General features: G+C 64.4%; 52 protein-coding genes (1 of these 52 cut by a window edge). 18 read left to right on the plus strand and 34 right to left on the minus strand.

The annotated features are described in order from the left end of the window. Positions 1-86: 86 nt before the first annotated feature. The 5 genes from holA to MXAZACID_RS12540 form a co-directional block, all read right to left on the minus strand. Positions 87-1,097 (minus strand): DNA polymerase III subunit delta, encoded by a 1,011-nt coding sequence (gene holA / locus MXAZACID_RS12520; protein WP_008494763.1) that lies wholly within the window; start codon positions 1,095-1,097, stop codon positions 87-89. Next, positions 1,094-1,606, minus strand: coding sequence for a hypothetical protein (locus MXAZACID_RS12525; protein ID WP_008494764.1), 513 nt, complete (start codon positions 1,604-1,606; stop codon positions 1,094-1,096). The genes holA and MXAZACID_RS12525 overlap by 4 nt, the downstream gene beginning before the upstream one ends. After that, positions 1,590-4,151, minus strand: a complete 2,562-nt coding sequence (gene leuS, locus MXAZACID_RS12530) for a leucine--tRNA ligase (protein WP_008494765.1) — start codon at positions 4,149-4,151, stop codon at positions 1,590-1,592. The genes MXAZACID_RS12525 and leuS overlap by 17 nt, the downstream gene beginning before the upstream one ends. Positions 4,152-4,255: 104 nt before the next feature. Then, positions 4,256-5,035, minus strand: coding sequence for an SDR family oxidoreductase (locus MXAZACID_RS12535; protein WP_008494766.1), 780 nt, complete (start codon positions 5,033-5,035; stop codon positions 4,256-4,258). 24 nt (positions 5,036-5,059) lie between these two features. Next, entirely contained in the window at positions 5,060-5,920 is an 861-nt protein-coding gene (locus MXAZACID_RS12540) for a pyruvate, water dikinase regulatory protein (RefSeq protein ID WP_026438936.1), read from the minus strand. Positions 5,921-6,203: 283 nt separating this feature from the next. Between MXAZACID_RS12540 and hemE the strand changes: the two genes are divergently transcribed. From hemE to MXAZACID_RS12565, 5 genes are all read left to right on the plus strand, one after another. Further along, on the plus strand, positions 6,204-7,214 hold the full coding sequence (gene hemE, locus MXAZACID_RS12545; RefSeq protein ID WP_008494768.1) for a uroporphyrinogen decarboxylase: 1,011 nt from the start codon (positions 6,204-6,206) through the stop codon (positions 7,212-7,214). Continuing rightward, entirely contained in the window at positions 7,211-8,242 is a 1,032-nt protein-coding gene (gene hemH / locus MXAZACID_RS12550) for a ferrochelatase (RefSeq protein WP_008494770.1), read from the plus strand. Before hemE ends, hemH begins: the two co-directional genes overlap by 4 nt. Then, on the plus strand, positions 8,232-8,891 hold the full coding sequence (locus tag MXAZACID_RS12555) for an HAD family phosphatase (protein ID WP_008494771.1): 660 nt from the start codon (positions 8,232-8,234) through the stop codon (positions 8,889-8,891). The genes hemH and MXAZACID_RS12555 overlap by 11 nt, the downstream gene beginning before the upstream one ends. Then, entirely contained in the window at positions 8,888-9,337 is a 450-nt protein-coding gene (gene hemJ, locus MXAZACID_RS12560) for a protoporphyrinogen oxidase HemJ (RefSeq protein ID WP_008494772.1), read from the plus strand. The genes MXAZACID_RS12555 and hemJ overlap by 4 nt, the downstream gene beginning before the upstream one ends. A 338-nt stretch (positions 9,338-9,675) precedes the next feature. Then, positions 9,676-10,521, plus strand: a complete 846-nt coding sequence (locus MXAZACID_RS12565) for an oxidoreductase (protein ID WP_008494773.1) — start codon at positions 9,676-9,678, stop codon at positions 10,519-10,521. Here the strand turns inward: MXAZACID_RS12565 and MXAZACID_RS12570 are convergent. From MXAZACID_RS12570 to MXAZACID_RS12590, 5 genes are read right to left on the minus strand one after another with little or no spacing between them, the layout of a single operon-like run. Next, positions 10,506-11,696 carry an acetate/propionate family kinase gene (locus tag MXAZACID_RS12570; RefSeq protein ID WP_008494774.1) on the minus strand — a complete coding sequence of 397 codons (1,191 nt, stop codon included), beginning with the start codon at positions 11,694-11,696 and terminating at the stop codon, positions 10,506-10,508. The two genes, MXAZACID_RS12565 and MXAZACID_RS12570, sit on opposite strands and share 16 nt — an antisense overlap. Beyond that, positions 11,689-13,080 (minus strand): bifunctional enoyl-CoA hydratase/phosphate acetyltransferase, encoded by a 1,392-nt coding sequence (locus tag MXAZACID_RS12575; protein WP_008494775.1) that lies wholly within the window; start codon positions 13,078-13,080, stop codon positions 11,689-11,691. The genes MXAZACID_RS12570 and MXAZACID_RS12575 overlap by 8 nt, the downstream gene beginning before the upstream one ends. Positions 13,081-13,091: 11 nt before the next feature. Next, entirely contained in the window at positions 13,092-14,795 is a 1,704-nt protein-coding gene (locus tag MXAZACID_RS12580; protein WP_008494777.1) for an alpha/beta hydrolase, read from the minus strand. A gap of 10 nt (positions 14,796-14,805) precedes the next feature. Further along, positions 14,806-15,591, minus strand: coding sequence for an enoyl-ACP reductase FabI (gene fabI, locus MXAZACID_RS12585; protein WP_008494778.1), 786 nt, complete (start codon positions 15,589-15,591; stop codon positions 14,806-14,808). After that, complete coding sequence (locus MXAZACID_RS12590) at positions 15,588-15,878, minus strand: hypothetical protein (RefSeq protein WP_008494779.1); 291 nt, start codon at positions 15,876-15,878, stop codon at positions 15,588-15,590. Before MXAZACID_RS12590 ends, fabI begins: the two co-directional genes overlap by 4 nt. A 208-nt stretch (positions 15,879-16,086) precedes the next feature. Between MXAZACID_RS12590 and MXAZACID_RS12595 the strand changes: the two genes are divergently transcribed. Next, positions 16,087-18,105, plus strand: a complete 2,019-nt coding sequence (locus MXAZACID_RS12595) for a bifunctional diguanylate cyclase/phosphodiesterase (protein WP_083878751.1) — start codon at positions 16,087-16,089, stop codon at positions 18,103-18,105. A 178-nt stretch (positions 18,106-18,283) separates the two neighbouring features. Here the strand turns inward: MXAZACID_RS12595 and MXAZACID_RS12600 are convergent, their stop codons facing one another. From MXAZACID_RS12600 to MXAZACID_RS12620, 5 genes are all read right to left on the minus strand, one after another. Next, positions 18,284-18,862, minus strand: coding sequence for an acetate uptake transporter family protein (locus tag MXAZACID_RS12600; protein ID WP_008494781.1), 579 nt, complete (start codon positions 18,860-18,862; stop codon positions 18,284-18,286). 357 nt (positions 18,863-19,219) lie between these two features. After that, complete coding sequence (locus MXAZACID_RS12605) at positions 19,220-19,996, minus strand: SDR family oxidoreductase (protein WP_008494782.1); 777 nt, start codon at positions 19,994-19,996, stop codon at positions 19,220-19,222. Next, positions 19,993-21,204 carry a 5-aminolevulinate synthase gene (gene hemA / locus MXAZACID_RS12610; RefSeq protein ID WP_008494783.1) on the minus strand — a complete coding sequence of 404 codons (1,212 nt, stop codon included), beginning with the start codon at positions 21,202-21,204 and terminating at the stop codon, positions 19,993-19,995. Before hemA ends, MXAZACID_RS12605 begins: the two co-directional genes overlap by 4 nt. A gap of 170 nt (positions 21,205-21,374) precedes the next feature. Further along, entirely contained in the window at positions 21,375-21,806 is a 432-nt protein-coding gene (locus MXAZACID_RS12615) for a CBS domain-containing protein (protein ID WP_008494785.1), read from the minus strand. Positions 21,807-21,853: 47 nt separating this feature from the next. After that, positions 21,854-23,632 carry a glucan ABC transporter ATP-binding protein/ permease gene (locus MXAZACID_RS12620; RefSeq protein WP_039885451.1) on the minus strand — a complete coding sequence of 593 codons (1,779 nt, stop codon included), beginning with the start codon at positions 23,630-23,632 and terminating at the stop codon, positions 21,854-21,856. A gap of 128 nt (positions 23,633-23,760) precedes the next feature. Between MXAZACID_RS12620 and MXAZACID_RS12625 the strand changes: the two genes are divergently transcribed. Then, positions 23,761-24,069, plus strand: coding sequence for a FeoA family protein (locus MXAZACID_RS12625; protein ID WP_240376669.1), 309 nt, complete (start codon positions 23,761-23,763; stop codon positions 24,067-24,069). A 14-nt stretch (positions 24,070-24,083) separates the two neighbouring features. Beyond that, complete coding sequence (locus MXAZACID_RS12630) at positions 24,084-25,997, plus strand: ferrous iron transporter B (protein WP_008494788.1); 1,914 nt, start codon at positions 24,084-24,086, stop codon at positions 25,995-25,997. A 125-nt stretch (positions 25,998-26,122) separates the two neighbouring features. Here the strand turns inward: MXAZACID_RS12630 and MXAZACID_RS12635 are convergent, their stop codons facing one another. Then, positions 26,123-26,806, minus strand: coding sequence for an alpha/beta fold hydrolase (locus MXAZACID_RS12635; RefSeq protein WP_008494789.1), 684 nt, complete (start codon positions 26,804-26,806; stop codon positions 26,123-26,125). A gap of 3 nt (positions 26,807-26,809) precedes the next feature. Beyond that, positions 26,810-27,598, minus strand: a complete 789-nt coding sequence (locus tag MXAZACID_RS12640; RefSeq protein WP_008494791.1) for a carbon-nitrogen hydrolase family protein — start codon at positions 27,596-27,598, stop codon at positions 26,810-26,812. 111 nt (positions 27,599-27,709) lie between these two features. Between MXAZACID_RS12640 and MXAZACID_RS12645 the strand changes: the two genes are divergently transcribed. From MXAZACID_RS12645 to MXAZACID_RS12660, 4 genes are all read left to right on the plus strand, one after another. Then, positions 27,710-28,363 carry a 50S ribosomal protein L25/general stress protein Ctc gene (locus tag MXAZACID_RS12645; RefSeq protein WP_026438954.1) on the plus strand — a complete coding sequence of 218 codons (654 nt, stop codon included), beginning with the start codon at positions 27,710-27,712 and terminating at the stop codon, positions 28,361-28,363. Positions 28,364-28,382: 19 nt separating this feature from the next. Next, positions 28,383-28,961 carry an aminoacyl-tRNA hydrolase gene (pth, locus tag MXAZACID_RS12650; RefSeq protein ID WP_039885365.1) on the plus strand — a complete coding sequence of 193 codons (579 nt, stop codon included), beginning with the start codon at positions 28,383-28,385 and terminating at the stop codon, positions 28,959-28,961. Next, entirely contained in the window at positions 28,961-30,055 is a 1,095-nt protein-coding gene (gene ychF, locus MXAZACID_RS12655; protein WP_008494794.1) for a redox-regulated ATPase YchF, read from the plus strand. The genes pth and ychF overlap by 1 nt, the downstream gene beginning before the upstream one ends. Before the next feature lie 68 nt (positions 30,056-30,123). Next, entirely contained in the window at positions 30,124-30,621 is a 498-nt protein-coding gene (locus tag MXAZACID_RS12660) for a TIGR00645 family protein (protein ID WP_008494795.1), read from the plus strand. A gap of 5 nt (positions 30,622-30,626) precedes the next feature. Here MXAZACID_RS12660 and MXAZACID_RS18350 read toward each other — a convergent pair whose 3' ends face one another. After that, the gene (locus MXAZACID_RS18350) at positions 30,627-31,358 is read right to left on the minus strand and encodes an HNH endonuclease (protein ID WP_008494796.1); all 732 of its coding nucleotides are present in this window, start codon (positions 31,356-31,358) and stop codon (positions 30,627-30,629) included. A gap of 99 nt (positions 31,359-31,457) precedes the next feature. On the opposite strand from MXAZACID_RS18350, the gene MXAZACID_RS12665 reads away from it, so the two are divergent. Beyond that, a complete protein-coding gene (locus MXAZACID_RS12665) occupies positions 31,458-31,889 on the plus strand; it encodes a hypothetical protein (RefSeq protein ID WP_008494797.1) in 432 nt (143 codons plus the stop codon). Positions 31,890-32,090: 201 nt separating this feature from the next. After that, positions 32,091-32,300, plus strand: a complete 210-nt coding sequence (locus MXAZACID_RS12670; protein WP_008494800.1) for a cold-shock protein — start codon at positions 32,091-32,093, stop codon at positions 32,298-32,300. Positions 32,301-32,394: 94 nt separating this feature from the next. On the opposite strand, the gene MXAZACID_RS12675 is transcribed toward MXAZACID_RS12670, so the two are convergent. The 10 genes from MXAZACID_RS12675 to uraD form a co-directional block, all read right to left on the minus strand. Next, on the minus strand, positions 32,395-33,411 hold the full coding sequence (locus MXAZACID_RS12675; RefSeq protein ID WP_008494801.1) for a fatty acid desaturase: 1,017 nt from the start codon (positions 33,409-33,411) through the stop codon (positions 32,395-32,397). A 235-nt stretch (positions 33,412-33,646) separates the two neighbouring features. Next, entirely contained in the window at positions 33,647-35,935 is a 2,289-nt protein-coding gene (locus MXAZACID_RS12680) for an Orn/Lys/Arg decarboxylase N-terminal domain-containing protein (protein WP_008494802.1), read from the minus strand. Between the two features lie 408 nt (positions 35,936-36,343). Beyond that, positions 36,344-36,535, minus strand: a complete 192-nt coding sequence (locus MXAZACID_RS12685) for a hypothetical protein (protein ID WP_008494803.1) — start codon at positions 36,533-36,535, stop codon at positions 36,344-36,346. A gap of 17 nt (positions 36,536-36,552) precedes the next feature. Beyond that, positions 36,553-37,692 (minus strand): cytochrome d ubiquinol oxidase subunit II, encoded by a 1,140-nt coding sequence (cydB, locus tag MXAZACID_RS12690; protein WP_008494804.1) that lies wholly within the window; start codon positions 37,690-37,692, stop codon positions 36,553-36,555. Positions 37,693-37,705: 13 nt separating this feature from the next. After that, positions 37,706-39,316 (minus strand): cytochrome ubiquinol oxidase subunit I, encoded by a 1,611-nt coding sequence (locus MXAZACID_RS12695; RefSeq protein WP_008494805.1) that lies wholly within the window; start codon positions 39,314-39,316, stop codon positions 37,706-37,708. A gap of 390 nt (positions 39,317-39,706) precedes the next feature. Continuing rightward, the gene (cydC, locus tag MXAZACID_RS12700; RefSeq protein WP_008494806.1) at positions 39,707-41,383 is read right to left on the minus strand and encodes a thiol reductant ABC exporter subunit CydC; all 1,677 of its coding nucleotides are present in this window, start codon (positions 41,381-41,383) and stop codon (positions 39,707-39,709) included. Next, positions 41,376-43,094 (minus strand): thiol reductant ABC exporter subunit CydD, encoded by a 1,719-nt coding sequence (cydD, locus tag MXAZACID_RS12705; RefSeq protein WP_039885366.1) that lies wholly within the window; start codon positions 43,092-43,094, stop codon positions 41,376-41,378. Before cydD ends, cydC begins: the two co-directional genes overlap by 8 nt. 52 nt (positions 43,095-43,146) lie before the next feature. Further along, complete coding sequence (gene puuE, locus MXAZACID_RS12710; RefSeq protein ID WP_008494809.1) at positions 43,147-44,088, minus strand: allantoinase PuuE; 942 nt, start codon at positions 44,086-44,088, stop codon at positions 43,147-43,149. Next, entirely contained in the window at positions 44,060-44,368 is a 309-nt protein-coding gene (locus MXAZACID_RS12715; RefSeq protein WP_008494810.1) for a hydroxyisourate hydrolase, read from the minus strand. Before MXAZACID_RS12715 ends, puuE begins: the two co-directional genes overlap by 29 nt. Continuing rightward, the gene (gene uraD, locus MXAZACID_RS12720) at positions 44,365-44,832 is read right to left on the minus strand and encodes a 2-oxo-4-hydroxy-4-carboxy-5-ureidoimidazoline decarboxylase (protein ID WP_039885455.1); all 468 of its coding nucleotides are present in this window, start codon (positions 44,830-44,832) and stop codon (positions 44,365-44,367) included. Before uraD ends, MXAZACID_RS12715 begins: the two co-directional genes overlap by 4 nt. Before the next feature lie 92 nt (positions 44,833-44,924). Here uraD and MXAZACID_RS12725 point away from each other — a divergent pair, with 92 nt between their 5' ends. Then, complete coding sequence (locus MXAZACID_RS12725) at positions 44,925-46,142, plus strand: M20/M25/M40 family metallo-hydrolase (RefSeq protein ID WP_008494812.1); 1,218 nt, start codon at positions 44,925-44,927, stop codon at positions 46,140-46,142. Between the two features lie 3 nt (positions 46,143-46,145). Here MXAZACID_RS12725 and MXAZACID_RS12730 read toward each other — a convergent pair whose 3' ends face one another. Further along, complete coding sequence (locus tag MXAZACID_RS12730) at positions 46,146-46,832, minus strand: DUF6766 family protein (protein ID WP_008494813.1); 687 nt, start codon at positions 46,830-46,832, stop codon at positions 46,146-46,148. Positions 46,833-46,891: 59 nt separating this feature from the next. Beyond that, positions 46,892-48,115, minus strand: a complete 1,224-nt coding sequence (locus MXAZACID_RS12735) for an allantoate amidohydrolase (protein WP_008494814.1) — start codon at positions 48,113-48,115, stop codon at positions 46,892-46,894. Between the two features lie 91 nt (positions 48,116-48,206). On the opposite strand from MXAZACID_RS12735, the gene MXAZACID_RS12740 reads away from it, so the two are divergent. Continuing rightward, the gene (locus MXAZACID_RS12740) at positions 48,207-49,619 is read left to right on the plus strand and encodes an NAD(P)/FAD-dependent oxidoreductase (protein WP_008494816.1); all 1,413 of its coding nucleotides are present in this window, start codon (positions 48,207-48,209) and stop codon (positions 49,617-49,619) included. Between the two features lie 58 nt (positions 49,620-49,677). Here MXAZACID_RS12740 and dld read toward each other — a convergent pair whose 3' ends face one another. Then, positions 49,678-51,390 (minus strand): D-lactate dehydrogenase, encoded by a 1,713-nt coding sequence (gene dld, locus MXAZACID_RS12745; RefSeq protein WP_008494817.1) that lies wholly within the window; start codon positions 51,388-51,390, stop codon positions 49,678-49,680. A gap of 81 nt (positions 51,391-51,471) precedes the next feature. Continuing rightward, a complete protein-coding gene (locus MXAZACID_RS12750; RefSeq protein ID WP_008494818.1) occupies positions 51,472-53,079 on the minus strand; it encodes an L-lactate permease in 1,608 nt (535 codons plus the stop codon). A 151-nt stretch (positions 53,080-53,230) separates the two neighbouring features. On the opposite strand from MXAZACID_RS12750, the gene MXAZACID_RS12755 reads away from it, so the two are divergent. Continuing rightward, the gene (locus tag MXAZACID_RS12755) at positions 53,231-54,013 is read left to right on the plus strand and encodes an FCD domain-containing protein (protein WP_008494819.1); all 783 of its coding nucleotides are present in this window, start codon (positions 53,231-53,233) and stop codon (positions 54,011-54,013) included. Positions 54,014-54,015: 2 nt separating this feature from the next. On the opposite strand, the gene MXAZACID_RS20315 is transcribed toward MXAZACID_RS12755, so the two are convergent. Both MXAZACID_RS20315 and MXAZACID_RS12760 read right to left on the minus strand, forming a co-directional pair. Next, entirely contained in the window at positions 54,016-54,141 is a 126-nt protein-coding gene (locus MXAZACID_RS20315) for a hypothetical protein (RefSeq protein WP_256378780.1), read from the minus strand. 173 nt (positions 54,142-54,314) lie between these two features. Next, positions 54,315-54,962, minus strand: coding sequence for a TetR/AcrR family transcriptional regulator (locus MXAZACID_RS12760; protein ID WP_035178998.1), 648 nt, complete (start codon positions 54,960-54,962; stop codon positions 54,315-54,317). A gap of 265 nt (positions 54,963-55,227) precedes the next feature. On the opposite strand from MXAZACID_RS12760, the gene MXAZACID_RS12765 reads away from it, so the two are divergent. Continuing rightward, positions 55,228-56,049 carry the 5' portion of an efflux RND transporter periplasmic adaptor subunit gene (locus MXAZACID_RS12765; protein WP_008494821.1) on the plus strand. It continues 357 nt past the right edge of the window, so the window shows 822 of its 1,179 coding nt (coding positions 1-822); its start codon is at positions 55,228-55,230; the stop codon falls past the right edge of the window.

The following is a 56,049-nucleotide window of genomic DNA, read 5'->3' on the forward strand; positions in this document are numbered from 1 at the left end:
AAACACATGAAATTGCTCGCTAAAACAAAAGCTAGAGCATCAAGCTAAAAGCTTGATGCTCTAAGAGCGCCGGGGCGAATCCGGCCTTATTGCCGGCCAGCCGAACGGGCCCGGCTGGCCAGGGCCAGCAAGGTCTGGCGGCAATAATCGTCGTCGGGAATATGGGTGGTCTTGCACGCCACTTCCGCCGCCAGCGCCGCCTGCAAAGCCTGCTCCACCGCCCGCAGCGGCCAGAGCCTTAGCATTTTCTGCACCACCGGCTGACGCTTGAAAAATACCGGCGGGCGCATGCCGGCCATCGCCTCCTGCGCCGAAGCGCCTTGCGCCATGGCGCTGGCCGCCAGACGCAGCTTGGCAAGTTCCGAAAGCAGCACCCGCACCAGCGCCACCGGCGAGGCGCCTTCCTCATAAGCCAGGCTCAGCGCCTTATCCGTCGCCGCCAGATCGCCCGTCAGCGCCGCATCGATCGCATCCCCCACCGAGGTCTCGCCGCCATCCGCCAGCAGCGAAGACACATCCGCCAAAGAAAGCCGTTTTTCCGCCCCGGCATAGAGCACCAGAATCTCCAGCGCCTGGCCGAGCGGGCCTTCCTCGCCGGAGAGATTTTGCGCGGCCCAGGCGGCGGCGTCCTGGTCGATGCTCACCCCCTGGGCGCGCAGCCGCGCCGTGATCACCTGCGGCAAGCGCCCGGCATCGATGGCGTAGCAGGCGATGCTGACAATCCCCGGCGCTTTCTCCGCCAGACTGCGCAGCTTGGATTTCGCCGTCAGCTCCCCGGCTTCCAGAATTACCAGCGCGTCGGGCGGCGATTTAGTTAATAATTCTAACGATTTTGTTAGCGGCTCATGCGCATCCCGCACCCGCACCACACGCTCTCCGCCGCCGAGCGAAGCCGCTGTGGCCTCCGCCAGAAGCATATCCGGGCTGGGGTTGGACAGCTCGGCGAAGCGGAACGGATCATTCAGCGCGCCGGGCACGCTGCGCGCCAAGGCCAGCCCGCGCTCTGCCACCAGCCCGGCATCCGGCCCGTGCAGCAGCACCAGGCGGGCATTGGGCGCCTTCAGGAACGCCTCAACCCGGCTGGCTTCAAACTTCATGCAGCGGGATGGGTGCGGAACCAGGCGGCGAGCTGCACGGTGATCTGCTCGGCAATCTCATCGGACAGCGTCTGGTTGACCTTGGCGGTTTCCAGATTGGCGGCGAAATATTGCTGGTCGATCACGTTCAGCGCATCCGCGGCGACGGCATTGCCGGAGGCCAGAATCTGCTCCGGGTGGCCGATGGGGGCGAGCGTCCAACTCGCCCGCGCATCAAAGCGGGTGCGGCTGGTGGAGCTGTCCGACTGCACGCCTTCGCCGGTCTGGCCGATGCTGTAATTGACCGCGAGCACGTAATGCTCGGTCACCGGCTGGCCATCCGTGTAGAGATGCTGCTGCAGGCTCAGCCGCAGCATCTGCCCGGTGCGCTCGGGCAGGTTCTGCACGAACACGCTATCGAGCTTGTCGCTGGCGGCCGCCCCCTGCGCCCCGCCATAAAGCGGCGTGAAGCCGCAGCCGGAGAGGGCGAGAAGGGCGAGGGCGGCGAAGGCTTTACGGTTTGACGACAAAATTCACGATCCTACCTGGGACGTAGATCTGCTTGACGATGGTCTGCGTGCCTATAGTGCCCGCCACGGCCTCCTTGGCAAGCGGGATGGCGACATCCTCACCCGCCCCCGCCGGCACCAATATGGTGCCGCGCAGCTTGCCATTCACCTGCACCGCGACGGTAAGCTCATCCACCACCAGCAAAGCCGGGTCGGCCTTCGGCCAGGGCTGCTGCGCGGCAAGGCCCGCACCGGGGTTCAGCTTGGCGAAGAGATGCTCGGCCAGATGCGGCACCAGCGGGCTGGCGAGCCGCACCAATATCTCCATGGCCTCAAACCGCGCCGCTTGCATGTCCGCGCCCTCAGCCGGGGTGGCGACCGCGTTCAGCAGCTCATAGAGCCGCGCCACGGCGAGGTTGAAGGCGAAGCTCTCCAGCGCCTGCGTCACCGCCTCGATAGAACGGTGCGCCAGCTGGCGCAGCTTCTTGGCCTCGGGGCCGTAGCTCTCCACCTGGGTGTTGCCAGATTTGGCGATCTCCTCGCCGACACGGGCCAGGCGCTGCAGGAAGCGGAAAGAGCCCTGGACGCCGTTTTCGGTCCATTCCACATCGCGCTCGGGCGGGTTGTCGGAGAGCACGAACCAGCGCGCCGTATCCGCCCCGAAGCGCCCGACAATGGCGCCGGGATCGACGGTGTTGCGCTTGGATTTGGACATTTTCTCAACCCGGCCCACCGTCACCGGCGCGCCGGTGGCTTTCAGCACCGCGCCATCGGCGGTGCGGGTGATCTCGTCCGGATAGAGCCAGGCGCCGTTTTCATCCTTGTAGGATTCATGCGTGACCATGCCCTGGGTGAAGAGCCCGGCGAAGGGCTCGTCCACCGCCAGATGGCCGGTCTTGTGCATGGCGCGGGTGAAGAAGCGGGCATAGAGCAGATGCAGGATCGCATGCTCGATACCGCCAACATACTGGTCCACCGGCAGCCAGGCATTCGCGGCCGCCGCCACCGTCGGGGTGCTGGCGCGCGGGGCGGTGAAGCGGGCGAAATACCAGGAGCTGTCGATAAAGGTGTCGAAGGTGTCGGTCTCGCGCGTCGCCGGTTTGCCGCAGGCGGGGCAGTTCACATGCCGCCAGGTCGGGTGATGGTCCAGCGGGTTGCCGGGCGTCTCGAAGGTGACATCCGCCGGCAAAGTGACGGGGAGCTGCTCCGCCGGCACGGGCTGCGCGCCGCAGGCTTCGCAATGGATCACCGGGATCGGGCAGCCCCAATAACGCTGGCGGGAAATGCCCCAATCGCGCAGGCGCCAGTTCTGCACCGCCTTGCCGAAGCCGCGCGCCTCCAGCTCCGCGATGGCGCGGGGCTTGGCCTCCTTGGTGGTCAGGCCGGAAAGGAAGCCGGAATTGACGATGAAGCCATCACCATCCAGCGCCTTGTTGCCGATCTCCGGGGTGGAGTCCTTGTCGGGCGAGACCACCACCGGCACCGGCAGGTCATATTTACGGGCGAAATCCAGATCGCGCTGGTCGCCGCAGGGGCAACCGAAGATCGCCCCGGTGCCATATTCCATCAGCACGAAATTCGCGATCCAGACCGGGTGCTCCTGGCCGGTGAGCGGGTTGATGACTTTCAAGCCCGTGTCGAAGCCGCGCTTCTCGGCGGCCTCGATGGCGGCCTCGGAGGTGCCCTGGCTGGCGCATTCGGCGATGAAGGCGGCGGCTGCCGGGTTGCTCTGGGCGACCAGGCTGGCGATGGGATGCTCCGCCGCGATGGCCAGGAAGGACATGCCGAACAAAGTATCCGGGCGGGTGGTGTAGACGGTGATATCGTCCGACCCATCCGCCAGCTTGAAGGTGACTTCCGCGCCCTGGGAATGGCCGATCCAGTTTTCCTGCATCAGCTTCACCCGCTCGGGCCAGCGCTCCAGGCTGTTCAGCCCGTCCAGCAGATCCTGCGCGGAATCGGTGATTTTCAGGAACCATTGGGAGAGTTTCTTCTTCTCCACCAGCGCGCCGGAGCGCCAGCCGCGCCCGTCGATCACCTGCTCATTGGCGAGTACGGTCATGTCCACCGGGTCCCAGTTCACCGCGGCATCACGGCGCTCAACCAGGCCGGCCTTCCAGAAATCCAGGAACAGCTTCTGCTGCTGGCCGTAATATTCAGGATCGCAGGTGGCGAATTCGCGGGTCCAGTCCAGCGAGAAGCCCATGCGCTTCAGCTCGGCGCGCATATTGGCGATGTTTTTGTAGGTCCAGTCCGCCGGATTGGCCTTGTTTTCGCGGGCGGCGTTTTCGGCGGGCAGGCCGAACGCGTCCCAGCCCATCGGGTGCAAAACCGCGAAGCCCTGGGCGCGCTTGTAGCGCGCCACCACGTCGCCGAGGGTGTAGTTGCGCACATGGCCCATATGGATCTTCCCCGACGGGTAGGGGAACATCTCCAGCACGTAGTATTTGGGCTTGCCCTCGGCGGGAACATCTTCCGCCTTGAAGCAGGATTGGGCCTCCCACTGCGCCTGCCAATGCGGCTCGGCGGTGGAGAAATCATAGCGCGTGGGTTCGGTTTCGGACATGGTGCGCCTGTTTATCCCTGAGGCTTAGACCCGGAAAGGGCTGGAGCCTCAGGTGCAAAAGTTTTTGGGCCGCCTTTTTTCAAAAAGGCGGAAAAACCTCGCCGTTAAAGCGTGCTGTTGATGTTGCCGCCATCCATCAGGATGTTCTGGCCGACGATATAGCCCGCATATTGCGAGCACAGGAACGCGCACATCGCCCCGAATTCCTCCGGCTGGCCGACGCGCCTGGTGGGCAGGCCGGCGGCGCGGGCGCGCACCACCTCTTCGAGGCTCTTGCCGGATTTCTCGGCTTCAACCTTGGCCAGTTTCTGCAGCCGGTCCGTGTCAAACGCGCCGGGGAGCAGATTATTGATGATGACATTATGCTGGGCCACCTGGCGCGACAGCCCGGCGATGAAGCCGGTGAGGCCGGTACGGGCGGTGTTGGAGAGGCCGAGATGCGGGATCGGCGCCTTCACCGAGCCGGAGGTGATATTGACGATGCGGCCCCATTTGCGCTCGATCATCGGGTCGATCACGGCTTTGATCAACGCGATCGGGGTGAGCAGATTGCCGTTCAGCGCCTCCTGCCAATCCTGCTCCGAGAAATCGCGGAAATCCCCGGCCGGCGGGCCGCCGGCATTATTCACCAGAATGTCGGGGCTGGGGCAGACAGAGAGGGCGGCGGCGCGGCCTTCCGGCGTGGTGATATCCCCGGCGGCGTAGCTGATTTTGGCGCCGGTGGCGGCGGCGATCTCTTTCGCCGCGATGGCCAGCTTTTCCTCATTGCGGCCGGTGATGGTCACCGCCACGCCGGCCTGGGCGAGGGCCTGGGCGCTGGCGCGGCCAAGCCCGGCGCTGGCGGCGCAGACCAGGGCGGTGCGGGCGTGAAGACCAAGATCCATGATGAATTCTCCAATACGATACGTCTATTGGGCGTTTTCAGCCGCGGCGGCGCGCTTATTATGCCAGTTTTCCATCAGCTTCAGCACCGTCGCCGAGGTCTCCTCGATCGAGCGGCGGGTGACGTCGATGGTCGGCCAGCCGCGCTCATTGCACAGGCGCCTTGCCCAGATCAGCTCTTTTTCCACCGAATCCTGGTCCACGTAATCGGAGCTGTCGACCCGGCCGAAGATCTCGTTGGTGCCGATCAGTTTCAGCCGGTGGCGGCGGATATCGATGAGGGATTTCGGGTCGATGGTCAGGCCGATGATCGGGCAGGAGGGGTTTTCCAGCTCCTTGGGCAGCGGCGTGTTCGGCACCAAGGGCACGTTCAGCGCCTTGATGCCACGATTGGCGAGATAAAAGCAGGTGGGGGTTTTGGAGGAGCGCGAGACCCCGACCAGCACCACATCCGCCTCGCTGACCCCGCGATTGGCCTGGCCGTCATCATGCGAGATGACGAAATGCATGGCATCGATCCGGCGGAAATAATCGGCGTCCAGCACATATTGGCGGCCGGGCTTGTGCTTGGCGGGGGCGCCGAAATGGCTTTGCAGCATGTCCATCAGCGGGTCCAGCACATGCAGAAGCGGCACGCCGAGGCGGGCACAGGCGGCGTCCAGCTCATGGCGCAACGCATCATCCACCAGGGAGCAGAGCACCGGGCCGGGATCCGCCTCGATCCCCTCCAGGACGCGGTGCAATTGCAGGCGCGAGCGGATGAGCGACCAGCGATGATAGGAGACGCGGCTTTCATCAAACTGCGCCACGGCGGCGCGGGCCAGGGCGGTCAAAGTATCCCCAGTGGCGTCGGATATCAGATGTATATCGAGCTTATCACTGTCCATAATGCTGTTCATAGCGTGGATAACTCGGCTTGGCTCGCCCGATTTTCCGGATTGTGGGGATAAGAGGGGAAAACCGGTGAACGGGGGATGACCGCCAAACCTTCCCTGTGCAGATTGTGCATAACCGCTGGGGATATGTAAAAAACAGAGCCTTAGCGCTGGTTTCCTGCTGTGGATAAGTTTGTGGATTTTGACTCCAAGAGCCTTAACCCCCGTTATCCACAGGGTACTATCACTACGACTCTCACTTTAAATAAATAAAGATTAGGTTTAGGCGGTGGGCATGAAATTCCGTGAAGTCCTGGGAGGACATGAGGTCTGGCCCCCGCCGCTCTGGCTGATGCGCCAGGCGGGGCGCTATCTGCCGGAGTACCGGGCGACGCGGGCGAAGGCGGGGGATTTCATCTCGCTCTGCCTGAATCCGGCGCTGGCCGAAGAGGTGACGCTGCAGCCGATCCGTAAATTCGGCTTCGACGCGGCGATCCTGTTTTCCGATATCCTGATCCTGCCGATGGCGATGGGGCAGGGGCTGCGCTTTGCCGAGGGGGAAGGGCCGCGCCTGCCGCCGCTGGAGGATCTGAGCCTGCTGCAGCCGGGCAAGGCGGCTGGGGTGTATGCGCCTGTCATCGAGACGGTGAGCCGGCTCAGCGCCTCTCTGCCGAAGCAGACGGGGCTGATCGGCTTCGCCGGCGGGCCGGCGACGGTGGCCTGCTACATGCTGGATGGCCAGGGCGGCGGCTTTCCGCGCACCAGGCAGCTGGCTTATGAGCAGCCGGATTTCGTGCGCGAGCTTGTGGATATCCTCGCCGAGGCCAGCATTGAGTATCTTTCCGCCCAGGTGGAGGCCGGGGCGCATTGCGTGATGCTGTTCGAGAGCTGGGCCGGGCTGTTTCCCCCCGCGCAGTTCCGCGAACTGGTGATCCGCCCGGCAAGGCGCATCTGCGATGGGCTGCGGGCCTTGCATCCGGGGCTGAAGATCATCGGGTTTCCGCGCCTGGTCGGGCTGATGCTGGGCGAATATGCGCGCGAGAGCGGGGTGGATGTGGTGGCGCTGGATAGCGTCACCGGCCTGGCCGAGGCGCGGGCGGCCTGCCCGCCAGGGACGATCTTCCAGGGCAATCTCGACCCGCTGCTGCTGAAGCTGGGCGGGGAGGCGCTGGATGAGGCGGTGGAAGCGCTGCTTGCGCAGGTGAAGGGGCATCCACATATCCTTAATCTCGGCCATGGCATCACCCCGGATGTCCCGGAGGCGCATGTGGCGAGGCTGGTGGAAAAGGTGAGGGCCGCAAGATGAAAACCGCGATCGTCCTGTTCAATCTGGGCGGTCCGGACCGCCCGGAGGCGATCAAGCCCTTCCGGGTCAATCTGTTTTCCGACAAGGCGATCATCCGTGCGCCTTGGTTCATCCGGGTCTGGCTCTCGCGGCTGATCGCGCGCTCCTCCGCCAAGGCGGCCTATGAGAATTACCAGCTGATGGGCGGGCGCTCGCCGCTACTGGAACTGACCGCGCAACAGGCGCGGGCGCTGGAGGCGCAGCTGGGGGATGAATATCGCTGCTTCATCGCCATGCGCTATTGGCACCCGTTCGCGGCGGAGACGGTGCGCCAGGTGAAGGATTGGGCGCCGGAGCGGGTGCTGCTGCTACCGCTCTATCCGCAATTTTCCACCACCACCACCGGCTCCTCGCTGAGCGATTGGCGCGAGGCGGCGGCGAAGGCCGGGCTGATTATCCCGGTGACCACGTTGTGCTGCTGGTTCGACGATCCGGCCTATATCGAGGCGACAGCGGCAATGGTGCGCGAGGCGATCGAGACCGCGCGGGCGCAGAATCCGGATTTGAAATTGCGAGTGCTGTATTCGGCGCATGGGCTGCCGGAGAGCATCGTCAAGGCCGGCGATCCGTATCAGGCGCAGGTGGAAGCCACCAGTGCGGCGGTGGGGGCGCGGCTGGCGGATATGGGGGTTGAACATCTGGTCTGCTACCAGTCCCGCGCGACGCCGCAGAAATGGCTGGAGCCGAGCACGATCCAGGCGATCGAGCAGGCCGGGCGGGATGGTGTCGGGCTCGTGGTGGTGCCGATTGCGTTTGTCTCCGACCATATCGAGACCTTGGTGGAGCTGGATATCGAGAACCGGCATCTGGCCGAGGAAAACAAGGTGCAGCTTTATGTCCGGGCGCGGGTGGCGAATGATGATCCGGCCTTCATCGCGGCGCTGGCCGGGCTGGTGAAGCGGGCGGGCGAAACCGGCCTGTGCAAGGAAGGCGGGCGCTGCGGGGCGGCGCATAAGGATTGCCCCTGGGAGAGACAGCGTGCGTCCTGATTTGATTATTTTCGATTGCGACGGCGTGCTGATTGACAGCGAGATTGTGGCCAACCGGGTGGTGGCGGCGGAGATGACGCGGCTGGGCTGGGCGATGGATGCGCAAGAGTCCATGCGGCAATTTCTCGGCATGAATATCGGCGACATGCAGCCGGTGATCGAGGCCAGGCTGGGACGCAGCCTGCCGGCGGATTGGCGGCGCGCGATGGCGGACCAGCTGGTTGAGGTGTTGAAGGAGGAGGCGGCGTTGATCCCCGGCGCGGATGCGATGCTGGAGAAGGTGACGGCGCTGGGCTTTGACTGGCGCATCGCCTCCAACTCCTCCGATGAGGAGATGGCGGTGAAATTCGCCCGCACCGGCTTGTCAGAGATCACCGCCGGGCGCTGCATTTCCGCAGGAAGGGTGATCGCGCGCGGCGGGCGGGCGAAGCCGGCGCCGGATGTGTTTCTGGAAGCCGCCGCCGATGCGAGGATTGCGCCGGAACGCTGCATCGTTCTGGAGGATAGCGTGTTGGGCACGCGCGCCGCGGTGGCGGCGGGGATGGTCGCTTACGGCTATGATCCGCACGGCGATGGCGCGAAACTTCTGGCTGAGGGATCGAGGCGGGTGTTCAGCCGGCTGGATGAGATTTTCGAGGTGCTGGCGTGAGCTTTCCGGTTCTGTTGCCATGTTTTAAATGGTTTTTGGCGCTGCATATCATGAGCTTCTCCGCCTGGATGGCGGGGATGTTCTATCTGCCCCGGCTCTATGTGTATCATTGCCAGACGAAACCGGGATCGGTTGAATCCGAACGCTTCAAGGTGATGGAACGGCGTTTGCTGAAACAGATCATCAATCCGGCGATGATCTCCACCTTCATTTTCGGCGTGCTGCTGGTGCTGACCCCAGGAGCGGTGAGCTGGAGTGCGGGCTGGTGGTGGACGAAGATTGTCGCCCTGCTGCTGATGTTTGGGTTTCACGGCGCCTGTTCGCGCTGGCGCCGGGATTTTCTGAATGATTCGAATCGCCGGGCGGAACGGTTTTATCGCATCGCCAATGAGGTACCGACAATCCTGTTCATCGTCATCGTCATCGCGGTGGTGGTGAAGCCCTGATCTCGTTCAGCCCGCCGCTGCTGCTGCGGGCTGGCGCGACCGGGGTGATTGCGTGGCTGGACCGCGTCGCCGGTGGGGTTTTCATTCTCTTCGGCTTTAAGCTGGCTTTTTCGAAGTTATAAAAGTTTTTTGGTGCCGCTTTTTTACAAAAAAGCGGCGAAAAACGTCTGGGGTGGTCGCAACATCGTGCCACCGCCCCGAACGTTTGTGGGGACTTTTTGGAAAAAGTCCCCACACCCCCAAAAACTTCTGCAAATTTTAAGAAATATATAAGTCACCTCTGAAAATTCCGGCAACACGGTCTACATAAGCTGCCTTGTTTGCAAGGAGTGGATGCGATGAGCGACAGTCAAAACCCTGTTTGGTTCATTACCGGCTGTTCGACCGGCTTTGGCCGCGAGCTGGCCTTGCGGGTGCTGCGGCGCGGCTGGAATGTGGTGGTGACTGCGCGCAATGTCGCGCAGATTGCCGATATCGTTGAGAACAAGCCGAATGCGCTGGCGGTGAGACTGGATGTCACCGATCAGGGCGAGATCGACGCGGCGGTGAAGGCGGCGGTGGAAAAATTCGGGCGGATCGATGTGCTGGTGAATAATGCCGGCTATGGCTACCAAAGCTCCGCCGAGGAAGGCGAGGAGCATGAGATCCGCGCCATGTTCGATGCCAATGTGTTCGGGCTGTTCGCGCTCACCCGCGCGGTGCTGCCGGTGATGCGGGCGCGCAAGAGCGGGCATATTCTCAACATCACCTCGGTCGCCGGGCTGATCGGCTTTCCTGGTTCGGCCTATTATGCCGCCTCCAAACATGCGGTGGAAGGGTTCTCCGATGGGTTGCGCGCCGAGACGCAGGCGCTCGGCATTCAGGTGACGTGCGTCGAGCCGGGGCCGTTCCGGACCGATTGGGCCGGGCGCTCGCTGAAGCAGACGCCCAACAAGATCGCCGATTATGCCGAAACCGCCGGGGCGCGGCTGGAGGCGACCAGGGCGCGCAGCGGCAACCAGGCGGGGGATCCAATCCGGGCCAGCGATGTCATGATCGCGCTGACGCAGAGGCAGACGGCACCGCGCCATATCGTGCTCGGCGCCTTCGGCTATGACGCGGTGACGAAGAAGCTGGAAGAGCGTCTGGCGGAGATCAGCAGCCAGAAAGAAGACTCCTACAGCGCCGATTATCCGACCGGCTGAGCCAGGCTCAGCAGGCTCAGCGTGTGGCGCGCGATCATCAGCTCCTCATCGGTGGGGATGATCCGCACCTCGATCGCGCTCTCCGGCGTGCTGATGGCGGGCTCGTTCGCGTCATTGGCCTCCGGAGAAAGCTCCAGCCCCAGCCAGGAGAGATGCGCGCAGATGGCGGCGCGGATGGGGGCGGCGTGCTCGCCGATGCCGGCGGTGAAGATCAGCCCATCCAGCCCGCCAAGCGCCGCCACCAGCCCGGCGGCCTGCTTCGCCGCCTGGTAGGCGAAAACATCCAGCGCCAGTTTCGCGGCCGGCGAGCCATCGGCCAGCAGCAACCGGACATCGCCGGAAATGCCGGAGAGGCCGAGCAGGCCGGATTTCTTGTAGAGCAGATCGGTGAGGGTGGCTTCGTCCATGTTGTGGGATTGCATCAGATAGAGCAGCACCCCGGCATCGATGGCGCCAGTGCGCGTGCCCATCACCAGACCATCGAGCGCGGTGAAGCCCATGGTGGAATCGATGGAGTTGCCGTTTTTCACCGCGCACATCGAAGCGCCATTGCCAAGATGCGCGATGATGACACGGCTTTTCACCAGATGCGGGGCCTGGGTGGGCAGGCGGGAGACGATATATTCGTAAGAGAGGCCGTGAAACCCGTAGCGGCGCACGCCTTCTTTATGCAGCGCTTCCGGCAGGGCGAAGCGTGTCGCGACATCCGGCATGGTGTGATGGAAGGAGGTATCGAAACAGCCGATCTGTTTCAGCCCTGGGCGGAGATTGAACAGAGCCTGCACCCCGGCGCAATTATGCGGCTCGTGCAAAGGAGCGAGCTGGCTGAGTTTGGCGATCTCGGCGAGATGCGAAGGGTCGAGCAGCAACGGTGCGGTGAAGCTGGCGCCGCCATGGACGATGCGATGGCCGGCGGCGATGAGATTATCCGCGCCGAGATGGGCTTCCACCCAGTTCAGAACTTCATTGAGAAGATCTTCATGATCCAGCGGCGCGTGGTTTGGCCAGCGCCGCTCGAAGGCCAGGGTGCCGCCCGCCTTGATGCGCAGATGCGGGGCGGCGCCGATATTCTCGGCCTCGCCCTCGGCGATGCGGGTCAGCCCATCGCGCAATTCGAACAAAGCGAATTTGATGCTGGAGGAACCGGCATTGATGGTGAGGATCGCGTCAGCCATGATGGGAAGCCAGCATCACCGCGATGGCGCAGGAGGCGAGGCGGGCGCGTTCCGTATCCGCCCGGCTGGTGAGGATGATCGGCACGCTGGCGCCCAGAACGATCCCCGCCGCATCCGCGTTGGCGAGAAAGCTCAGCTGTTTGGCCAGCATGTTGCCGGATTCGATATCCGGCACCAGCAGAATATCCGCCTGGCCGGCGACCGGGGAGATGATGTGTTTCTGCGCGGCGGCGTCGGCGCTGATCGCGTTATCAAAAGCCAGGGGACCGTCGATGATGGCACCCGTGATCTGGCCGCGATCGGCCATCTTGCAAAGCGCGGCGGCATCCAACGTGGCCTGCATATGCGGGTTGATGGTTTCCACCGCGGCCAGGATGGCGGCGCGCGGTTCCTCGATGCCCAGGGCCTTGGCGAGATCGATGGCGTTTTGCAGAATGTCGCGTTTTTCCTCAAGATTTGGGCAGAGATTGATCGCGGCATCGGTGATCAGCAGCGGTTTCGGGTAGGCGGGCACGTCCATGACATAGACATGGCTGAGCCGGCTGCCATTGCGCAGGCCGGTCTCGGGCTTCATCACCTCGTGCAGAAGTTCATCACTATGCAAGGCACCTTTCATCAGCGCGCCGGCTTCGCCGGATTTCGCCAAAGCGACGGCGCGGCTGGCGGCCTGCGCGCTGGTTGCCGCCTCCTCGATGCGGAAGGCTGCAATATCGATGTTATATTCAGCGGCTTTGGCCTGGATGAGCGCGGCCGGGCCGACCAGGATGGGGGTGATGAGGCCGCGCTGTGCAGCCTCCGCGGCGGCCTGCAAGGAGGTTTCATCGCAGGGCCAGGCGATGGCGGTGGCGAGTTTTTCGCCGGAGGTGGCCTTGGCCAGCAGCATGCGCAGAAACTCATGCCGCAGCAGCCGCACTTCCGGCAAGGCGATGGCGGGGCGGCTGACCTTTTCCGTCGGCGCCTGCACGGTGGCGGTGCCGCTCAGCACCTCCTTGCCGTCCTGGTTGCGGCAATGGCAATCCAGAATGACGCGGTGTTTTTCCGGTTGCAGATCGGTGATCGTCAGCGTCGCGGTGATGCTGTCGCCAGGGGAGACCGGGGCGCGGAATTTCAGCTCCTGGCCGAGATAGATGGTGCCGGGGCCGGGGAGTTTGGTGCCGAGCACGGCGGAGATCAGCCCGGCGGTGAGCACGCCCTGGGCGATGATATGGTGGAAAAGGTCGGACGCGGCATAGTCCTTGTCCAGATGCGCGGGGTTCACATCGCCGGAGATGACGGAGAAGAGGGCGATATCGTCCATCGTCACAGTGCGGGTGAGGCTGGCGCTATCGCCCAGCGCCAGCTCGGCGAAGATGCGGTTTTCCAGCAGCTCGGTCTGCATATCCATTGTGATATCCTTCAGCGTTGGAAAATATAGGTGCCGGGGGCGGACTCTTTCGCGGGGTAGCCAGCGTTGCCCAGCTGCGGCGGGTTGGTGGGGGCGCCGGAGCGTGCGGCGAGCCAGCCGGCCCAGTCCGGCCACCAGGACCCTTCCTGGCAATAAGCGTGGCTCTGCCATTCATCCGGCGGCACGTAGAGATCCCCCGGCTTGCGCTCCAGCTTGCAGAAATGCCGGTGCGGATGGCCCGGCTCGCTCACCACCCCGGCATTATGGCCGCCGGAGGTGAGCACGAAGGTGAAATCATTCGGGTTGAGCTGCTGCAGTTTATAGACCGAGCGCCAGGGGGCGATATGGTCGGTCTCGGTGCCGATGACGAAGAACGGCGCCTTGATGTCGGCCAGCGAGATCTTGCGCCCGCCGGCCTCGAAGCGGCCCTCGGCGAGGTCGTTATTCAGGAACAGCTTGCGCAGATATTCCGAATGCATGCGGTAGGGCATGCGGGTGGCATCCATGTTCCAGGACATCAGATCATTCGGATGGTCCTGCTCGCCGAGATAATAGCGGCGGATCATCTGCGACCAGACCAGGTCGTTGGCGCGCAGCATCTGGAAGGCGCCGGCCATTTGCGGGGCGTCCAGATAGCCTTGCGCCCACATCACGTCATCCAGGAAGTGCAGCTGGGATTCGTTGATGAAAAGCTGCAGCTCGCCGGCTTCGGTGAAATCCGTCTGCGCGGCGAGCAGGGTGAGGGAGGCGAGCCGCTCATCGCCATCGCGCGCCATGGCGGCGGCGGTGATGGAAAGCAGCGTGCCGCCCAGGCAATAGCCGGCGGCGTGGATTTTCTCACCATTGCAGATGGCGGAGACGGCGTCGATGGCGGCCATGGTGCCCAGGCGGCGGTAATCATCCAGCGACACATCGCGCATCGAGGCGTCCGGGTTGCGCCAGGAGATGCAGAACACGGTGAAGCCCTGGGAGAGCAGATATTTCACCATCGAATTCTGCGGCGAGAGGTCGAGGATGTAATATTTCATGATCCAGGCGGGGACGATGAGGATAGGCTCCGGGCGCACGGTCTGCGTCTCCGGGGCATATTGGATCAGCTCCAGCAATTCATTGCGCAGCACCACCCGGCCAGGGGTGAGCGCGACGTCATGGCCGGGGCGCATCGGCAGGGGCTGGGTTTTGCTGGTGCCGGCGGCGCGCAGATCCTCGATCAGGTTTTTCGCGCCCTGGCGCAGGCTCTCGCCCTGGCTTTCCTGGGCGCGCTTGAGCACTTCCGGGTTGGTGAGGGGAAAGTTGGAGGGGGCGAGCACGTCCAGCACCTGGCGGGCGGCGAAATTGACGATACGCTCATTCTCATGGCTGACGCCGTCGATATCGGTGGTAGCCGCCTGCCAGAAGCGCTCGCCGCGCAGGAAGGCCTGGACGGCGAAGGCCGCCGGGCCCTGGGCCCAGCTCGGGTCGCGGAAGCGGTGATCCTGCGGCTCGGGCGTCACCGGCTCGTAGGACAGGCCCAGCGCCTGGTGGGTGAGGGCCTGGGCGTCGTTCGCGGCCTGGCGGGCGAGCTGCAGCTGCCGGCCGGGCTGGTCGGCGAGATGCAGCGCCCAATCCGCCCAGGCCAGGGCCAAAGCGGCGAGGGAGAGGCCGCCAGTGAGCCGCGCCTGGGCGGCGTGCAAGGCGCGGTCGAGATCCGCTTGGGGGTGGGGTGGTTCGGACATGAGAGGCTTCCTAATTCCCGATGAGATGTTCACCGCCATCGATGGGCAGGATGAGGCCGGTGAGCATGCGCGCCGCATCGCAGACCAGGAAGGCGGCGAGCGCCCCGCAATCCTCGATGCTGGCGAGCCGCCGTTCCGGCGACAGGCGGGCGGCATTGTCCAGCAGCTCGGAGAAATGCTCGATGCCGCTGGCGGCACGGGTGGCGATGGGGCCGGGCGAGATGGCGTTGACCCGGATGGCCTTGCCCCCCAACTCGGCGGCGGCGTAGCGCACGGCGCTCTCCAGCGCCGCCTTCACCGGGCCCATCAGCCCGTAATGCGGGATGACGCGCTCGGAGCCCTGATAGGTGACCGCGAGCAGCGTGCCGCCTTGCGGCATCAAGGGCTCGGCCAGCCTGGCGGCGCGCAGGAAGGAGTGGCAGGAAATATCCATCGCCTGGGCGAAGCCGGCGGCGGAGCTGTCCACCACACGGCCGTGCAGATCCTGCGCCGGGGCGAAGGCGATGGCGTGCAGCAGAAAATCCAGCCCGCCCCATTGGGCCTTCACCGCCTCGAACACCGCCTCCAGCGCGCCGGGCACCTGCACGTCGCAGGGCAACAGCAGCTCACAGGGCAGGGTGGAGGTGACGGCTTCGACGAAGGGCTTGGCCTTGTCGTTGAGATAGGTGGCGGCCAGCACCGCGCCCTCCTGCGCGAAGGCCTGGGCGCAGCCGGTGGCGATGCTGTGCTGGTTGGCGATGCCAAGAATGAGCCCGCGCTTTCCGGCAAGCCGTCCCGGAGCGGCGGGGGGCGTCATGGGGCGGAAACATCCGGCCGGTGCGCGGCCTTGCTGGGGCGCTCGGCCCGGGCTTGCGGCCCGTCCTCGGCATCACGCGCGGCTTTGGTATCCAGCCAAGCGGAAAGCAGGGTGGCGTTGGCGCGCAGGATGGTCTGGCCATAGGCGATCTGCGCCTGGGTCAGGCTTTGCATGCGCTCGGCCATGTCCGTGAACATGGCGCCGCCATAAGGGAGCTTCGCGGCGGCGAGAAACTCCTTGGAGATGCCGAGAACGTTGAACGGGTCGTTTTGGGTCTTGTCCGACATAACACAGTCTCCTGGGTCAGGATCAATGCCCGGAATCAGCCATCTTTCGAGGTCTGGCGCATTGACCTTTATCAAGCCTCTGACGTGACATTTTTGCTGCATACCGAAACAGGGATGGAAAATCGCGCGGCATCAGCGCGTTAACGGCGGATAAATATTCGACTCCGGAATATACATTTTGTTTACAAAATTCGGGTCTGCTGGCGGCATGAGCAGATTTTTTTCCAGGGGCCGGGAAACCATGCGCAAGCTGTTATGGGCGTCGCGTTTCATGCATTGGCTGCGCGACCTGATGGCCCTGCCGGAGGATGATCCTGCCCTGGCGGCAACGCAGCTTGCGGCGCTGTCGCAGTATGTGCCCGCATTCTATTTGGTGTTGATCTTCAACCTGACCAGCCTGGCAATCACGCATATGCGTGTGGCGCCGCCATTGCTGGGGCGGGCGATCCCGCTGCTGCTGCTAATAACGGCGACGATCCGCCTGGCGCTGTGGCTGCATCGGCGCCGGCACCTGACCCCGCGCGAGGACGCGGTGCGCAAGCTGCGCGCGGCGCGGCGCAGCGGGGTGGTGCTGGGGAGCTGTGCCGGCGGCTGGGCGCTGCTGCTGCTGCCCTATGGCGATGTCTATCAGCGTTTGCAGGTGGAGATTACGGTGGCGCTGACGCTGCTCACCTGTTTCATCTGCCTGATCAGCCTGCGCAGTGCGGCGATCCTGCTGGGGTTGATCGTCGGCGTGCCTTATGCGCTGGTGTTTCTCTCGGCGCCGCAAACGCCGGTGCGGCTGAGCGGCGCCGGGACGGTTCTGGTGCTGTTTGTCACCCTGCAGATGCTGCTGCGCAATGCGGCGGATTTCGTCGCCCTCAGCCATTCGGAGCGGGAATTGCAACGCCGCCAGCGCGAGACGCAGCTTCTTTCGGACGAGAATTCGCGTCTGGCCTATCTGGACTCGCTCACCGGGCTGCCCAACCGGCGGCGGTTTTTCGCCGAGCTGGAGCAGGCGCTGAGCGATGCCGCACAAGGCGGACGATGCCTCGCAGTGGCGCTGATGGATCTGGACCGATTCAAAGGCATCAACGACATGCATGGCCACGCCGCCGGAGACAGGTTGCTCTCACAGGTCGGCGCGCGGCTGCGGCGTCTGGTGGGGGAGGGGATTTTCATCGCCAGGCTGGGTGGGGATGAGTTTGGGGTGATTTTGCGCGATTGCCAGGGCGGTGCGGCGGTGCGGCAATTCGCCGCCGATGTGCGGCATGTGCTGGAAGCGCCGTGCATCGTCGGGGACCGGCTGGCGACCATTTCCAGCTCGCTGGGGGTGGCGATCTATCCGGATGCCGGCGGCACCGCCGAGGAGTTGTTCGAGCGCGCGGACTACGCGCTGTATCACGGCAAGCAGACGGAAAAAGGCGGGATGGTGCTGTTCTCCCGGGAGCATGAAACACGCATCCGCGCCGAGGCCCGGCTGGAGCAGGCATTTCGCCATTCCGATATGGAATCTGAATTATGGGTGGCGTTCCAGCCGATTGTGGATGTCGCCCAGCGCAAGGTGGTGGCGTTCGAGGCGCTAGCGCGCTGGCAAAGCCCGGAGCTGGGGCTGGTGAGCCCGGGCCTGTTCGTGCCATTGGCCGAACGCTCCCAGCTGGTTTGCCCGATGACGGCGGTGCTGTTGCAAAAAGCCCTGGCGGCGGCGAGGGAGTGGCCGGAACATGTCAGTCTGAACTTCAATCTTTCGCCGTATAATTTCACCTCGGTGGAGACGATGAGCAGGCTCCGCACGCTGGTGACGGGGAGCGGGCTGGCGCCGTCGCGGATCGAGTTCGAGGTGACGGAATCCGCCTTGCTGGATGATTTCGAGCATGCGCAATCCTGTTTGCGGGAATTGCGGGCGCTGGGGGCGCGGATTGCGCTGGATGATTTCGGCACCGGCTTTTCCAGCCTCAGCCATGTCAGCCGGTTGCAGCTGGATAAGATCAAGATCGACCGCAGCTTCGTGATCGATGTTCATTCCAGCGCCACCTCTGCCAATATCGTCAAGACGATCATTTCGCTGTGCGATAATCTGCGGCTGGATTGCGTGGTGGAAGGGGTGGAGACGCTGGAGCAGCTGCACACCATCGCGGCGCTGGGCGGCCATTTCATTCAAGGCTTTCTGATTTCGCGGCCGGTGCCGGCGGAGGCGGTGGCGGGGCTGATCGCGGGGTTTGAAGCCGCAGCCCCCCATGCGGCCTGACGCGGCAAGGCGGAGGCTGAGAGCAATATGTGTTTAGGTTGGCACGCCAGCGTCAAGATAAACACATATTGCTCTAACAAACAGCAAGAGCCTGTCCCGCGCGCCAAGCCGGCGGGCGCAAAAAACCCAGACGCTTGCGGCGCCTGGGTCAGTGAGGGGTTAGCTTATTGTTGGTAAATTATTCGGCGGCGGCGTGGCTCAGGCGCGGGCCGGGCACGCCGATCGGCAGCACGGTATGGCCATGCGCCTCGTTGATGATCTCAGCAGCGCCGAGATAGAAGGCCAGGATCGCGGTGATCAGCCCGCCATAGCCGCCCAGTGTGCCCAGGGCGGGGATGCCCAGCAGATCCTTGAAGCCGAGCAGCAGGAAGGTGACGGACAAGGCCGCGAAGATCAGGAACAGGGTGCGGTTCAGCGCGAAGGTGCCGACCCACATCGCGATGGTGAAAACGCCCCAGACCAGCAGATACCAGCCGACAGCGACAGCCGGCACGCCCTTGGCGAAGAATTCCACGAACAGCGCGAAGCTCCACCAGAAGGCGCCGTAGGAGCAGAACGCAACGAAGCCGAAGCTGTTGCCTTTCACCATCTCCATCAGCCCGGCGCAGAATTGCGCGGTGCCGCCGAAAGCGATGGCCATGGCCAGCACCAGCGGCACGGCGGTGGCGGGCATGAAGCCGGAATTGATTAGACAGAGAAGCCAGGTGGTCAGGGCAAAGCCGAACAGCCCGAGGGGGGCGGGGTTTGCGAGCTTCATATTCTTTATTCCTCCAGAAGAGTTGCGCTTTTTGGTCGTCTTTTTGTCATTTTGTTTTATTTCCGGGCCGTTATTCGGCCTCTGATATGTAGCTTATTGCATATTTTTCATGGTCACGGAAGAACTCTGATGCATCAAGCCTTTAGCTGGACGCGCTCATTTTTGTTTTGGCCAGCAATTCCATGTGTTTATTTTGACGCCGCCGCGTCGGCCTCAACCTATATCGCTCTCGTGCTTGTCTCGTTTTGGAGCGTTTTGTTCCGGCCCTCCTGCGCATCCGATGGGTGGCTGAAACCGCATCGGGCGCCTTCTGGGTCGTCGCCGGGAGGGATCACTGAAACCAGGCCGCTTTGGCCCTCAGATGACCGGGTTCTGGACCCCGTCCATCGGCAGCACGGCGCCGTTGACGTAGCTGGAGAGCGGCGAGGCGAGGAACAGCACCGCATTGGCGATCTCTTCCGGCTTGGCCATCCGCCCGGCGCGGATTTTCGCCACCGTCTCGGTCAAAGCCTCGTCCATGGAGATGTTGCGGCTACGCGCGGTGGCTTGCAGCCCTTCCTGCACGCGGCCGGTATCCGTCAGCCCGGGATTGATGCCGTTGATGCGCACGCCGGAATCGGCGTAGGCGGCGGCGAGGCCGGCCGTGGCCAGCATCAAGGCCGCATTCGCCGCGCCGCCGGCGATATGCTCGGGGGCCGCCACCTTGCCGCCGACGCCGATGATGTTGACGATGGCACCATGCCCGCGCGCGGCCATGCGCTTGATCGCGGGGTCGACCAGATTGATGGTGGAGAAATATTTCGCGTCCATCGCGGCGCGGTAGGCGTCTGGGGTGAGGTCCGGCGGCGGGTTGCGCCGCGCGGCGCCGGCGCTGTTCACCAGCACCTCCAGGGCCCCAAGCGCGGCCTCGGTCTTGTCCAGCAGTGCCAGCGCCGCATCCGCATCCGAGAGATTGGCGGCGAAGCCGATGGCACCCGGAAGCGCCGCCAGCGCGGCGTCGATATTGGTCTGATCGCGCGAGGCGATGGCCACCCTTGCCCCTTGCGCCAGAAACGCCTTGGCGCAGGCCAGGCCGATGCCCTTGGAGCCGCCAGTGACGAGAACCGGCTTGCCCGTCAGCCCGAGATCGATCACGCCGCCACCTTGGCCGGCAGCACTATCTGCTGCAGGGCCGCCACCAGGTCATCCATCATCGCATCCGTGTGTTTCGGGCCGGGGGTGAAGCGCAGACGCTCGGTGCCGCGCGCCACGGTGGGATAGTTGATCGGCGTGGCATACATGCCGAATTCCCGGATCAGCCGCATCGAGACTTCGGTGGCCTTGGCGGCGTCGCCGATCATCAGCGGCACGATATGGGAGTTGCTCTCCATCACCGGCAGGCCAGCCGCCTTGAACTTCGCCTTCAGCGTCTCCGCGCGGTCGAACAGCAAAGCCCGGCGCTCATCATCCTCTTTCAGGATGCGGATGGAGGTCAGCGCCGCGGCGACGGTCGGCGGCGGCAGAGCGGTGGTGAAGATGAACCCGGCCGCGACCGAGCGTATATAATCCAGCACCTTGAAATCGCCGGTGATATAGCCGCCATGGCAGCCATAGCCCTTGGCCAGCGTGCCTTCGATGATAGTGATGCGGTTGGCGACACCATCGCGCTCGGAAACGCCGCCGCCATGCGCGCCATACATGCCCACCGCATGCACCTCGTCCAGATAGGTGAGGGCGTTGTACTTGTCCGCGAGGTCGCAGATTTCCTTCATCGGGGCGATGTCGCCATCCATGGAATAGACGCTCTCGAAGACGATCAGCTTCGGCGCCTCGGCCGGGGCGGCGGCCAGCAGCCGCTCCAGATCCGCAAGATCATTATGCTTGAACACATGCACCGTGGCGGTCTTGCCGCCCTTGATGCCGACGATCATGGAATTATGGTTCTGCGCGTCCGAGAACACATGCCAATCCGGCAGGGAATTCAAAATCGCCGTCAGCGTCGCCTGGTTGGAGACATAGCCGGAGGTAAACAGTAGGGCGGCATCCTTGCCGTGCAGATCGGCCAGCTCCTCCTCAAGGGCGACATGCAGCGGCGAGGAGCCGGCGATGTTGCGGGTCCCGCCGGCCCCCGCACCGTAGCGCTGGGCGGCGGCGGAGGCGGCCTCGATCACCCGTGGGTCGGTGCCCATGGCGAGGTAATCATTGGTGGACCAGACCAGGATATCCCGCGTCTGGCCTTCCATGGTGACGGAATAATAGGGGAAGCGGTCAGCCAGCTTCTCCAGCGCCACGAAACGGCGATAGCGCCCCTGGGCCGAGATGTCGGCCAGCGCCTCGTCGCATTTGGTAAGAAATTTATGCATCTCGACCCGCGTTCGTGAAAATCCTGGGCGAAAAAAGCGCCCGCCAGCCGCCCAAGTCAATGACGCAAATCAACCGGGCAGCTTTGTGCGAAGCACAGTTGTTGGTCTTTGTGCGAAGCACAATTGTTCTTGTTTGTACGGCGCACAAGCTCGCCCGGTTTACAGCGCCGCTAAACCCGCCCGGCGACGTAGGTGCGCAAACTGTCCACCTCGTGCTGGCTCTGGTCGATCCGGGCCTTCACCACGTCGCCAATGCTCACCAGCCCGGTGAGGCGGCCATTTTCCAGGATCGGCAGATGGCGGAAATGCCCGTTGGTCATCATCTCCATCGCCTGCTCGACGGTGGTTTCCGGGGTGCCGGTGGTGATCTTGCGGGTCATCAGCGCGCCGGCGGTCATCGAGAGTGTGCCAGCGGCGCGGGTGGCCAGGGTGCGGACCACGTCGCGCTCGCTGAGAATGCCGATCAGCTCGCCATTTTCCACCACCAGCACGGCGCCGATGACTTTCTCCGCCAGGATGCTGACGACACCGCTGACCGGCAGATCCGCCGGAACCGAAACGAAACCGGGGGGCTTGTTCTTCAAGATCGCACTTACGAGCATTTTATTCCTCCGTTTTCAGCAAGTATGGGGCAAAGCCGCGGCAAGGTTCAATTATTATTTGAGTTGGTCTCAGACATTTCAGGTGTAAGCTGTGTTTCGACCAGATGCGCGAAGACGCCGCGCTGCGCCAGCAAATGCTGGAACGTCCCGCGTTCGACGATCCGCCCGGCCGCGAACACCAAAATCTCATCCGCATCGCGGATGGTAGAGAGGCGATGCGCGACGACAAAGCTCGTCCGCCCTTGCATCAGCTGCCGCAAGGCCCTGGAAACGCTGGCCTCGGTGGCGGCATCCAGCGCCGAAGTGGCTTCATCCAGAATCAGGATTGGCGGGTTTTTCAAAATCGCCCGGGCAATCGCCAGGCGCTGTTTTTGTCCGCCAGAAAGGTTAACACCGCGTTCGCCGATCAGGGTTTCAAAACCCTCCGGCTGCGCCTCGATGAAATTTAACGCCTCGGCCATTTCGCAGGCGCGGTGGATGTCTGCCGGTGTCGCGTCCGGGCGGCCGATGAGCAGATTCTCGCGGATGGAGCGGTTGAACAGCATGGCGTCCTGAAACACCACACCGATGGCGCCGCGCAGCGAGTCCAGCGTGACAGCCCGCAGATCCTGGCCGTCGATGCTGATGGCGCCGGCGCTCGGATCCCAATAGCGTTGCAGCAGCGCCATGGTGGTGGATTTGCCGGCCCCGGTGGCGCCGACCAGGGCGGTGACGCTGCCGGGGCGGGCGGTGAAATCCAGATCCTCGACGATCGGCACCGCGCTTTGATAGCCGAAGCTGACATGCTCGAACCGCACCGCGCCGGCGCGCAGCGCCAAAGCTTTGGCCCCCGGCGCCTCGGGCAGCAGGCTGGGCGCGTCCAGCACGGTGAAGAATTCCGCCAGGGTGGGCATTTGCAGGAACAGCCGGGAGATGAAGCCCATCGCCCCGGTCAGCCGCCCGACCAGCAGCATGGCAAAGCCCATGAAGGTGACGATGGCGCCGACACTCGCCTGGCCGCGCAGATGCAACAGCGTGCCCAGCATGAAGATGACGATGATGGTGATGGTGCTGGCCGCCGAGGTGACGACGCTGAGCAGCGCCCACCAGTTCAGCACCGGGATCTGCCGGTTCAGCACCGCCTCGCTGGTGCGGCGGAACTGGGTGGTCTCGGCGGTGAGGCGGGTGAAGGCCTGCACCACCAGCACATTCGCCAGCGTATCCTGCGCGGTGCCGGCGAGGTTGGACTGGTGGCGCTCGACCTGGCGCTGGGCGGTTTCCGTGCGGGTGATCACGAAGGCGGTGAGGGCGCAAAACAGCACCACCAGCAGGATCAGCGCCAGCGCCAGCCGCCAGTTCAGCACCAGAGTGAGCGGCAGCAGCAGCAGAATGGCGAGTGCCGTGGCCAGATGCTCCTTGAAGAAGGTCAGCCACATCCAGAACAGAGCGTCGGCGCCGGAGAGCATGATTTTCATCAGCTGGCCGGAATGGCGGCGGGTATGGAAGGCGGGCGGCATTGAGAGCACATGCTGGTAAAACCGGCTCATCGCCAGCAGCCGGTTGCGATGCGCCAGCCGCTCGGCCTGCACGGCGAGCACGATGCTGGCGCCGATGCTGGCCAGCCCGACCATCGCCCAAAGCCCGAGCAGCCTCACCGCCCCTCGCACCACCGCGGCCCGCGCCTGCGCATCGGCCCCGGTGAGCAGATTGATGACCCGGCCGAACAGCACTGGCTCGGCGAACTGAAAGCCCATCACCGCCAGATTGGCCAGGACCAGGAACCAGGCGATGGCGCGGTCCTGCCGGAGCAGGCCGAGCACGCGGGCATAGAGGGCGAAAAATTTCATCCTGGCCAGCCTGAAGGGCAAATGGGGCTGGCGCATGGCGGGGATGACTCGGCGCCTTGATTCAAATCATTGTTTTTGACATTCATTCGCATTAAGTCTGGGCTTCAAACCTCTGCTGGGGATATCAAGTGCTGCGCCAGACCCATTTAGGCTCGTCCGATGCTGGAACCACCCCGCGTGACATGACGCTGGGGCAGGCGAAGCCCGGCTTCAAAGGCAATATTCTCGCGGTGGACCCGATCGGCGTGCAGGGCAGCCTGCCGGAAGAGGAGCTGGAGCGCCGGCTGCTGGAGATGGGGCTGGTGGAGGGGGCCGAGATCGAGGTGCTGCACCAGGGGCTGATCCGGCGCGACCCGATCGCGGTGCGGATCAATGGCCGCGCCACCTTCGCGCTGCGCCGGCGGGAAGCCAGCGCGGTGCTGGTGGTGCCCGCCTGAACCGGATTTAACAGATGAGCCATTGCGCCGAGGCCCCGGAAAACGGCGCCGTTTTGCTTGCCGACAATACCGCGCGGATCGCGCTGATCGGCAACCCCAATTGCGGCAAGACCGCGCTTTTCAACGCCTTGACCGGCAGCCGCCAGCATGTGGCGAATTATCCAGGGGTCACGGTTGAGCGCAAGGCCGGCAATTTCACCACGCCGGGCGGGCGCGCCATCCGGGTGCTGGATCTGCCCGGCACCTACTCCTTGCGCGCCCGCAGCCCGGATGAGGTGATCGCCCGTGACGTCGTGCTGGGCCGGGTGGCCAGCGAGGCGCTGCCGGAATTTCTGCTCTGCGTGGCGGATGCGACGGATCTGCGGCTCTCGCTGCGGCTGGCGCTGGAGCTGAAAGCGCTCGGCGCGCCGATGGCGCTGGTGCTGAACATGGCGGATATCGCCAAGAATCGCGGCATCGTCATCGATACTGAAAAGCTGGCGGGGATGCTGGGCATGCCGGTCATCGCCTCGGTGGCGGTGCGCAAGGCCGGCATCCGCGAGCTGCTGGCCTTCCTGGATGAGCGTGTGGCGCTGGGGCTGCCGGCGCCCAAGCCCGTGCCCGCCTGGGAAGCGCCGGACCGCCACGCCATGCGCGACCTGCAACGCCAGGCGGATGCGTTGATCGCCGCCTGCGTGACGATGCCGGCGCAGACCTACAGCACCACGGCGCGCATCGATAAGGTGCTGCTGCACCCCATCGCCGGGCTGGTGGTGCTGTTCGCCATCCTGTTCGTGATGTTCCAGGCGGTGTTCACCTGGGCGCAGGCGCCGATGGACGCGATTTCCAACCTGTTCGATTGGCTGGGCGTGCTGGCCGGGCATGTGCTGCCCGCCGGGCCGTTGCTCTCCTTCCTGCGCGATGGCGTGTTGAACGGCGTCGGCTCCGTGGTGGTGTTCCTGCCGCAGATTTTGATCCTGTTCTTCTTCATTCTGGTGCTGGAGGATTTCGGCTATATGGCCCGCGCCGCCTTCCTGATGGACAGGATCATGGGCGGGGCCGGGCTGCATGGGCGGGCCTTCATTCCGCTGCTCTCCAGCTTCGCCTGCGCCATTCCCGGCATCATGGCCACCCGGGTGATCGATGGCCGGCGGGACCGGCTGGCGACGATCCTGGTGGCGCCTTTGATGACCTGCTCGGCGCGGATTCCGGTCTATACGCTGATCATCGGCGCCTTCATTCCGGACAGGCATGTGCTGGGCATCCAGCTGCAGGGGCTGGTGATGTTCGGGCTCTATGCGGTCGGCATTGTCGCGGCTTTGGGTGTGTCCTTCATCATGAAGCGCCTGGTCTGGCGCAAGGCGCAGCATGACCCGTTCCTGCTGCAGCTGCCGGATTACAAGATGCCGAGCCCGCGCAGTGTCGCCATCGGCCTCTGGCAGCGCGCGAAGGCGTTTCTGAAGCGCGCCGGCACGACGATTTTCTCGATGATGATCGTGATCTGGGCGCTCTGCTCGCTGCCGCTGGCCCCGAAAGGCGCCACCCAGCCCGCCATCGATTACAGCGCCGCCGCCTGGATCGGCCATGTGCTGGCGCCGATCTTCCAGCCGATCGGTTTCAACTGGCAGATCAATGTCGCGCTGATCCCCGGCATGGCGGCGCGCGAGGTGGCGGTGGCCGCCCTCGGTACGGTCTATTCCATCTCCGCCTCGGCGGATAATCCGGGGCATCTGGGCGGGGTGCTGGCGGCGCATTGGAGCATCGCGACCGCGCTGGCGCTGCTGGCCTGGTACGTGTTCTCGCCGCAATGCGCCTCCACCCTGGCGACCATCCGCCGCGAGACCGGCGGCTGGCAATGGGCGGCTTTGGTGTTCGCCTATATGCTGGCGCTGGCCTACGGGGCGGCGTTCGTGACCTATCAGCTGGCTTGTCTGGCCGGGCTTGGGTAGGCAAGTCATGGGGGACTTTTTGGAAAAAGTCCCCCACCCCTCCGGCGCCTTTCCAACGCTGCTGCGCAGCATTGGAACCTTTGGCGCCTCCGCCCCCCAAAAACTTTTGCTCCTTACCTCGGGGGTTAGGCGCGTTCTAGCGCATTGGCTAAAGCTTTGGGTGTTGAGAGGAAGGGGGAGTGGTCGGCTTGCAGGGTCAGGACCGTTTCGCACGGCAGCGCCGCCTGCATCGCCCGCTGCAAGGCCAGAGGCAAAATCCTGTCCTCGGTGCATTCTATATAGGCGCGGGGCAGGTCCGGCGTGGCGGTGAGGGATGCCGAGAAACTCCCCATCGGCTCCGGCCGCAGCCGCGCGGCGGCACGGGCCACCAGCTCCGGCGGGGCGAGATTGTAAAACCGGGGCACCACCGCCTCAGCTGCTACCGCCAGGCAGCGCCCGCGTGCCGGGCGTAGATAATCCGGCGCGCCACCGGCTTCCTTCATGGCCATGGCGCTCTGCATGCTCCCGCCCGGCGGCAGCAGAAAGCCGGTGAGATAGACCAGCTTGCGGACCGCCTGGGGGGCGATTGCGCCGGCTTCCGAAATCACCAGCCCGCCCCGGCTATGGCCGACCAGCAGCACCGGCTCCGGCGCCGCCAGCGCCAGATCCGCCACTTGCCGCGCCCAGAGCGGCAGCGGGTTGACCCCCGTCGGGACCTGCACGAGATCCGGCGCGATCACCTGATGCCCGGCCGCTTCCAGCAGCGGGGTCAGCGCCTCCCAGCACCAGGCGCCATGCCAGGCGCCGGGTACCAGCAGAAACACAGCCATGGTTCAGCCCGCGATCGGCCCGTACAGCCCCGGCCGGCGGTCGGTGAAGAACGGGTCCGCCTGCCGCACCGCCTGATGATGCGCCGGGTCGATCTCGGCGAAAATCATCTCCTCACCCGTCCCCGCCATCGCCAGCACCGCCCCGTTCGGCCCGCAGATGGAGGAGAGCCCGATATAGCCCAGCCCGTTCTCCTCACCCGAATGGTTGGCATAAGCCAGATAGACCTGGTTCTCATAAGCCCGCGCCGGGATCACATGCCGCGCCACCTGCTCGTAAGGCTCCATCTGCGCGGTGGGGACCAGCAGCAGATCCACCCCGGCCAGGGCCAGAGTGCGCGCCGGTTCGGGGAATTCGATATCGTAGCAGATCAGCAGCCCGAGTTTCAGCCCGCCCAGCTCGGCCACCGGGAAATCCTGGCCGCGCTGCTTGAACATGTCCCGGTCGAGATCGCCGAACAGATGCGTCTTGCGGTAATTCAGCAAAATCCGCCCATCCGGGCCGATCAGCACGGCGGCATTCGCCACCTGGCCCGCCACCAGCTCCGGATAGCCGAAGACCAGCGCGATGTTCAGATCCGCCGCCGCCGCCTGCGCCGGGGCCAGGCCGGATTGCGGGATGGCCAGCGCCAGCGCCGCCTGCGGGCCGATATTATAGCCGGAGAGATACATTTCCGGCAGGATGAGCAAATCTGCCCCCTGCGCCTTGGCCGAGGCCGCCTGCGCGCGCAGATGCGCGAAGCCGGCTTCGAGGTCGTTGACGCATCCGGGGCCCTGATACAGCGCGATTTTCATGCATGACAGCGTAGCACCGGCGCGCAAATGTTGAAAATCCTGGAAAAACCCGATAAACCCCGCCCGCCGGCACCCCTGGAGGCCGGCTTTTGTTGTTTTATGGAGCTGAAAATGGCTGATTTTGAACTGATTGAAGCCTCTGCTCGTTCGCGTGCCGGCAAGGGGGTGGCGCGGGCGACGAGGCGTGAGGGCAAGGTGCCCGCCGTGATTTATGGTGCCCGCCAGGAGCCGAGCCTGATCGCGCTCGACCCGCGCACCGTGATGAAGGAGCTGAAGCGTGGCGGCTGGCGCTCGCGCCTGTACGAGATCGACGTGGCCGGGACCAAGACCCGCGCGCTGATGCGTGATGTCTCCTTCCACCCGGTCACCGACCAGCCCGAGCATGTGGATTTCCAGCGCCTCGTCGCCGGTGAGCCGGTGAAGGTGGCCGTGGCCGTGCACTTCCTCAACGAAGCGACCTCGCCGGGCCTGAAGCGCGGCGGCGTGCTGAACGTTGTGCGCCACAAGGTGGAAGTGGTGGTGGACGCCGACCACATCCCCGAGAAGTTCGAGATCGATCTCGGCAAGCTGGACATCAACGACAATGTGCGTTGGCACGATCTGCAGGGCGCTGAGAACTGCAAGCCGGTGATCACCGGCCGCGACTTCGTCATCGCCACCATCGCCCCGCCGCTGGTGAGCGCCGAGCAGCTGGCTGCCGAGGCCGCTGCCGCCGCCGCTGCCGCCGCTGCCAAGGGCGGCGCCAAGAAGGGCGGCAAGAAGTAAGACGTAAAGTTACCGCGCCATGCTGCTTTGGGTTGGTCTAGGAAACCCGGAACCGGGCATGGCGCGGCAACGCCATAATATCGGCTTCATGGCGGTGGACGCGATTGCCTCCCGCTATGGCTTCTCCCCCTGGCGCGCCCGTTTCAAGGGCATGACCGCCGAGGGGCGCATCGGCACGCAGAAGATTTTGCTGCTGAAGCCGATGACCTACATGAACCTGTCCGGCGAGGCGGTGCAGGAGGCATCCTCCTTCTACAAGATCGCCGCCGCGGACATCACGGCCTTCCATGACGAGCTGGATCTGGAGCCTGGGAAAATCCGGGTGAAGAAAGGCGGCGGCAATGCCGGCCATAACGGGCTGCGCAGCATGGATAAGCATCTCTCCACCCCGGATTACTGGCGGGTGCGTCTGGGCATCGGCCATCCTGGCGATAAAGCCCGGGTGACCGGCCATGTGCTCGGGGATTTTTCAAAACAGGATCAAGCCTGGCTCGGCCCGGTGCTGGACGGCGTGGCGGATCATGCCGCGTTGCTGGCCGAGGGCAAGCCAGAGGATTTCATGACGCGCCTGGCGCTGGTCAACGGAGTGCAGAAATAATGGGTTTCAATTGCGGGATCGTGGGCCTGCCGAATGTCGGCAAGTCCACGCTGTTCAATGCGCTGACCGCGACGGTGGCCGCCCAGGCGGCGAATTATCCGTTCTGCACCATCGAGCCGAATGTCGGCCGGGTGGCGGTGCCGGATAAGCGGATGGGCGCCCTTGCCGAGATCGGCAAGAGCCAGAAGCAGGTGCCGACCAGCCTGGAATTCGTGGATATTGCCGGGCTGGTGCGCGGCGCCTCCAAGGGCGAGGGGCTGGGCAACCAGTTCCTGGCGAATATCCGCGAGGTGGATGCCATCGTGCATGTGCTGCGCTGCTTCGAGGATGACGACATCACCCATGTCGAAGGCTCGATTGACCCGGTGCGCGACGCCGAGACGGTGGAAACCGAGCTGATGCTGGCGGACCTTGAGAGCCTGACCAAGCGCGTGCCGCTGCTGCAGAAAAAGGCCAAGAGCAACGACAAGGCGGCCGCCGCCGAGCTGGAGCTGATCGAGCCGCTGATCAAGCTGCTGGAAGAGGGCAAGCCGGTCCGCACGGCCATCCCCAAGGGCGAGGAGGAGGCGGTGAAGCGGCTCAACCTGCTCACCTCCAAGCCGGTTCTGTATGTGTGCAATGTCGAGGAAGCCGCGGCCGCCACCGGCAATGCCCAATCCGCCCGGGTGGCGGAGATGGCCAAGGCGCAGGGGGCGGCGCATGTGATCATCTCGGCCGCGATCGAGGCCGAGGTGAGCCAGCTGCCGGATGAGGACCGGGCCGGCTTCCTGGCGGATCTGGGGCTGGAGGATAGCGGGCTGGACCGCATCATCCGCGCCGGCTACCAGCTGCTCGGGCTGATCACCTATTTCACCGTCGGGCCGAAGGAAACCCGGGCCTGGACGATCATCAAGGGCACCAAGGCGCCGGGTGCGGCCGGGGTGATCCATGGCGATTTCGAGCGCGGCTTCATCGCCGCCGAGACCATCGCCTATGACGATTACGTCGCCAACAAGGGCGAGGCCGGGGCGCGGGATACCGGCAAGCTGCGGGTCGAGGGCAAGGAATATGTCGTCAAGGATGGCGACGTGATGCTGTTCCGCTTCAACGTGTAAGCCGGGCAGGCTAGGATAAAGGGGCGCCCCGGCGACGGGAGCGCCCCTTTTTTGTTCCAGGAGCCAGCATGTCCCCCACGCGCATCATCGAAGCCATATTGTTCGGCGGGCGCTGGCTGATCGTGCCGGTCTATCTGGCGATGCTGGTGCTGCTCGGCATCATCGTGGTGTATTTCATCGGCGAGCTGGCGCATGCGCTGCCGACCATCGCCAGTATCACCGAAAACCAGCTGCTGATCTTCAGCCTCTCGCTGATCGACCTCTCACTCACCGCCAATCTCGTCGTGCTGGTGATCCTCTCCGGCTACGAGAATTTCGTGCGCAAGGTAGCGTTTGATGAGAGCGACCCACGGCCGGAATGGATGTCGAAGATCGATTTCTCCGGGCTGAAGCTGAAACTTCTGGCTTCGATGACGGTGATCGGTGCCGTGCATCTGCTGCGCAGTTTTCTGGATGTCGGCAATGAGAGCGACCGGAATTTGTTCTGGCAGTTGGTGATCGTGCTGGCCTTCGGGCTGCTGTCCCTGGTTTTGGCGCTGACGGACCGGGTGGAGCATAAGGAGTAGAAACCCTAAGGTAACTCACGCCACTCCCTATATTTTTCAAGAAATTTCTGTCGATGACTATCAAGGTAAGCTTGCGTTTTGTCCAAACGAGTAATTGAGTTACCCCCATATAGTCCGAGTTTCGCAAGCGTATCGGCAGATAGATCAGACCGCGCCCAAATTTTCCCCTCAGTGCTGAAAGTTATAATGTGTTTGTCAAAAAGCGCATCGATTGAGGCGGTAAGCAAGATGCCGTTACTAGGGTCGAGCCTCTCCTTATCATTAGATAGGCTCCAGCTTTTAATGTGCGATGCCCGCAACGCTTCCGTAACGCCACATCCAGTAACCGCGCATTTTCCATGCCAAATTTCGAGCAACGCGGAGCGGAAGGTACCTTGACCTAAGCGCGCATTTATAAGTGCAGTTTTAGTTGTCGGTAATTGGTTTGATTCAGCGATATCGTTGATGTCTTGAATTAAATTCGACGAGTTTGATAAATCTGTTTCAAGATGCTCCTTGAGAAGAATCTGAAATCCCCGTTTTTGTAACGGATCATTTGTTGGCCAACCTCCACCTTGATTTGGCGTAGGATCGCCAGCACATCGAGATGCTAAGTGCAGAACGGCTTTTGGCGGGTAACGGCGACCATTTTCAGGATTAATAACATCCCATTTCGTCGATTGTCGAAAACCGTCAGGGATTCCGTTTTCATCAATATGACGAAACGCTTCTCGAACATGTTCTGCGCCGAAAATCATTACTCTCCCTTTGCAGCGTGATGGGTTTTTGAAATAGCAAATTAGAGAAATTAAAAACAATAATTTACAAATCTCATATTGTTTCGGACGTAATCAAGCATGAATCGTTTCACAATCCTGTTTTTGCCTTTTCTCCTCGCCAGCCCAGCCTTCGCCGCACCGGCTCACTGGTCCGGCCTCGCTAAATTTGCCCGCACTTACCCGGCGGCGGGGCTGATGAAATCAGGGGTCGTGCGCGAAGAGCTGGCCGTTTTGCTGAGCCCGGCGCAGCGCGCACAGCTTGTGGCGATGGCCGTGTCGCCGCCGGTTTCGAAAATCGGCGGGGATTTAATGGCACAATTCTGTATGCCCCATGATTGCGGCAGCGAAAGTGCGGTTCTGGTCATCGACCCGGGGGCGGCAAAACTATGGGTCGGATTTTACGAGACGGATGGCAAGCGCGTGCAAATGGAGTGGATCGGCACGGACGACCCTGCCGCCCTGCCGCCGGATATCCAGGCCAGCCTGGCCAAGATCCATAACCCGTTCTGACCCCTCCAACCAAGCCGCGCATAGACGCCATTGCAGCCCGGATTTGCGCTTTTCCCCAATAGGCCCTAGTCGTATCAAACCGGTCTTGCCGCATGCCCTGGAACATTGACAATGTAACAGGGCCGTGGGGGGAGCGGGTGGCTTTCGTGGCAGAGTATGTTCCCTGCCAGAGACAAGCCAAGAATGAATTAGGAATTTCTTATGGCGATCGGCACTGTTAAATTTTTCAACGAAACCAAGGGCTACGGCTTCATCAGCCCGGAGACCGGCGGCCCGGATGTGTTCGTGCACATCTCCGCTGTGGAGCGCGCTGGCATGCGCAGCCTGAATGAAGGCCAGAAGGTCAAATTCGAGCAGGTGCAGGATCGCCGCAGCGGCAAGACCGCTGCTGACAACCTGGAAGCGGCGTAAGCCGAATAGCCGGCAAGCTCGCTTTCCGGCTATTTCAGAGCCTCAAGCTTTCAGCTTGAGGCTTTTTTTGTCTTGATGCGCAATATCGCGCGCGTCAGGCCGGGAATGGCACCATGCGGTTGCCGGCCTCATCCCATAGCGTGAAGCTGGGGGCGCGCAGGGCGTCGCGCAGCGTCAGGATGGTCACGTCCCGCGTCACGTCCGGGCAGCCATCATGGCAATCCTGCAGCCGGTAATTCGGAATGCCGGGGCGCAGATGGTGAATGTGATGCAGCCCGATATTCCCCGAAAACCATTGCAGCCAGGCCGGCAGCTTCAGATATGAGGCGCCATGCAGTGCCGCTTGCGTCGGGCACCAATCGGCCTGGCGGGCCCATTGTGACTCCTCGAAGCGATGCTGCACCGAGAACAGCCAGATGCCGATGATCGCCGCCAGGATGATGGCGGGCAGATGCACCAGCAGCACCGCCTTGAGGCCAAACGCCATAATCAGCCCGCCATAAAGCAGCACGAGCCCCAGATCGAGCAGATAGACGCTGCGCCGCTCCCGGCGCTGGGCGCGGGGGGTGTCGAAGGGCAGGCGGTAGAGCAGCAGGAAAATCACCGGCGGCAGCAGCACATGGATCAGCAGCGGGTGGTGGCTCAGCTGGTAGAGGCGTTTGCCCCAGCCGGACATCGCCTGATATTCCGCCAGCGTCGCGCAATCCGAGAAGAAATCCGCCGGGATGCCGCGCCCATCCAGATTGTTCCAGCTCTGGTGATGCCGCGCATGCAGCCGGCGCCAATAGGAAAACGGCGTGAAGGTGACCAGGCTGCACAGCGATCCGAAGGCGATGTTGAGGCGCTTGGAGCCGAAAAACGAGCCATGCCCGCAATCATGCTGGAACATGAACAGCCGCACGATCAAGCCGCTGGCGGGCAGGGATAAAGCCAATGTCAGCCAGAGCGAGACATGCAGGCTGGCATACATGGCGGCGATACAGAGCAGATAGAGCCCGAAGGTGGAGCCGGCCTGAAACGCGGCCCGGCGGGTGCACGCCGCCTGATAGGCCCGCAAAAGCCCGAGCGGCAGCGCGCCGGCGGATGATGGGCTGCTGAATTCTGTCGACAAAAAAAGGCCTCCCGGGTTTTGATTTATGCCTCTCACCTTATCACAATCGATCGGGCGGAAACCAAATCATTCATGTCCTGTCCGGCCCTGGGGCCGGGACTGGCTTGGGCCCCGTGCCCCGGGCAGACAAGCCGGGTTACGTGAACCTGCCGTGACACGCGCTCCATTTATGTTTTGGCGCGCAATTTGATGGGTTTATCGTGACGCTGGCGCGTCAAGCTAAACCCATAATGCCCTAATAGCGCAGCGCCCGATACCCGCCCTCCGCCGGTTCCACCCCGTGCGTATCGTGCCCGAAGCCGGGAAATTGCCGGTCGAAGCGCTCCACCGCCGCCAGATAGCGCAGCACCGGCCCATCCAGCGTGCCGAAAGTCTCGCCCGGCATCAGCAGAGGAATGCCCGGCGGGTAGGGTACGATGGCGGTGGCGGCGACCCCCCCGGCCAAAGCGGCCAGCCCCGCCATGCCGCCTTCGCCGCGGATCAGCCGGTCATGCGCTTCCGCCGGGATCATCTCCGGCAGCGGCAGCGCGTTATAGGCTTCCTGCAGTTTTTCCGGATAGCCGGTCTCGCCCATCGCCTTGAACATCGCCTGGCCCAGCTCTTTCAGCCCCAGCGCGCCATAGGCGGCCGGGTGCGCGGCGCAGAGGGCGGGCAGGGCGCGGGTGAGCGGGGTGTTGGCGTCGTAATCGCGTTTGAAATCCAAGAGCGCGCTCACCAGCGAGCCCCATTTGCCCTTGGTCACGCCGATGGAGAACAGGAACAGGATGGAGAAATGCGCGGTCTTTTCCGGGGTGATGCCGTGTTCCGCGAGATAATGTGCCAGCAGCGGGGCGGGGATGCCTTGCGCCTCCAGCTTGCCGTCCCGCCCCATGCCCGGCGTGGTCAGCGTCACCTTGATCGGGTCGAGCAGGCAATAGCCTGGCTCCAGCCCGGCAAAGCCGTGCCAGTCCGCCCCCGGCTCCAGCGCCCAGCAGGCCTGGCTGCTGGCGAGAAGCTGCGGCGGCGCATCGGCGAAGGGGATGCGCAGCGCCCCGTCGCGCACGAAATCCGGCTGCCAGACGCCGAAGAACCAGTCGCCTTTTTCCAGAAAACCCGCCTGCAGCCGCGCCACGGTCTGCCGGAAGGCGACCGCCTCGGCGATCGCTTCCGAGGTCAGCAGCTGCCCGCCGGCACCATCCATCATCGCCGAGCTGATATCGGTGGAGGCGATGATGGCGTAGTTGGGCGAGGTGGAGGCGTGCATCATCAGCGATTCATTGAACCGCACCGCCTCGATCGGCACCCGCCCCTCGCGCAGATGCACCATCGAGGCCTGGGAGAGGGCCGCCAGCAGCTTATGGGTGGATTGGGTGGCGAAGATGGTGGGGCCGGCGGGGTCGCGCCCCGCCGGGTCGCCGCGCATGGCGTAGTGGTTTTCGTAAAGCGGGTTGAAACGGGCATGGCCGAACCAGGCTTCGTCGAACAAAATCCGGTCCACCGAGGGGCTGAGCAATTCCTCAACCCGTGCGGCATTGTAGCACAGCCCGTCATAGGTGGAGTTGGTGACGATGGCCAAGGCCGGCCGCGCGTCCTGGCCGGCGGTCAGGCGCGAGCTGGCGAGGTTATGCGCGATCGCCTCCCTGGTCAGCGACGCCGGCGGGATCGGCCCGATCATGCCCAGATGGTTGCGGTAGGGCAGCAGATAGGCCGGCCTTGCCCCGGTGAGTGCTAGCCCATGCTCGATGGATTTATGCGCGTTGCGATCCGCCAGCACGGTTTCGCCGCGCGCCACCGAGGCGGTGAACACCACCCGGTTGGCGGTGGAGGTGCCGTTGGTGACGAAATAGGAGCGCTGCGCCCCGAACACATAGGCGGCGTAGCGCTCGGCATCGCCGATCGGCCCGGTATGGTCGAGCAGCGAGCCCAGCGCCGCCACCGAGATCGAAAGATCCGCCCGCAGCAGCTTCTCGCCGAAATAATCATGGAACATCCGCCCGGCGGGGGAGCGCAGAAAGGCGGAGCCGCCAGTATGGCCGGGTGTGTGCCAGGAATATTCCGCCTCGTCGGCGAATTTCGCCAGCGCCCCGAACATTGGCGGCAGCAATGCCAGCCGGTAGCGGCGCACCGCTTCCAGGATCCGGGTGCTGACGAATTCCATCGAATCCTCCAGCAGCCAGATGAAACCATCCGCCTCGCGCATCACCTCGGCCGGGACGTGGGGGGCGGCCTCGCGCGTCGCCAGCAGAAACACCGGCAGCTTGGCGTTGCGGGCGCGTAGCGCATCCAGCACCTCGCGCGCCTGGGTGTGGCTCGGGTCCTGGTGCAGATCCCAGTCCAGCAGCAGCGCCTGCAGATGCGGGTCCGCCTCGATCGCCTCATGCGCCGCGGCGGTGGAGAGGGCGATGACCGGGCTCAGCTCATGCGCGGTCAGATCCTCCTGCAGCGCGCGGGCGGCCCGGCCAGGGGATGAGGCCTCATGCAGCCGGTCGCAGACCAGCAGCACATTGCGGCCGATGCGTTTGCCTGTCTGTTCCGTCCTCGCCATGATGCTCCCTTTTGCGGCTTTCGGGATTGGATGGCGTTTGCGCGCCGCTGTCCAGCCCTATGCCGGCACTATGGAAGCTAGAGCAACATCCGATCAAACGGACTCGTTTGATCGGATAAAGTTGCTCGCTCAAACAAAAAACTAGAGCGTGTTCCGTGCACCAACGTGAACGGAATACGCTCTATGTTTCACCCGCCTGGCGGTGGATATGGCACGCCACGCCGCCGGCTGATCGGGATGCCCCCAAAAAACAACCGCGCCGGCGGTGGAGAACGCCGGCGCGGCCTTAGCCCGGAAGCATCCCAAGGGGTTAGGGGAACTTCCTCCGGGTGTACAGATAGGCGATCCCCAGAAGCCCCAGATACAGGAAGGGGATAAAGACAATCAGGCTTTCCAGCTCGACCGGCATCAGATCTCTCCTTTCCCATTTTCGTGCTGGGCGTCGTACATGACGGCACCGCAGCCCGCGATCAGCACGATCATCACCGTGCCGACAATCCAGGCGAAATACCAGGGACCGTAATCCCCAGCCACCACGGCGAGCAGCAATGCCAGAGCAAGCACCACGCCGAGGCCCACGAAGGTGAATAATTTACCCATTTCGTTGCCCTTTCTACTTAATAGCTGTGCTCGTCATGCGCCACCGCGGAAGCCTTTACTTTTCCGCGCATCACGTAGAAGCACCAGGAGGTGTAGCAGATGATGATCGGCGTGAAGACCAGCGCGAAGAACAGCATCCAGCCGAGATTATATTCGCTGCCGGAGGCGTTCCACACGGTCAGGCTCTGGCTCGGGTTGGTGGTCGAGGGCATCAGGAAGGGGAACATGCTCGCCCCCGTCGTGAAGATCGCGCCGATCCAGCCGATTGCCCCCAGCCACCAGGCCAGCACCGGCTTGCCCGCCAGGTTCAACAGCGCCGCGCCGAACATGCCGACGAGACCCAGCGCCGGCAGCACCCAGAGCAGCGGGTAGGATGCGTAGTTATGCATCCAGGCGCCGACCACAGGCGCCACGCTGGGGCCGGTGAGCGGGGTGGCGGCGGCATTCGGGTCAACCGCGCTGGTATAGGCAAAGCCGGTGAGATGGCCGAGCCACAGCCCGCCGGCCAGGAACAGGATGCCGCCGACCAGCCCGCCGCCGATGGCCGCCTTGCGGGCGCGGCCATAGATCGGCTGCTCGCCGCGCAGCATCAGCATGGTGCCGCCCTGCTGGATGGACAAAGCCAGCGACATCACGCCGCACATCAGCGCGAACGGGTTGAGCAGATACCAGATGAAGCTCTCATCCTGATAATACTGCCCGTCCCAACCATAATGATAGCCAACACCCTGCATCACATTGCCGAAGGCCGCGCCGTAGACGATCATCGGCACCGCGCCGGAGATCAGGAACGCCCAGTCCCAGGTGCCGCGCCATTTGCCGGCATCCACCTTGGAGCGATACTCGAAGGCCACCGGGCGCATGATCATGCTGAACAGCAGCAGGATCATCACCACGTAGAACACCGAGAAGGAGGTGGCATACAAGGTGGGGAAGGCGGCGAAGATGGCGCCGCCGCCCAGGATGAACCAGACCTGGTTGCCATCCCAATGCGGGCCGATGATGTTGAGCGCCACCCGGCGCTCCGCATCATTGCGGCCGACAAAGCGCAGCAGGCTGCCGACACCCATATCCATGCCGACCATTACGGCCAGGCCGGAGAGCAGCACCCCCAGCAGCACCGCCCAGATCACTTTCAGAACAACATAGAGTTCCATGATAAACGCTCCTTTACTCGGCCGGGGTGGCGAACATCGGCGCCGGCGTAGCCTCGGGCGCGGCGGCATGGTGCGGCTGCGGACCCAGGCGGGCGAACTTGAACATCAGGTAAAGCTCGGCGGCGATGAAGGCGCTGTAGAGCAGCGCGAAGCCGATGAGCGAGAACACCATATAGCCGAGCCCATGGCTGGAGGCCGCCTGGAAGGTCGGCAGATAGCCATAGACCGACCAGGGCTGGCGCCCGGCCTCGGCGGTGATCCAGCCGAACTCGCAGGCCAGGATCGGCAGCGGGATCGACCAGACGCACAGCTTCAGCAGCAGCGGATGCCGCTCCAGCTGGTTCTTCAGGCTGTAGAAGGCCGCGAAGGCGAACAGCCCGACGAAGAAGAAGCCCAGCGCCATCATGATCCGGAAGGACCAGAAGGTGACGGGCACGTTGGGGATGGTGTCCTTCTCCGCCTGGGCGATGATGGCGCCCTGATTGGCCGGGGTGATCAGGTTCAGATCCTGGTTCGGCGCATAGCGCTGCGCCAGGAAGCCATAGCCCATGTCGCTCTCATTCGCCTTGAAGGTGGCGAGGGCGGCGGCGTCATGGTCCTTGCCATAGGCCTGCAGCGCGTTCAGCGCCACGATGCCTTTCTGAATCCGCGGGCCGGCCTGCTGTTCCAGCGAGATCAGGCCGGGGATGTTGGTGCTGAAGGAATGCGCGATCAGCGGGTCCAGCACATAAGGCACGCCGATTTCGGCATAGTTGGTCTGCTTCGCCTGGTCGGGCAGGGCAAACAGCAGCCAGGGCGCGGAGGCCGCCGAACCATTGGCGGCACTATCCTGCCACAGCCCCTCGATCGCGGCGATCTTGGTCGGCTGCACCAGATAATCCAGCCGGCCCAGCGCATCGCCCAGCGTCACCACCGCCAGCGAGGAGATGATGCCAAACAGGGCCGCCATGCGGAAGGAGCGCGCCGCCAGCTCACGATGCTGCTTGCGCAGAATGTAGAAGGCGGAAATGCCCATCACGAACAGCGCCCCGGTGACGAACCCGGCGATCGAGGTGTGCACGAATTTCGCCTGCGCATCCTCGCTGAACACCAGCTTCAGGAAGGAGTTGAACTCCATGCGCATCGTATCCGGGTTGAAGCTCGCCCCTTGCGGGTTCTGCATGAAGCCGTTGGCGACCAGGATCCACAGCGCCGAGAGGTTGGAGCCCAGCGCCGTCAGATAGGTGACGGCGAGATGCCCCGGGCGGGAGAGCCGGTCCCAGCCGAAGAACATCAAGCCGATGAAGGTGGATTCCATGAAGAAGGCCATCAGCCCCTCGATCGCCAGCGGGGTGCCGAACACGTCGCCGACGAAATGCGAGTACATCGACCAGTTGGTGCCGAACTCGAATTCCATCGTCAGGCCGGTGGCGACACCGATGGCGAAATTGATCGCAAAGAGCTTGCCCCAGAACTGGGTCATGTCCTTGTAGATCTGTTTGCCGGTGATGACGTAGACCGTCTCCATCGCGGCGAGCAGGAAGGTCATGCCGAGAGTCAACGGCACGAACAGGAAGTGGTAGAGCGCCGTCAACGCGAATTGCAAACGCGATAGATCGACGACACTCGGATCGATTAACGGCATGACCGCCCTCTCCAGTTGTGGAAAAACTTTAACCAAGCGGACCGGGTATAGGCGGTGCCGGCAAAACGCGGCTTGATCTCTGTCAAATTCCGGGTGGAGAGCGGGCAGGGCCGGAGGATTGCGGTGAATTGCTGACCTTCGCTGCGGGCATGGCGCGCGGTTTTCAGGCGTTCCGCGCCGTTGGGCTCTTGGAGATTGGCCTTTCGGCTTCAACGCGTTGAAGGATCAGCATTGTTTCGATCATTTCAGGGTTTCGTCTTTTGCCTGGGGCATCAAGGGGTAAACGGCGCCTGCGGCGCCGCGCGGCAAAGCCGCGCGCCCTTGACCCCCCAGTCAAACGACGAAGACGCTAGGGATCGAGATAATGGCTGGGTGAATGTTGATCGGGGCCTAACGCTGGCGCAGCGCCTTGCCGTCCCGCAGCTCATACACCTCATCCATCAGCGCCAGCCCGGCCGGGCGGTGGGTGATGTAGAGCACGCTGCGCCCGGCCAGCAGCGGGGCCAGATCGGCCAGGAAGGCGCGCTCGGTCTCCACATCCAGCTCCTCGGTCGGCTCGTCCAGGATCAGCAACGGCGCCGGCTTGAGCACGGCGCGGGCCAGCGCGATGCGCCTTGCCTGCCCACCGGACAGGCTGGCCCCGCCTTCGCCCACCAGATGATCCAGCCCCTGCGCCAGCCCGCGCACGAAATCCGCCAGCTGCGCCACCTCCAGCGCGTGCCAGAGTGCCGCCTCATCCGCCGCACCATTGGCCAGCAGCAGATTATCCCGGATGCTGGTATGAAACAGATGGCTGCGCTGGGAGATGATGGTGGCATGGCGCGCCATCTGCGCGCTGGAAAATGCCCGCAGATCCACCCCGCCAAACCGCGCCGTCCCCGCCTGATATTCATGAAAGCGCAGCAGCAGATTGATCAGCGTGGATTTGCCTGACCCGGAGACGCCGACAATCCCGACATGCCGCCCCTGCGGCAGGCTCAGGCTGAACCCATCCAGCACCTTGCGGCCGCCATCATAAGCCAGATCGACCCCCGCCAGCTCCAGATCGTAGCGCTGCAACGCCGGGGCGGCGGTGGCGGGCGGGCTGATCGGCGGCATCTGGTCCGCCAGCGCGAAAATGCGCCGTGCGGCGGTTTTGATCTGGCCGAGATAATTCAGCGCCCCGGGAAGCGGGGCGGTGGCCTCGAAGGCGGCCATGGCGCCGAGCAGCAGCATCGGCACCTGGGCGGCGCCAAGCCCGCCCGCCTCAAAGCGGCGCGCGCCGAACACCAGCACCGCCAGCAGCGTCGCATTCGCCGCCAGCCCGGAGAGGGATGCCCCCAACGCGGCGACACCACCCAGCCGCGCCTGGGCGGCCGCCAGCTCTTCATTCAGCGCCGCCGCGCGGGCCTGCATCGCGGGCGCCGCGCCGCTCACCAGCAGCTCCCCCATGCCTTGCAGCGCCTCGACATATTCGGCCCGCAAACCCGCATTCAGCCGGGTGATCGCCGCCCCCGGCCCGGCGCCAAGCCGCGCCGTCAGCACCGGGGCGAGGGCGCCGTTCAAGCCCAGCCCGAGGATCAGCGCCAGCGCCGCCGGCACCGAGAAAAACGCGAAGAACGAAGCCATCAGCAGCGCGGCCGCCAGAGCGGTCAGCACCGGCACGAACACCCGCAGATAGAACAAATTCAGCGTGTCGATATCGGAGACGATGCGCCCCAGCAGATCCGCGCTGCGCTGGCCCTGCAAGGCGGCGGGGGCCAGCGGCTCCAGCCGCGTGTAGAACCAGACCCGCAGATCCGCCAGCAGCCGGAAAGTGGCCTCATGCGTCACCAGCCGCTCGGCATAGCGCGAGGCCACCCGCAGCGTCGCGAAAAACCGCACCATCGCCGAGGGGGTGAAGAAATTAAAGGCGTTCTGCGCCGCAAAACCGGCCAGGCCGGCGATGGCGGTGGCGGCGAGGAACCAGCCGGAGAGGGCGAGCAACCCGAAATTCGCCAGCAAGGTGAGGGTGGCCAGCCCAAGACCCGCCAGCATCCAGCCCTTGCGCGGCGCGGTCAGGCGGATCAGGCGCCAGATGTCAGACATAGGCCGCCTCCCGGGTCCGCAGCATGTCCCGATAGGGGCCGGGGATTGCAGCCAGGCTCGCATGGGTGCCGGCCTGCACCAGCCGGCCCTCCTGCAGCACCAGAATTTGATCCGCCCGTTCGGCCAGGGTCAGCCGGTGCGCGATGATGATGGCGGTCACACCCGCCCCCTGCTCCATCGAGTCCAGGATCGCCGCCTCGGTCCCCGCATCCAGGCTGGCGGTGGCCTCGTCCAAAATCAGCAGCTTCGCCTGCCGGGCATAGGCGCGGGCCAGGGCCAGGCGCTGGGTCTCGCCGCCGGAGATATTGGCGCCGCCCTCGTCGATCGCCGCGCCGAACTGGCCGGGCAGGCTCTGAATGAAATTATAGGCATGGGCGCGCGCGGCGGCGTTGCGCAGCCCCGCGAAATCCCGCGCGGGCAGGCCCAGCGCCAGATTATCCTCGACACTGCCTTTGAACAGGCGCGGGCTTTGCGGCACCCAGGCCAGGGCCCGCCACCAGCTCTCCGGGTCGATCTCGGCCAGATCCTGCCCATTCACCAGAATTCGCCCGGCGCTGGGGGTGAGAAACCCGAGCAGCAGGCGCGAGAGCGTGGTCTTGCCGGTGCCGCTGGCACCGACAATCACTGTTGTGCTGCCGGCGGGAAAACGGGCGGTGACATCCTGCAGCACAACACGCCCGTCATAGGCGAAGCTCAGCTTTTCGCAGGCCATCTCATATTCCTCAGCCGGCGCCAGCGCGGCGCTGCCGCGCGCGGGCACGGGCGCGTCCAGAAGGCCGAAAATCTGCCGCGCGGCGGCAATCGCGCTCATCCTGGCATGGTAATGCACCGAAAGCCCGCGCAGCGGCACGAAATATTCCGGGGCCAGCAGCAGCACCAGAAAGGCCGGGTAGAAATCGAAATGCCCGTGGATCAGCCGCGCCCCGAACAAAACCGCCACCAGCGCGATCGCCAGCGAGGCGAAAAACTCCAGCACCGCGCTGGTGAGAAAGGCGATGCGTAAGCCATCCATGGTGGTGCGGCGATAATCGTCCGAAATCCGGGCGATGATGGCGATCTCGTCGCGCGCCCGGCCAAACAGCTTCAGCGTGGTGAGCCCCTGCAGCACATCCAGGAAATGCGTACCCAGCGCCAGCAGCTTCAGCCATTGGCGCTGATTGATCGCCTCCGCCCGGTAGCCGACAAACACCATGAAGAGCGGGATCAACGGCCCCGCGACCAGCAGCACCAGCCCGCTGATCCAGTCCAGCGAGAACACGAAGGCGAGGATGGCCAGCGGCACCGCGACGCAGAGATACATCTGCGGCAGATAGCGGGCGAAATAGGGCTCCAGCGCCTCCACCCCGTCCAGCAGCACGGTGGCGTGCTCGGCGCTGGCCGCCCCCTCGGCCGGGCCGCGCGCGAATAGCCGCTCCAGCAAGGCGGCGCGCAGCCCGGTTTTGATGGTCAGGCAGGCGCGGCTGGCCAGGCGCTCGGCGCCATAGGTGAGCAGTGCGCGCAGCCCGAACAGCAGGGCCAGCAGCAAAAGCGGCGTCTCCAGCCGGCTCAGCGGCTGATGCAGGAAGGAGATGGCGGTGACCAGCTTGGCCAGCAGCACGGATTGGCCGATCACCACCCAGGCGGAGAGCAGCCCCAGCCCGATGCTGCCATAGAGCGCGCCCCGGGCGCGCTTGCCTTCGCGCATCAGGCGCGGATCCATGCGGTCACTCATGCCGGCGAGCTAACCCGGCGCGGGGGATACCGCCAAGATATATATCAAATCCTCACGCTTCCGGCGGCGGCACCTGGCGCTGCCATTCCCGGGCAATCTCGATCCTGCGCGCCACCCAGACATCCGGCAGGGAGGCGACATAATCCAGAATCTGCCGCAGCGCGCCGATGCGCCCCGGCCGGCCGATGATGCGGCAATGCAGCCCGATGGAGAGCATTTTCGGGCTGGTTTCGCCTTCCAGCCGCAGCGCGTCGATGGCGTCCTTGATGTAGGTGACGAAATGCGCGCCGGTATTGAAGCCCTGCACCGCGGCGAAGCGCATATCGTTGGTGTCCAGCGTGTAGGGCAGGATCAGCTGCGGCTTGCCCCATGTGGTGTCGTAATACGGCACATCATCCGCGTAAGAATCCGCGTCATACACAAAACCGCCTTCCTCGACCACCAGCCGCGCGGTGTTGGGGCTGGTGCGGCCGGTGTACCAGCCGAGCGGGCGATGGCCGGTAAGCGCGGTGATGATCTCGATGGCGCGCTGCATATGGTCGCGCTCGATCTCTTCCGGCACATATTGGTAATTGATCCAGCGATAGCCGTGGCTGGCGATCTCCCAGCCGGATTTCAGCATCGCCTCCACCGCCTCCGGGTTGCGCTGCATCGCCATCGCCACGCCATACACGGTGAGCGGCAGCCCGTGCGCCTCGAACAGCTTGCGGATGCGCCAGAACCCGGCCCGTGCCCCGTAATCATAGAGGCTTTCCATGGAATGATGGCGCATTCCCGGCACCGGGGCGGCGCCGACAATCTCGGAGAGGAAGGTCTCCGCCCCTTCATCGCCGTGCAGCACGGAGTTTTCCGCGCCCTCCTCGTAATTCAGCACGAAGCTGAGTGCGAGTTTGGCCCCGCCCGGCCAGGTGACGCGCGGCGGGTGGCCGGCATAGCCGGGAAGGTCACGCGGGTAGGCGGGGCTGTTAGCCGCCGCGATAGGTGGAATAGCCATAGGCGCTCAATATCAAAGGGACATGGTAATGGCGCGCGGGCTCATGCACCAGAATGCGCACCGGGATGATGTCGTAAAACTCGGCCGCCCTGCGATAGAAGGCGGCGTGGAAACGCAGCTCATAGGCGCCGGCGACGAGGGTTTCGGCCAGGCAGGCGCGCCCGCCTTCATCCAGCGTCACCGCGGTCACCGCCCCGCCCGGCGCGTGCAGCTCCACCTGCATCCCCGCCGCGCCGCAGCCCTGGACGACATCCAGCACATGGGTGGTGAGGCCCTTCATGGCGTGATGTCCTGTAGCCGCAACCAGGTGATATGGCCGATTTCGCGCAAGGCGGTTTCCTTTTCCGTGACAGGGTCATGTTCAAGCCGCTTGGCGAAGGCTTCCAGAATGGCCGCCTTGCCGGGCTGCAGCCGCACGCAGATGATGAAGGGAAAGCCGAATTTTCCCCGGTAGGCGGCGTTCAGCGCGGTGAAGCGGGCGAATTCCTCGGCGCTCAGCGCCCGCAACCCTGCCCCTTGCTGCTCGGCCTGGGAGGCGGCGGTGAGGTCCGCCTGGCCTGCGCCAAGCTCGGGATGGGCGCGGATCAGCGCCAGCTGCTCGGCCTCCGATGCGTCCGCCACCACCGCCACCAAGGCGGCGTGCAGGCTGGCCTTGTCCGGAAAGGGAGAGGTTGTGAAGGCCCGTTCCACCACCCAGGGGGAATGCTCGAACAGGCCGAGATACGGGCCGGACTCAGCGATCATGTCGACCTCCGGGGATTTCGCGACACGCTTGGCGAAAATCACTCACCCCCGCATAGTGGCGCTGATAGCCCAAGGGCGCAACCGGGACTGAGATGATGAAGAGCCTGACCGATCTGATCGATATGCATGATGCCAGCCGGGAGGAGTTTCTCGCCGAACTGGTCCGCCACCCGTCCGACAACCCGTCCGGGGACTGCGCCCCGCACGCGGCGATGACAGCGGCGCTGCTGGAGCGGTTAGGGTTCCACGTGGAACGTCATGTGGTCCCAGAGGCGCTGGTGCGGGCGCATGGCATGGTCAGCTGCACCAATCTCATCGTCCGCCACGGCTTCGGCCCCGGCCCGACCATCGCGCTCAACGCGCATGGTGACGTGGTGCCGCCCGGCGAGGGCTGGAGCGCGGACCCGTACGGTGCGGAGATCCGCGACGGCTGGATGTATGGGCGCGGCGCCGCCGTCTCCAAATCCGACATCGCCTCCTACGCTTTCGCGCTGAAGGCGCTGAAGGAGAGCAAGCTGGCGCTGAAGGGTACGATCGAGCTGCATATTACCTATGATGAAGAGACGGGCGGGGAGATCGGCCCGGGCTGGCTGCTGGCGGAGGGGATTTCCAAGCCGGATGCGGCGATCGCCGCTGGGTTTTCCTACAATGTCGTCACCGCGCATAATGGCTGCCTGCATCTGGAGGTGACGGTGCTGGGCCGCTCCGCCCATGCGGCGAAGCCGGAAACCGGGATCGACGCGCTGCAGGCGGCAACCTGCGTGCTCAACGCGCTCTATGTCGAGCGGGCGCGCCTGCGCGGCCAGCCCTCCGCCATTCCCGGCATCGGCGCGCCGGGGCTCACCGTGGGGCTGATCTCCGGCGGTATCAACACCAATGTGGTGCCGGACAAGATCACGCTGCGCCTGGACCGGCGGATCACCCCGGACGAAGACCCGGCGGCGGTGGAGGCGGGCTTGCGCGCGCTGATCGAGCGCGCGGTGACGGAGGTTGCAGGGGCGCGGGTGGAGATCCGCCAGGTGCTGCTGGCGCTCCCGCTCACCCCGCTGCCGGGGAGCGAGCGCTTGGCAGAGGCGTTGAGCCGCCGCGCCACGGAGATTTACGGCGAGCAAATCGGCACCACCGGCGTGCCGCTTTACACCGATGCCCGCCATTACGCCGCCGCCGGCGTGCCGATCGTGCTCTACGGTGCCGGGCCGCGCAGCATCGAGGAAGCCAACGCGCATCGTGCGGATGAGCGGCTGCCCCTGGCGGACCTGCACCGCGCGACCAAGGTGGTGGCGCTGGCGCTGGCGGATTTGTTGGGGTGAGGCCTATTCATTGGTCTCGCCGGTCTCTCCATCCTGCGCCTCCACCTTCTTGGATTCCGGCGAGTTCTCCTGGCGCAGGAAGATGCTGAGCACGACATAGAGGCCGATGGCGCCGAACTCGGCCTCCCAGCACTGGAACACCGAGAACCAGAAATCCGCGCTGCCGGCATAGGCCAGGGTGGAGAGGGTTGGCAGATGCTGCAGCGTTTGCTGCTCGTTATAACGCCAGCTGCCGAACAGCAGATGCAGCCCGAAGGCGATGACGAACATGAAAATGAACGCCAGGGACAGCGAATTGGCATAGAGCGTGTCGGCCAGATTATCCTGCCGGCGCAGCTTCCAATAGACCGTGCGCTGGCTCAGGCCGGCAGGCTTGCGCGAATGCGCGGCACCTTTCTGCCGCAGCACCGCGCTGAAGGCGATCAGCACCGCCAGCTGCAGGATCGCCGCCTGCCAGTTGCTGAAGGCGCCATCCAGAAAATTGCCAGTGCGCAGATAGGTCCCGAGTGAAATCGCCGGAAAATGCGCTTCTTTCAGGCTGCCATTATAATCGACCCAGCCGGTGAGCCCCTGCGGGATCAGGCAGAGGATGAACAGGGTGAAGAAGGCAATGGAGAGCCCGTCATCGCGCCAGAGCTTGCGAAGGCGGTTGCCGAGACTCTCGTTCAACGGGGTGGTCAGGCTGGACATGCGCATCCTCTGAGCGGGTCTTGCAGATATATGTCCGCCAAGGCCGCAAGGAAGATGGTTCAGCGCGCGGCGAGGCGCTCCAGGAAACCCAGCATCACCCGCGCCGCCGCGTCCACATCCTCGGGCGTGACATGTTCGGCCGGGTTGTGGCTGACCCCGTCCCGGCAGCGGATGAACAGCATGGCCACGGGGCAGAGGGCGGCCATGCTCATCGCGTCATGCCCGGCGCCGGAGGCGAGGGCGAAGGGGCGCCCGCCTTGCGCGGCGATGCTCTCCGCCAGCAGGCGCTGGGCCGTCTCGTCGCACAGGCAGGGGGCGAGCTGCTGGACAGTTTTCACCTCCTGACCGATGCCGCGCCGGGCGCAGAGTGCCGCAAGCCCGTCGCGGAATTCCTGTTCCGCCGCATCGCGCGGGCCCGCCAGCGGGGCGCGCAGATCGACCGAGAAGCTGACCAAGCCGGGGATGACATTGCCCACCCCAGGGGCCACGCTGAGCGCGCCGACGGTGCCGACGATGCCCTCCCGTGTCGCGATACGCTCGACCAGCAGCACCGCCTCGGCGGCGGCGGCCAGCGCGTCCCGGCGCAGCCCCATCGGGGTGGTGCCGGCATGGTTGGCCATGCCAATGAGGGTCACGGCCAGGCGCGTCTGCGCGGCGATGCCGGTGACGATGCCCAGCGGCAGATTTTCCGCCTGCAACACCGGGCCTTGTTCGATATGCGCTTCCAGATAGAGCCGCACATCGCCGCGCGGCGGGGGCTGGCGCAGGGCTTCCGGGTCCAGCCCGAAGCCGCGCATCGCCTCGCCCATCGAGATGCCGTCTTCATCCTGCAGCGTCGTGGGGTCCCCCGTCAGCGTGCCGGCGCGGTAGCGGCTGCCGGTCATCGAGGCGTGGAAGCGCGAGCCTTCCTCATCGCCAAAGGCCAGGATTTCGATGGCGAAGGGCAGGCGCTTGCCTTGCCGGGCCAGGTCCTCGACCACGCCCAGCCCCAGCATCACCCCCAGCGCCCCATCATAGGCGCCGGCATCGCGCACACTGTCGATATGCGAGCCGATCAGCACGGTGGCCGCGCCGGTGCCCTCATACCGGCCGATCAGCGTGCCCGCCGCGTCCAGCCGCGTGCTCATCCCGGCCGCCTGCATCCAGCCGGTCAGCGTCTCCAGCGCGGCTTTGTGGGCCGGGGTGAGGAAGCGGCGGGTGAGGGCGCCTGCCGCCTCGCTGTAAGGCGGTTGCTTGAACAGGTCGCAACGGGAGACGGCGATGGCGCCAAGGCTCTGGGTCATGCCCAAAAACTAGCCGCAGATAGCGATTGCCCGCAATAAGATGGCTCGCTAGCATTTACCCGGCGCAGGCAGCGTGAAGGAGTGCCCAAGGATGGACCAGATCTCTCCCCCGAAGAGCGAGGCGCTGACGGAGCTGGCGGCGCGGGTCCGGCATGATCTGGCCTGTCTGGATTACCCGGCCAGGCCCTGGGTGCGCCCGCATCGCCACCCGGAGGGGCATGTGTATGACGTGCTGATCGTCGGCGGCGGGCAGAGCGGGCTGGCGGCGGCTTTCGGGCTGGTGCGCGAGAAGGTGGAGAATATCCTGGTGCTGGACGAAAACCCGGAGGGCCAGGAAGGCCCCTGGGTGACCTATGCCCGGATGGTGACGCTGCGCACGCCCAAACATCTGATCTCGGTGGATCTCGGCGTGCCCTCGCTCACCTTCCGCGCCTGGTGGGAGGCGCAATATGGCGCCGAAGGCTGGGAGGCGCTGGGCAAGATCCCGCGCGCGGCCTGGATGCGCTATCTGATCTGGTATCGCCGGATTCTGGGGATTCCGGTGCGTAATGAGGCGAAGGTGACGCTGATCGAGCCGGTGCAACGCGGGCTGTTTCGCGTGCATGCCGGCGGTTCGGCGCTGCTGGCGCGCAAGGTGGTGCTGGCCACCGGCATTCAGGGCGGCGGTGAGTGGCACACGCCGGATTTCATCAAGACGCTGCCGAAATCCCGCTACGCCCATACCTCGGAGGCGGTGGATTATGCCGCGATGCAGGGCAAGCGCATCGGCATTCTCGGCGGCGGCGCCTCGGCCTTTGACAATGCGCAGTTCGCGCTGGGGGAAGGGGTGGGGCGCGTGCAGGTCTTCATCCGCAAGCCGGCGCTGCCCAAGATCAACCCGATCCGCTTCATGGAAAATGCCGGTTTCCTCGGGCATTTTTCGGATCTGAGCGATGCCCAGCGTTATGACGGCATCGACCATTTCCTCTCCTTCAACCAGCCGCCGACCAATGACACGTTCAACCGCGCCTGCGCCTATGAAGGCTTTTCCTTCCATCCCGGCGAGCCCTGGCTTTCAGTGCGGGAGACACCGGATGGGGTGGAGGTGACGACGCCGAAGGCCACCTACCTGTTCGACTTCCTGGTGCTCTCCACCGGGCTGTTGACCGATGCGCGGCTGCGCCCGGAGCTGGCGGCGCTGGCCGGGGATATCGCCTGCTGGCGGGATAAATACCAGGCCCCGAAGCCGAACCCCTTGATCGACGATCATCCTTACCTTGCCAGGGATTTTGCCTTCACCGCGAAGACGCCGGACGGCGCTGACCGGCTGCACGGGCTGTTCAATTTCAACTATGCGGCGCTGGCGAGCCTGGGGCTCTCCGCCTCGGCGCTCTCAGGCATGAAATTCGCCGCGCCAAAGCTGGTTTATGGCGTGGTCTCGCAGCTTTTCACCGATGATGCGCCGGAGATCCTCGCGGATTACAAGGCCTATGCGGAGGAGGAGTTCAGCGGGGTCTGGCCGTGAAGATTGGGGGGAGTTTTTGAAAAAACTCCCCCCAAGCCCCCCAAAAAACTTTTGTAACTCAGGCAGCCTCTTCTTCGCCCCAGCAATAGAGCTTGGAGGTTTGCCCGATGCCGGGGTTGAAGCAGTTGCATGGGTCCAGCGCCTGGTAATGCGCCGCCAGTGCGGGCTTGGCGGGGTAGAGATGGCCGACATTATGCTCCGCCGGATATTCCGCCCCGCGACCATCCAGCAGCCCCCACATCTCATGCTCGATGGCGATCGGATCATGCCCGGCCTTCACCACATAATCCTGGTGGAACACATGGCAGAAGAAATGCCCGTAGTAGAGCTTGTGCAGCAGCTTGCCGTCCATCTCCGCGGGCAGCCGCTCCACCCACTCCTGGTCGTTGCGGCGCAGGGCCACGTCCAGCGCCACAATGTCCGAGACCGTGTCGCGATGAATGGCGCGATAGCGGATCGCCGCCCCCGCCACGGCGAAGCGGTGCAGGAAGGCTTTCGCACCTTCCTCCGGCGTGCATTCGAAAAAATCCCCGCCAGCGCTGGGGAACAGTGAAGCAAGATAAGTCCGCGCCTCCGCAATGCCGGGGCCGGACATTTTCAGCAGCAGATGATGCTCAAAGCGGTCCCGGTAATCGCGCATCCGGGCGGGCAGATGCTGGGGGAAAAGCTGGCTCGCCGCCTGCATCAGCCGGTCGCTGAGATCCTTCGGCAGAAACGAAAAATTCGAGGCAAAGGCATCGAACTTCGCTTTCGCCGCGAACAGGGCCGGCAGCCGGTCGGTGCCCAGCTTTTCGATCGCAATCACCGTATCCTTGCCGTACAGAGCCGCGATGTCGAAGGCGGTGCGGTGGATATATTCGCCCGCCACCGGCAGGTTGGCGAAGCCACCCAGAATGTCGCGGCGGATGCGCGTCAGCGCGGCCGCGTCATTGCTGCCGATATAGAATACCGCGGTCTCTTTCTCGGCTGCGAAACTGTCCAGCCGCACGGCGAAGATCATCAGCTTGCCGGCACTGCCGGAGGCTTCGCAGAGCCGGCGCGGATCGGCGTTGAAGCGGGCGGGGGTGGCGGCGTCGATCTCGCGGACATGCCGGGCGTAGTCGGGGTCGGAGGCGGCGCGGCCGGCCGGGTGCTCGATTTCGTCGGCGGTGAAATCGCCGCGCTCCAGCCGGGTGAGCATCGCTTCCGGGTCGTTGCCGAGGCGCAGCCCGATATGGTTGACCAACTCGATGGCGCCCGCCTCATTCACCCGCGCATAGATCGCCAGCTGGGTGAAGGCCGGGCCACGATGGATCAGCGCCCCGCCGGAATTATTGGAAATCCCGCCCAGTACCGAGGCGCCAAGGCAGGAGGAGCCGATGACCGAATGCGGCTCGCGCCCCAGCGGGCGCAAGGTTTTCTCCAGCTGGAACAAGGTGGCGCCAGGCAGGCAGACCACCTGGCGCCCGCCCTCCAGCAGATGGATCTTCGCCATGCGGGTGGTGCTGATGAGCACGATCGGCCGGTCATACTCATCGCCATCCGGGGTGGAGCCGCCGGTGAGGCCGGTATTGGAGGCCTGCATGATGATGATGACGCCGGCCTGGTGGCAGGCCTGCAACACCCGCCATTGCTCCACCAGGCTGCCCGGCCGCACCACCGCCAGCACCTTGCCGGTGCCAAAGCGATAGCCGGTGCGAAACCGGCGCGTCGCGGCCTCCGCGGTCAGCACATGCCCGGCCCCGACCGCGCCTTGCAGGGCGGTGATCAGATCAGCGTTGCGGTCGGGCATGGGTTCTGTCCTTGTTGCGGTGGCCGCCACTCTGGGCGGTTTCACTGGTTTTGCCAGCCCCGTGGCGCGGGGCTGGCTTGTTCAGCCCGGGATCACCCAGGGGATGAGATACTGCTCGATAATCACCAGCACCGCCAGCGCCAGGGTCAGCACGATGGAATGGATGAACACCCGGGCGAACACCTTGCCCTCCTGCCCGGCCATGCCGGTGACGCTGCAGCCGGTGGCGATGTTCTGCGGCGAGATCACCTTGCCCATCACCCCGCCGGCGGAGTTGGTGGCGGCGATCAGGATCGGGCTGAGATTGAGCTGCCTGGCCGCGACCACCTGCAGATTGCCGAACAGCGCATTGCCGGAGGTATCGGAGCCGGAGAGCATCACCGCCACCCAACCCAGGAAGGGCGAGAGCAGGATGAAGAAATGCCCGGTGGCCGCCACCCCGGCCCCCAGCGTGTAGGCGAGGCCGGAATAGTTCATCAGATAGGCGAGGGCGACGATGGACATCACCGTCACCACCGCCAGCCAGATCTGCCTCAGCGTGGCGCCGATGCAGCCGAGCAGCGCCCCCGGCGAAACCCGGCCGAGCATGGCGGTGAGCAGCGCGGTCAGCAGGATCGCGGTGCCGGTGGCCAGCGGCTGGAAGCCATAGATCGCGGCATAGGGCTTGGCATGGTAGAGGGTGATCGAGATCGCCTTGTCCAGCCCTGGCCAATGGATGCTGCGCGCGCCGATGGCGGCGATGTTCAGATTGGTCCAGACGATGACGATGACCGAGACCAGCACCCAGGGCAGCCAGCCGCTCCAGGGGTTGCGCTTGGAGTGGGATTCCGCCCCGTGCAGCGCCTCGTCCTTGATCGCGAATTCAGCGTCGGGTTTCGGTTTCCAAACCTGCAGGAACAGCAGCGTGAAGACCAGCGAGCCGAGCGAGGAGAGCACGTCGGTCAGCGCATAATCCAGCAGGTTGGAGGCGATGAACTGCATCGCCGCGAAGGAGCCGCCGGCGGCCAGCAGCAGCGGCCAGAGCGCCTTCAGCGAGCGCCAGCCGCCATAGATGGTGATGACATAGAACGGCAGCAGCAGCGCGATCACCGGCAGCTGGCGGCCGAGCATGGCGCCGAGTGCGGTGGTGGGCAGGCCGGTGACCGCCCCCAGCACCGTCACCGGCACACCCAGCGCGCCGAAGGCGACGGGGGCGGTGTTGAAGATCAGCACGAATACCAGCGCTTCCAGCGCGGGAAAGCCGACCAGCATCAGCAGCGAGGAGGTGATGGCCACCGGCGTGCCGAACCCGGCCACACCCTCCAGCAAGGCGCCGAAGCAGAAGCCGATCACCACCAGCACCACCCGGCGGTCATTTGGCAGATGGTTGATCACCCAGGCGCGGAAGGCCTCGAAATAGCCGGCGCGGACGGAGATATTATAAAGCAGCAGCGCGTTCAGCACGATCCACATCACCGGCCAGGCGGCGAATACGGCGCCATTGGCCGCCGCCGCCAGCGCCAGATGCACCGGCAGCTGCCAGAAGCCGACCGCGACGATGAAGGCGGCGGCGAGCCCGGCCAAAGCCGCCTGCCAGGCCGGCCGGCGCAGCACGCCGAGCAGCGCCAGCACCAGCGCCACCGGAATCGCGGCCACGAGAAACGATAAAACCAGACTACCCCCGATGGGGGTGATGAGCTGTGCGAACATTTCTGTCCCTGTGATTTGATTATGGTCCTTGGAGTGCTGGCCGGTTAGCATGCCAAGATTGTTATTGGCAATAAATTTTTACCATAATGCATTCTGGTACAACTGGCGCCGGGCTGTTTATAATGCCGGTCGGTTTTTGAGGGACGGTGCGATGGCTGAAAAGGTGAAGCCGGTGCCGCTGGCGGATATCATCGCCGAGCGCATCCAGACGATGATCCTGGAAGGGGCGCTGCGGCCGGGGGAGAAGCTGCTGGGCGAGCGCGAGCTGGCGGAGCGGCTGGGGGTCTCGCGCCCGTCTCTGCATCAGGCGCTGGCGCAGCTGGAGGAGCGCGGGCTGCTGGTCTCCGGCAAGTCCGGCACCAGCGTGGCGCGGTTTCTTGACCGGCTGGCCGACCCGCTGGCGGAATTATTCGTGACCGAGCCGCGGGCGACGGCGGATTATATCGAATTCCGGCGCACGGTGGAGGTGGCGGCCGCCGGCTATGCCGCCATCCGCGCCACCCAGCCCGAGCGCGAGGCGATCGCCGATTGCCTGCGCCGCATCCAGGCCGCGCATGATGCCGGGGAGTCGGCCCTGGAGGCGGATGTGGATGCCGAGCTGCACGGGCTGATCTACGAGGCCTCGCATAATCTGATGGTGCTGCACATCATGCGGGTGTTGGGCGATCTCTTGCGCAAGAACGTCTTTTATAATCGTGAGACGCTGTATCTGCGCGCGGGCCTGCGCGATTTGCTGCTGGCGCAGCATCTGCGCATCGGCGAGGCGGTGTTGAGCGGGGATGCCAACGAAGCGGGTGAGGCGATGCGCGCGCATATGGATTTCACCGGCTCGACGCTGGAGGACATCCAGCGCGAGGAGGCGCGTCTGGCCACCGCCATGCGCCGGATCGACCGGAAATATCTGGTCGCCGGCGCGGAGGACGGCCAAGGCTGATCTTACGGCTTGTGGGGGTGGTGGCGCTCGAATTCCAGCCTGTCCTTGAACAGGCAGATCATCACCGCAATGAAGCCGATTGCCACCGGCACCGCCAACATTTCCGCCCAGATTGTCACGTCGTTCATGGGTCTTGCCTTTGCTTCCACGCCCCAGCTCGCGAATGCCCCGCGTCTTTTCGCGCGGTGGATCGCCAATTTAGCGCCGTGATCCCGCAAAGGCCAGAAAATAGTCCCGATTCAGGACCTAAAAACCGAAAGGCCGCTCTGTGCCCCGCGCGCGTCTGCGGCGCAATATGGGGTCAGCTTGACGCGGCTGGGGCGGGGCAGACGCCGTGCAGGAAGACATGAATGGCGGCGCGGATATGGGCGCGCCGTGCCTCGCCGCTGCGCCAGGCGAATTCGCCGATGGATTTCAGGATCATCGCGCCGAAAATCATGTCCGAGAGCATGCGCGCGCTGGTCAGCGCATCCAGTGCCAGGTTGATCAGGCCGCGATCCGCCTGGCGCTGCATCCAGATGGCCAGCGCCGCATGCGCCTGCTGCGCCCCGTTGGTGCGGGCGATCTCGCTCAGCTCCGGGTAGGTCTGGGCCTCCGCCAAGGTCATGCGGAAGAAATCCAGCCGCTCCTTGTCCTCGTCCTCGCTGATATCGATCCGGAAAATCCGCTCCAGCGCCGCCGCCAGGGGCAGGTCGTCGGGCACGGGCAGCTCCAGCCATTGCGGGCGGTCGGCATCCACCACCGCAGCGAACAGCGCGGATTTGCCCGGAAACAACCGGTAGAGCGTCTGTTTGGAGATCTTGCAGCGTGTCGCGATGTCCTCGGTCCGGGTCGCGCCATAGCCTTGTTCCAGGAACAGGCGCCGTGAACAATCGATGATCAATCGCCGCTGCGTCTCGTCCGTACAGGCTTTTGGCCGCCCCCGATGCTTGCAAATCTCCTTGGACACTCAATCCCATCCATATTCGTTTCTTTGACGCGAAAAAATGCAACCAGGTCGCGTCTTGACAGCCCTTCGCAATCGCACAATATCAGTACTCATAAGTACTGTAAATGTTTTGAGGTCGTTGCTTCACTCTGGTGCGATGGTTCAGACATCCGCGATTCTCCGTATCGCGGATCAATGACGCTGAATCACACCAGATCTTTGATTTTGCTAGTGCTCCAACTGGGTTTCCGTTGTTTTCATTCCAGCCTGCCTTTGAGAGGTCTTGATGTCCGTCGAATTTCGTCGCCCCGCCCGTGGCCGTGCCCTGGCGGCAACGTGCCTTGCCGGGCTCACGCTTCTGGCTGGTTGTGACAAGCAGAAGGCCGCCTCCGCGCCGCCGCCGCCGGCGGTGGGCACGGTCACCATCAAAACTCAGCCGGTGACCCGGGAAACCGAGTTGCCGGGCCGTACCGCCGCGGTGATGACGGCGCCGATCATCCCGCAGGTGACCGGGGTGATTCTCAAGCGGCTGTTCGTCGAGGGTTCGGATGTGAAGGCCGGGCAGCAGCTTTATCAGATCGACCCGGCGCCCTATCAGGCGACTTATGACAGTGCCGTTGCCACATTAAAGCATGACGAGGCGCAGCTGGCCACGGATCAGGCGCAGGCCCGCCGCTACAAGCCTCTGGCGCAGGCCCAGGCCGTCAGCCAGCAATCCTACGACAATGCGCTGGCGACGGTGAAAGAGGACGAGGCCAATGTCGCCTCCGCCAAGGCCAGCATCGAGAGCGCGCAGATCAACCTGAATTACACCAAGGTGTTCTCGCCGATCTCGGGCACCATCGGCGCCTCCACGGTGACCCCCGGCGCGCTGGTGACGGCGAACCAGAGCACGGCCCTGGCGACGGTGACGCAGCTCGACCCGATCTATGTCGATCTGAACGAATCCTCCGAGACCTGGCTGCGGCTGAAGCAGGAAATGCAGTCCGGCACGTTGCAGACCAACGCCGATGGCACGGCCAAGGTGACGCTGACCCTGGAGGACGGCAGCACCTACGCGCCGGCGGGCAAGATGCAGTTCGCCGAGGTGAATGTGGACCAGGCCACC

This window comes from Acidocella sp. MX-AZ02 (assembly GCF_000306035.1).
Lineage (GTDB): Bacteria > Pseudomonadota > Alphaproteobacteria > Acetobacterales > Acetobacteraceae > Acidocella > Acidocella facilis.

What these genes read in the sequence shown, in the direction of transcription:
- holA (WP_008494763.1), bottom strand. Translation starts at nt 1,097, where the DNA reads ATGAAGTTTGAAGCCAGCCGGGTTGAGGCGTTCCTGAAGGCGCCCAAT.
- leuS (WP_008494765.1), bottom strand. Translation starts at nt 4,151, where the DNA reads ATGTCCGAAACCGAACCCACGCGCTATGATTTCTCCACCGCCGAGCCG.
- MXAZACID_RS12535 (WP_008494766.1), bottom strand. Translation starts at nt 5,035, where the DNA reads ATGGATCTTGGTCTTCACGCCCGCACCGCCCTGGTCTGCGCCGCCAGC.
- MXAZACID_RS12540 (WP_026438936.1), bottom strand. Translation starts at nt 5,920, where the DNA reads ATGGACAGTGATAAGCTCGATATACATCTGATATCCGACGCCACTGGG.
- hemE (WP_008494768.1), top strand. Translation starts at nt 6,204, where the DNA reads ATGAAATTCCGTGAAGTCCTGGGAGGACATGAGGTCTGGCCCCCGCCG.
- hemH (WP_008494770.1), top strand. Translation starts at nt 7,211, where the DNA reads ATGAAAACCGCGATCGTCCTGTTCAATCTGGGCGGTCCGGACCGCCCG.
- MXAZACID_RS12565 (WP_008494773.1), top strand. Translation starts at nt 9,676, where the DNA reads ATGAGCGACAGTCAAAACCCTGTTTGGTTCATTACCGGCTGTTCGACC.
- MXAZACID_RS12570 (WP_008494774.1), bottom strand. Translation starts at nt 11,696, where the DNA reads ATGGCTGACGCGATCCTCACCATCAATGCCGGTTCCTCCAGCATCAAA.
- MXAZACID_RS12575 (WP_008494775.1), bottom strand. Translation starts at nt 13,080, where the DNA reads ATGGATATGCAGACCGAGCTGCTGGAAAACCGCATCTTCGCCGAGCTG.
- MXAZACID_RS12580 (WP_008494777.1), bottom strand. Translation starts at nt 14,795, where the DNA reads ATGTCCGAACCACCCCACCCCCAAGCGGATCTCGACCGCGCCTTGCAC.
- fabI (WP_008494778.1), bottom strand. Translation starts at nt 15,591, where the DNA reads ATGACGCCCCCCGCCGCTCCGGGACGGCTTGCCGGAAAGCGCGGGCTC.
- MXAZACID_RS12590 (WP_008494779.1), bottom strand. Translation starts at nt 15,878, where the DNA reads ATGTCGGACAAGACCCAAAACGACCCGTTCAACGTTCTCGGCATCTCC.
- MXAZACID_RS12595 (WP_083878751.1), top strand. Translation starts at nt 16,087, where the DNA reads ATGAGCAGATTTTTTTCCAGGGGCCGGGAAACCATGCGCAAGCTGTTA.
- MXAZACID_RS12600 (WP_008494781.1), bottom strand. Translation starts at nt 18,862, where the DNA reads ATGAAGCTCGCAAACCCCGCCCCCCTCGGGCTGTTCGGCTTTGCCCTG.
- hemA (WP_008494783.1), bottom strand. Translation starts at nt 21,204, where the DNA reads ATGCATAAATTTCTTACCAAATGCGACGAGGCGCTGGCCGACATCTCG.
- MXAZACID_RS12615 (WP_008494785.1), bottom strand. Translation starts at nt 21,806, where the DNA reads ATGCTCGTAAGTGCGATCTTGAAGAACAAGCCCCCCGGTTTCGTTTCG.
- MXAZACID_RS12620 (WP_039885451.1), bottom strand. Translation starts at nt 23,632, where the DNA reads ATGAAATTTTTCGCCCTCTATGCCCGCGTGCTCGGCCTGCTCCGGCAG.
- MXAZACID_RS12630 (WP_008494788.1), top strand. Translation starts at nt 24,084, where the DNA reads ATGAGCCATTGCGCCGAGGCCCCGGAAAACGGCGCCGTTTTGCTTGCC.
- MXAZACID_RS12635 (WP_008494789.1), bottom strand. Translation starts at nt 26,806, where the DNA reads ATGGCTGTGTTTCTGCTGGTACCCGGCGCCTGGCATGGCGCCTGGTGC.
- MXAZACID_RS12640 (WP_008494791.1), bottom strand. Translation starts at nt 27,598, where the DNA reads ATGAAAATCGCGCTGTATCAGGGCCCCGGATGCGTCAACGACCTCGAA.
- MXAZACID_RS12645 (WP_026438954.1), top strand. Translation starts at nt 27,710, where the DNA reads ATGGCTGATTTTGAACTGATTGAAGCCTCTGCTCGTTCGCGTGCCGGC.
- pth (WP_039885365.1), top strand. Translation starts at nt 28,383, where the DNA reads ATGCTGCTTTGGGTTGGTCTAGGAAACCCGGAACCGGGCATGGCGCGG.
- ychF (WP_008494794.1), top strand. Translation starts at nt 28,961, where the DNA reads ATGGGTTTCAATTGCGGGATCGTGGGCCTGCCGAATGTCGGCAAGTCC.
- MXAZACID_RS12660 (WP_008494795.1), top strand. Translation starts at nt 30,124, where the DNA reads ATGTCCCCCACGCGCATCATCGAAGCCATATTGTTCGGCGGGCGCTGG.
- MXAZACID_RS18350 (WP_008494796.1), bottom strand. Translation starts at nt 31,358, where the DNA reads ATGATTTTCGGCGCAGAACATGTTCGAGAAGCGTTTCGTCATATTGAT.
- MXAZACID_RS12665 (WP_008494797.1), top strand. Translation starts at nt 31,458, where the DNA reads ATGAATCGTTTCACAATCCTGTTTTTGCCTTTTCTCCTCGCCAGCCCA.
- MXAZACID_RS12670 (WP_008494800.1), top strand. Translation starts at nt 32,091, where the DNA reads ATGGCGATCGGCACTGTTAAATTTTTCAACGAAACCAAGGGCTACGGC.
- MXAZACID_RS12680 (WP_008494802.1), bottom strand. Translation starts at nt 35,935, where the DNA reads ATGGCGAGGACGGAACAGACAGGCAAACGCATCGGCCGCAATGTGCTG.
- MXAZACID_RS12685 (WP_008494803.1), bottom strand. Translation starts at nt 36,535, where the DNA reads ATGGGTAAATTATTCACCTTCGTGGGCCTCGGCGTGGTGCTTGCTCTG.
- cydB (WP_008494804.1), bottom strand. Translation starts at nt 37,692, where the DNA reads ATGGAACTCTATGTTGTTCTGAAAGTGATCTGGGCGGTGCTGCTGGGG.
- MXAZACID_RS12695 (WP_008494805.1), bottom strand. Translation starts at nt 39,316, where the DNA reads ATGCCGTTAATCGATCCGAGTGTCGTCGATCTATCGCGTTTGCAATTC.
- cydC (WP_008494806.1), bottom strand. Translation starts at nt 41,383, where the DNA reads ATGTCTGACATCTGGCGCCTGATCCGCCTGACCGCGCCGCGCAAGGGC.
- cydD (WP_039885366.1), bottom strand. Translation starts at nt 43,094, where the DNA reads ATGAGTGACCGCATGGATCCGCGCCTGATGCGCGAAGGCAAGCGCGCC.
- puuE (WP_008494809.1), bottom strand. Translation starts at nt 44,088, where the DNA reads ATGGCTATTCCACCTATCGCGGCGGCTAACAGCCCCGCCTACCCGCGT.
- MXAZACID_RS12715 (WP_008494810.1), bottom strand. Translation starts at nt 44,368, where the DNA reads ATGAAGGGCCTCACCACCCATGTGCTGGATGTCGTCCAGGGCTGCGGC.
- uraD (WP_039885455.1), bottom strand. Translation starts at nt 44,832, where the DNA reads ATGATCGCTGAGTCCGGCCCGTATCTCGGCCTGTTCGAGCATTCCCCC.
- MXAZACID_RS12725 (WP_008494812.1), top strand. Translation starts at nt 44,925, where the DNA reads ATGATGAAGAGCCTGACCGATCTGATCGATATGCATGATGCCAGCCGG.
- MXAZACID_RS12730 (WP_008494813.1), bottom strand. Translation starts at nt 46,832, where the DNA reads ATGTCCAGCCTGACCACCCCGTTGAACGAGAGTCTCGGCAACCGCCTT.
- MXAZACID_RS12735 (WP_008494814.1), bottom strand. Translation starts at nt 48,115, where the DNA reads ATGACCCAGAGCCTTGGCGCCATCGCCGTCTCCCGTTGCGACCTGTTC.
- MXAZACID_RS12740 (WP_008494816.1), top strand. Translation starts at nt 48,207, where the DNA reads ATGGACCAGATCTCTCCCCCGAAGAGCGAGGCGCTGACGGAGCTGGCG.
- dld (WP_008494817.1), bottom strand. Translation starts at nt 51,390, where the DNA reads ATGCCCGACCGCAACGCTGATCTGATCACCGCCCTGCAAGGCGCGGTC.
- MXAZACID_RS12750 (WP_008494818.1), bottom strand. Translation starts at nt 53,079, where the DNA reads ATGTTCGCACAGCTCATCACCCCCATCGGGGGTAGTCTGGTTTTATCG.
- MXAZACID_RS12755 (WP_008494819.1), top strand. Translation starts at nt 53,231, where the DNA reads ATGGCTGAAAAGGTGAAGCCGGTGCCGCTGGCGGATATCATCGCCGAG.
- MXAZACID_RS20315 (WP_256378780.1), bottom strand. Translation starts at nt 54,141, where the DNA reads ATGAACGACGTGACAATCTGGGCGGAAATGTTGGCGGTGCCGGTGGCA.